At 41.7% G+C, this 57,671-nt stretch carries 55 protein-coding genes and 1 other annotated feature (2 of these 56 running past the window's edge); of the genes, 39 read left to right on the forward strand and 16 right to left on the reverse strand.

The features are described from left to right. Both FQV26_RS05555 and FQV26_RS05560 read left to right on the forward strand, forming a co-directional pair. Positions 1-266, forward strand: the 3' portion of a protein-coding gene (locus tag FQV26_RS05555) for a YisL family protein (protein ID WP_146556365.1). Its footprint begins 106 nt before the window's first position; only the last 266 of its 372 coding nucleotides appear in the window; its start codon lies off the left edge, out of view; its stop codon occupies positions 264-266. A gap of 207 nt (positions 267-473) precedes the next feature. Beyond that, entirely contained in the window at positions 474-1,937 is a 1,464-nt protein-coding gene (locus tag FQV26_RS05560; RefSeq protein WP_146556366.1) for an alpha-amylase family glycosyl hydrolase, read from the forward strand. Positions 1,938-2,002: 65 nt separating this feature from the next. Here FQV26_RS05560 and FQV26_RS05565 read toward each other — a convergent pair whose 3' ends face one another. Genes FQV26_RS05565 through FQV26_RS05575 form a run of 3 tightly spaced genes read right to left on the reverse strand, consistent with a single transcriptional unit; the run spans position 2,003 to position 5,034 of the window. Continuing rightward, on the reverse strand, positions 2,003-3,337 hold the full coding sequence (locus FQV26_RS05565; RefSeq protein WP_146556367.1) for a CoA-disulfide reductase: 1,335 nt from the start codon (positions 3,335-3,337) through the stop codon (positions 2,003-2,005). A gap of 19 nt (positions 3,338-3,356) precedes the next feature. Continuing rightward, positions 3,357-4,208, reverse strand: a complete 852-nt coding sequence (locus tag FQV26_RS05570) for a DegV family protein (protein ID WP_146556368.1) — start codon at positions 4,206-4,208, stop codon at positions 3,357-3,359. Positions 4,209-4,227: 19 nt separating this feature from the next. Beyond that, on the reverse strand, positions 4,228-5,034 hold the full coding sequence (locus FQV26_RS05575; RefSeq protein WP_146556369.1) for a Cof-type HAD-IIB family hydrolase: 807 nt from the start codon (positions 5,032-5,034) through the stop codon (positions 4,228-4,230). A 159-nt stretch (positions 5,035-5,193) separates the two neighbouring features. Here FQV26_RS05575 and FQV26_RS05580 point away from each other — a divergent pair, with 159 nt between their 5' ends. The 3 genes from FQV26_RS05580 (at position 5,194) to FQV26_RS05590 (ending at position 8,858) form a co-directional block, all read left to right on the forward strand. Further along, a complete protein-coding gene (locus FQV26_RS05580) occupies positions 5,194-5,961 on the forward strand; it encodes a prolyl oligopeptidase family serine peptidase (RefSeq protein WP_146556370.1) in 768 nt (255 codons plus the stop codon). A 68-nt stretch (positions 5,962-6,029) separates the two neighbouring features. Then, entirely contained in the window at positions 6,030-6,338 is a 309-nt protein-coding gene (locus tag FQV26_RS05585) for a metal-sulfur cluster assembly factor (protein ID WP_146556371.1), read from the forward strand. 378 nt (positions 6,339-6,716) lie between these two features. Further along, positions 6,717-8,858 (forward strand): ATP-dependent Clp protease ATP-binding subunit, encoded by a 2,142-nt coding sequence (locus FQV26_RS05590; RefSeq protein ID WP_146556372.1) that lies wholly within the window; start codon positions 6,717-6,719, stop codon positions 8,856-8,858. 29 nt (positions 8,859-8,887) lie between these two features. Here the strand turns inward: FQV26_RS05590 and FQV26_RS05595 are convergent, their stop codons facing one another. Further along, a complete protein-coding gene (locus FQV26_RS05595) occupies positions 8,888-9,073 on the reverse strand; it encodes a DUF2929 family protein (RefSeq protein ID WP_146556373.1) in 186 nt (61 codons plus the stop codon). A gap of 187 nt (positions 9,074-9,260) precedes the next feature. On the opposite strand from FQV26_RS05595, the gene FQV26_RS05600 reads away from it, so the two are divergent. The 8 genes from FQV26_RS05600 (at position 9,261) to FQV26_RS05635 (ending at position 19,809) form a co-directional block, all read left to right on the forward strand. Beyond that, positions 9,261-10,199 carry a beta-ketoacyl-ACP synthase III gene (locus FQV26_RS05600; protein WP_146556374.1) on the forward strand — a complete coding sequence of 313 codons (939 nt, stop codon included), beginning with the start codon at positions 9,261-9,263 and terminating at the stop codon, positions 10,197-10,199. 27 nt (positions 10,200-10,226) lie between these two features. Next, entirely contained in the window at positions 10,227-11,462 is a 1,236-nt protein-coding gene (fabF, locus tag FQV26_RS05605) for a beta-ketoacyl-ACP synthase II (protein WP_146556375.1), read from the forward strand. Between the two features lie 554 nt (positions 11,463-12,016). Further along, complete coding sequence (locus tag FQV26_RS05610; protein ID WP_146556376.1) at positions 12,017-13,033, forward strand: ABC transporter ATP-binding protein; 1,017 nt, start codon at positions 12,017-12,019, stop codon at positions 13,031-13,033. After that, positions 13,020-13,955 carry an ABC transporter ATP-binding protein gene (locus FQV26_RS05615; protein ID WP_146556377.1) on the forward strand — a complete coding sequence of 312 codons (936 nt, stop codon included), beginning with the start codon at positions 13,020-13,022 and terminating at the stop codon, positions 13,953-13,955. The genes FQV26_RS05610 and FQV26_RS05615 overlap by 14 nt, the downstream gene beginning before the upstream one ends. 5 nt (positions 13,956-13,960) lie before the next feature. After that, a complete protein-coding gene (gene opp4B / locus FQV26_RS05620; RefSeq protein WP_146556378.1) occupies positions 13,961-14,923 on the forward strand; it encodes an oligopeptide ABC transporter permease in 963 nt (320 codons plus the stop codon). 25 nt (positions 14,924-14,948) lie between these two features. After that, positions 14,949-15,860 (forward strand): ABC transporter permease, encoded by a 912-nt coding sequence (locus tag FQV26_RS05625; RefSeq protein ID WP_146556379.1) that lies wholly within the window; start codon positions 14,949-14,951, stop codon positions 15,858-15,860. Positions 15,861-15,976: 116 nt separating this feature from the next. Continuing rightward, positions 15,977-17,800 (forward strand): oligopeptide ABC transporter substrate-binding protein, encoded by a 1,824-nt coding sequence (gene opp4A, locus FQV26_RS05630; RefSeq protein WP_146556380.1) that lies wholly within the window; start codon positions 15,977-15,979, stop codon positions 17,798-17,800. A 293-nt stretch (positions 17,801-18,093) separates the two neighbouring features. Then, entirely contained in the window at positions 18,094-19,809 is a 1,716-nt protein-coding gene (locus FQV26_RS05635; RefSeq protein WP_146556381.1) for a peptide ABC transporter substrate-binding protein, read from the forward strand. A gap of 34 nt (positions 19,810-19,843) precedes the next feature. Here FQV26_RS05635 and trpS read toward each other — a convergent pair whose 3' ends face one another. Then, entirely contained in the window at positions 19,844-20,833 is a 990-nt protein-coding gene (trpS, locus tag FQV26_RS05640) for a tryptophan--tRNA ligase (RefSeq protein ID WP_146556382.1), read from the reverse strand. Between the two features lie 44 nt (positions 20,834-20,877). Next, positions 20,878-21,090: a binding site (T-box leader), on the reverse strand. A 43-nt stretch (positions 21,091-21,133) separates the two neighbouring features. Beyond that, positions 21,134-21,475 (reverse strand): DUF3899 domain-containing protein, encoded by a 342-nt coding sequence (locus FQV26_RS05645; protein ID WP_146556383.1) that lies wholly within the window; start codon positions 21,473-21,475, stop codon positions 21,134-21,136. A 243-nt stretch (positions 21,476-21,718) separates the two neighbouring features. On the opposite strand from FQV26_RS05645, the gene FQV26_RS05650 reads away from it, so the two are divergent. From FQV26_RS05650 to pepF, 10 genes are all read left to right on the forward strand, one after another. Further along, positions 21,719-23,422, forward strand: a complete 1,704-nt coding sequence (locus tag FQV26_RS05650; RefSeq protein ID WP_146556384.1) for a peptide ABC transporter substrate-binding protein — start codon at positions 21,719-21,721, stop codon at positions 23,420-23,422. 185 nt (positions 23,423-23,607) lie between these two features. Further along, entirely contained in the window at positions 23,608-24,543 is a 936-nt protein-coding gene (gene opp3b / locus FQV26_RS05655; protein ID WP_146556385.1) for an oligopeptide ABC transporter permease, read from the forward strand. Next, positions 24,543-25,571 carry an oligopeptide ABC transporter permease gene (gene opp3C, locus FQV26_RS05660; RefSeq protein WP_146556386.1) on the forward strand — a complete coding sequence of 343 codons (1,029 nt, stop codon included), beginning with the start codon at positions 24,543-24,545 and terminating at the stop codon, positions 25,569-25,571. Before opp3b ends, opp3C begins: the two co-directional genes overlap by 1 nt. 15 nt (positions 25,572-25,586) lie before the next feature. Further along, positions 25,587-26,642, forward strand: a complete 1,056-nt coding sequence (locus FQV26_RS05665; protein WP_146556387.1) for an ABC transporter ATP-binding protein — start codon at positions 25,587-25,589, stop codon at positions 26,640-26,642. Then, a complete protein-coding gene (locus FQV26_RS05670; protein WP_146556388.1) occupies positions 26,642-27,580 on the forward strand; it encodes an ABC transporter ATP-binding protein in 939 nt (312 codons plus the stop codon). Before FQV26_RS05665 ends, FQV26_RS05670 begins: the two co-directional genes overlap by 1 nt. A 317-nt stretch (positions 27,581-27,897) precedes the next feature. Further along, on the forward strand, positions 27,898-29,106 hold the full coding sequence (locus tag FQV26_RS05675) for a putative glycoside hydrolase (RefSeq protein ID WP_146556389.1): 1,209 nt from the start codon (positions 27,898-27,900) through the stop codon (positions 29,104-29,106). Between the two features lie 486 nt (positions 29,107-29,592). Then, positions 29,593-29,988, forward strand: a complete 396-nt coding sequence (gene spxA, locus FQV26_RS05680; RefSeq protein ID WP_008429739.1) for a transcriptional regulator SpxA — start codon at positions 29,593-29,595, stop codon at positions 29,986-29,988. Positions 29,989-30,233: 245 nt separating this feature from the next. Beyond that, positions 30,234-30,890, forward strand: a complete 657-nt coding sequence (mecA, locus tag FQV26_RS05685) for an adaptor protein MecA (RefSeq protein WP_146556390.1) — start codon at positions 30,234-30,236, stop codon at positions 30,888-30,890. A 70-nt stretch (positions 30,891-30,960) separates the two neighbouring features. Further along, positions 30,961-32,067, forward strand: a complete 1,107-nt coding sequence (locus tag FQV26_RS05690) for a competence protein CoiA family protein (RefSeq protein ID WP_261384269.1) — start codon at positions 30,961-30,963, stop codon at positions 32,065-32,067. A 45-nt stretch (positions 32,068-32,112) separates the two neighbouring features. Next, positions 32,113-33,921, forward strand: coding sequence for an oligoendopeptidase F (pepF, locus tag FQV26_RS05695; protein ID WP_146556391.1), 1,809 nt, complete (start codon positions 32,113-32,115; stop codon positions 33,919-33,921). A gap of 507 nt (positions 33,922-34,428) precedes the next feature. On the opposite strand, the gene FQV26_RS05700 is transcribed toward pepF, so the two are convergent. The 3 genes from FQV26_RS05700 to FQV26_RS05710 all read right to left on the reverse strand — a co-directional run bounded on the left by FQV26_RS05700 (position 34,429) and on the right by FQV26_RS05710 (position 36,313). Further along, on the reverse strand, positions 34,429-35,226 hold the full coding sequence (locus FQV26_RS05700) for a ClpXP adapter SpxH family protein (protein WP_146556392.1): 798 nt from the start codon (positions 35,224-35,226) through the stop codon (positions 34,429-34,431). Beyond that, positions 35,223-35,621, reverse strand: coding sequence for a globin domain-containing protein (locus FQV26_RS05705; RefSeq protein WP_146556393.1), 399 nt, complete (start codon positions 35,619-35,621; stop codon positions 35,223-35,225). The genes FQV26_RS05700 and FQV26_RS05705 overlap by 4 nt, the downstream gene beginning before the upstream one ends. Before the next feature lie 101 nt (positions 35,622-35,722). After that, complete coding sequence (locus FQV26_RS05710; protein WP_146556394.1) at positions 35,723-36,313, reverse strand: CYTH domain-containing protein; 591 nt, start codon at positions 36,311-36,313, stop codon at positions 35,723-35,725. Between the two features lie 111 nt (positions 36,314-36,424). Between FQV26_RS05710 and FQV26_RS05715 the strand changes: the two genes are divergently transcribed. From FQV26_RS05715 to FQV26_RS05730, 4 genes are read left to right on the forward strand one after another with little or no spacing between them, the layout of a single operon-like run. Then, positions 36,425-36,814, forward strand: a complete 390-nt coding sequence (locus FQV26_RS05715; RefSeq protein WP_146556395.1) for a UPF0738 family protein — start codon at positions 36,425-36,427, stop codon at positions 36,812-36,814. A gap of 21 nt (positions 36,815-36,835) precedes the next feature. Beyond that, positions 36,836-37,507 carry a GTP diphosphokinase gene (gene yjbM / locus FQV26_RS05720; RefSeq protein WP_146556396.1) on the forward strand — a complete coding sequence of 224 codons (672 nt, stop codon included), beginning with the start codon at positions 36,836-36,838 and terminating at the stop codon, positions 37,505-37,507. Between the two features lie 2 nt (positions 37,508-37,509). Further along, a complete protein-coding gene (locus FQV26_RS05725) occupies positions 37,510-38,316 on the forward strand; it encodes an NAD kinase (RefSeq protein ID WP_146556397.1) in 807 nt (268 codons plus the stop codon). Positions 38,317-38,321: 5 nt separating this feature from the next. Beyond that, on the forward strand, positions 38,322-39,197 hold the full coding sequence (locus FQV26_RS05730; RefSeq protein ID WP_146556398.1) for an RluA family pseudouridine synthase: 876 nt from the start codon (positions 38,322-38,324) through the stop codon (positions 39,195-39,197). Here FQV26_RS05730 and prpE read toward each other — a convergent pair. Beyond that, positions 39,194-39,931: a bis(5'-nucleosyl)-tetraphosphatase PrpE gene (gene prpE / locus FQV26_RS05735; RefSeq protein WP_146556399.1), complete on the reverse strand. Its 738-nt coding sequence runs from the start codon at positions 39,929-39,931 to the stop codon at positions 39,194-39,196. The genes FQV26_RS05730 and prpE overlap by 4 nt on opposite strands. Before the next feature lie 100 nt (positions 39,932-40,031). On the opposite strand from prpE, the gene mgtE reads away from it, so the two are divergent. Next, entirely contained in the window at positions 40,032-41,402 is a 1,371-nt protein-coding gene (gene mgtE, locus FQV26_RS05740; protein WP_146556400.1) for a magnesium transporter, read from the forward strand. 79 nt (positions 41,403-41,481) lie between these two features. Beyond that, positions 41,482-42,252, forward strand: a complete 771-nt coding sequence (gene fabI / locus FQV26_RS05745; RefSeq protein ID WP_146556401.1) for an enoyl-ACP reductase FabI — start codon at positions 41,482-41,484, stop codon at positions 42,250-42,252. A gap of 60 nt (positions 42,253-42,312) precedes the next feature. Here the strand turns inward: fabI and FQV26_RS05750 are convergent, their stop codons facing one another. The 3 genes from FQV26_RS05750 to FQV26_RS05760 all read right to left on the reverse strand — a co-directional run bounded on the left by FQV26_RS05750 (position 42,313) and on the right by FQV26_RS05760 (position 44,061). Continuing rightward, entirely contained in the window at positions 42,313-42,747 is a 435-nt protein-coding gene (locus tag FQV26_RS05750) for a GNAT family N-acetyltransferase (RefSeq protein WP_146556402.1), read from the reverse strand. Beyond that, the gene (locus tag FQV26_RS05755; protein WP_146556403.1) at positions 42,748-43,266 is read right to left on the reverse strand and encodes a YjcG family protein; all 519 of its coding nucleotides are present in this window, start codon (positions 43,264-43,266) and stop codon (positions 42,748-42,750) included. Positions 43,267-43,338: 72 nt separating this feature from the next. After that, positions 43,339-44,061 carry an alpha/beta hydrolase gene (locus FQV26_RS05760; protein ID WP_146556404.1) on the reverse strand — a complete coding sequence of 241 codons (723 nt, stop codon included), beginning with the start codon at positions 44,059-44,061 and terminating at the stop codon, positions 43,339-43,341. A 104-nt stretch (positions 44,062-44,165) separates the two neighbouring features. Here FQV26_RS05760 and FQV26_RS05765 point away from each other — a divergent pair, with 104 nt between their 5' ends. The 6 genes from FQV26_RS05765 to FQV26_RS05790 all read left to right on the forward strand — a co-directional run bounded on the left by FQV26_RS05765 (position 44,166) and on the right by FQV26_RS05790 (position 50,629). Continuing rightward, on the forward strand, positions 44,166-44,750 hold the full coding sequence (locus FQV26_RS05765; protein ID WP_146556405.1) for a phosphatidylglycerophosphatase A family protein: 585 nt from the start codon (positions 44,166-44,168) through the stop codon (positions 44,748-44,750). A 123-nt stretch (positions 44,751-44,873) separates the two neighbouring features. After that, the gene (locus FQV26_RS05770) at positions 44,874-45,854 is read left to right on the forward strand and encodes a TAXI family TRAP transporter solute-binding subunit (RefSeq protein WP_146556406.1); all 981 of its coding nucleotides are present in this window, start codon (positions 44,874-44,876) and stop codon (positions 45,852-45,854) included. 78 nt (positions 45,855-45,932) lie between these two features. Beyond that, positions 45,933-46,457 carry a DUF1850 domain-containing protein gene (locus FQV26_RS05775; protein WP_146556407.1) on the forward strand — a complete coding sequence of 175 codons (525 nt, stop codon included), beginning with the start codon at positions 45,933-45,935 and terminating at the stop codon, positions 46,455-46,457. Continuing rightward, positions 46,447-48,480: a TRAP transporter permease gene (locus FQV26_RS05780; RefSeq protein ID WP_146556408.1), complete on the forward strand. Its 2,034-nt coding sequence runs from the start codon at positions 46,447-46,449 to the stop codon at positions 48,478-48,480. The genes FQV26_RS05775 and FQV26_RS05780 overlap by 11 nt, the downstream gene beginning before the upstream one ends. A 514-nt stretch (positions 48,481-48,994) precedes the next feature. Then, positions 48,995-50,254 (forward strand): Y-family DNA polymerase, encoded by a 1,260-nt coding sequence (locus tag FQV26_RS05785; RefSeq protein WP_146556409.1) that lies wholly within the window; start codon positions 48,995-48,997, stop codon positions 50,252-50,254. A 12-nt stretch (positions 50,255-50,266) separates the two neighbouring features. Next, complete coding sequence (locus tag FQV26_RS05790) at positions 50,267-50,629, forward strand: YolD-like family protein (protein ID WP_146556410.1); 363 nt, start codon at positions 50,267-50,269, stop codon at positions 50,627-50,629. A gap of 797 nt (positions 50,630-51,426) precedes the next feature. On the opposite strand, the gene FQV26_RS05795 is transcribed toward FQV26_RS05790, so the two are convergent. Both FQV26_RS05795 and FQV26_RS05800 read right to left on the reverse strand, forming a co-directional pair. After that, positions 51,427-51,756, reverse strand: coding sequence for a helix-turn-helix domain-containing protein (locus FQV26_RS05795; protein ID WP_146556411.1), 330 nt, complete (start codon positions 51,754-51,756; stop codon positions 51,427-51,429). A gap of 149 nt (positions 51,757-51,905) precedes the next feature. Next, on the reverse strand, positions 51,906-52,595 hold the full coding sequence (locus tag FQV26_RS05800) for a hypothetical protein (protein ID WP_146556412.1): 690 nt from the start codon (positions 52,593-52,595) through the stop codon (positions 51,906-51,908). Between the two features lie 629 nt (positions 52,596-53,224). Between FQV26_RS05800 and FQV26_RS05805 the strand changes: the two genes are divergently transcribed. Further along, positions 53,225-54,769: an Eco57I restriction-modification methylase domain-containing protein gene (locus FQV26_RS05805; protein WP_146556413.1), complete on the forward strand. Its 1,545-nt coding sequence runs from the start codon at positions 53,225-53,227 to the stop codon at positions 54,767-54,769. Here FQV26_RS05805 and FQV26_RS05810 read toward each other — a convergent pair. After that, complete coding sequence (locus tag FQV26_RS05810) at positions 54,746-55,633, reverse strand: hypothetical protein (RefSeq protein WP_146556414.1); 888 nt, start codon at positions 55,631-55,633, stop codon at positions 54,746-54,748. The two genes, FQV26_RS05805 and FQV26_RS05810, sit on opposite strands and share 24 nt — an antisense overlap. 167 nt (positions 55,634-55,800) lie before the next feature. Between FQV26_RS05810 and FQV26_RS05815 the strand changes: the two genes are divergently transcribed. From FQV26_RS05815 to FQV26_RS05825, 3 genes are all read left to right on the forward strand, one after another. Beyond that, positions 55,801-56,088 (forward strand): hypothetical protein, encoded by a 288-nt coding sequence (locus FQV26_RS05815; protein WP_146556415.1) that lies wholly within the window; start codon positions 55,801-55,803, stop codon positions 56,086-56,088. A 143-nt stretch (positions 56,089-56,231) separates the two neighbouring features. Then, complete coding sequence (locus FQV26_RS05820; protein WP_146556416.1) at positions 56,232-56,807, forward strand: recombinase family protein; 576 nt, start codon at positions 56,232-56,234, stop codon at positions 56,805-56,807. A gap of 420 nt (positions 56,808-57,227) precedes the next feature. Next, positions 57,228-57,671 carry the beginning of an MrcB family domain-containing protein gene (locus FQV26_RS05825; protein ID WP_146556417.1) on the forward strand. The gene runs 636 nt beyond the window's last position, so only the first 444 of its 1,080 coding nucleotides appear in the window; it begins with the start codon at positions 57,228-57,230; its stop codon lies beyond the right edge, outside the window.

The raw sequence follows: 57,671 nt of genomic DNA on the forward strand, positions 1-57,671 counted from the left end.
AAATCCTGCACATGGTCTTGAGATTATTCTACGTCTTGATCATCATTACAGGTCTAACTTTGTTCATCGAATGGTCTGCTTCAGATCCGATGCTATACGGCATCAAATTCCTATTGGGCGTATTGACAATCGGAATGATGGAAATGGTCTTGGTCCGTTCGAAAAAACAAAAACCGGTTACCATGTTCTGGGCATTGTTTGCAGTTTTCCTATTTGCTACGATGTTTGTCGGATTTATGCTTCCAATCGGATTGGAATTCTTTTAAGTTAAAAAAGGCAGGTGCTTTCAGCACCTGTCTTTTTTTCGTCTTAGCGGGATTGCTGCTTGCGCTTTTCTAATGATTTTCACAGTTTAGACGAAACTCGGAGAAGACATTCGGGAAACGTCAACTTAACATAGCGGCGGTAGCTGGAGTTTGATAAAATGAATCGGGTGGAATGCAATAACAACCTCATTGAAGGAGGATTTTAGATTGAAGGTAAAATGGATTATAAGCATTATAACAAGCGTGCTGTTGCTGACACTCGTCAATCCAGCCTTTGCTGCAGACGAACGGGAACTTAAAGATGAGCTCATCTATGATACGCTGGTTGACCGTTATTTCAATAAAAAGATTGATAATGATTATGAAGTGAATGCATTAGACCCCGCTGCTTTCAATGGCGGTGATTTTGATGGCATGGCCAGTGAATTATTATTTGTGAAAGAAATGGGATTTACTGCCCTTTCAATAGGACCTGTATTTTCGACTGGTACATATGACGGAAAAAGTGTGCTGGATTATACTGAATTCGAGCGCCATTTCGGAACGGATGAAGAATTTGCGGCGTTAGTGGCTGAAATTCATGATCAGAAAATGAAAGTGATTGTGGATATTCCAACTCAGCAAGTAAATGAAAATCACGTATGGGCAAATGACAACCCAGAGTGGTTCACAGAAAACGAAAATGGCAGCCTAGCTCTGGATACAGCTAATCCGGAAGTGCAGCAAGCTCTAATCTCAACCTTTACAGATTTCATCGAAACGTATGAAATTGATGGTTTCCGGCTGCAAAATTCAGATCAGTTGGACCCTTCATTTGTCAGTCGTTTTTCTGAAGCCATAAAAAACGTGCGAAACAGCTATATTCTAAGCGACCGGGAAATGGGAGATGTACCTGGATTTGATGCAGTGGTTCTCCCAGGTGTAGAAGAAACTTTGCGCGAGGGTTATAAGAATTTTGATCAGGACCTGACCGAGGTCTCCTCTATAATGGAACAAAGTGAAGGTAAGATTATTCAAGTTGACTCGTTAACAGGCTCGCGTTTTACAGCAGATGTTGTAGAGGCCAGTGGATTTCCGCCGACCCGATGGAAGCTGCTATTGACCCAACTGCTGACCATGCCTGGAATTCCGGTTGTTCAATACGGTTCAGAATCAGCAATGAATGGCACAAAACTGCCTGAATCGCACCAAATTCTGGATATGGCAGTAGACAAAGAGCTGGTCGAGCATATCACGAATTTGACTTCATTGCGAAATTCATCTGAGGCATTGCGAACAGGTGAATTGGAAGTCCTTCATGACGAGGATGACTGGCTTGTCTATAAACGTTCGAATGATGAAGAGACCTGGATCATCGCTATTAATAACTCTTCTTCGACAAAGAATATTAGTTTGTCGGCTGACGTTATTGGCGAAGGACAGGAATTGCGTGGTTTGTTTGAAAGTGACATTGTCCGTCAGGAAGACAGCGGGGAATATCGTGTGACGCAGGACCGTGAAATTGCGGAAGTTTTCCATGTTACGGAAGAAACCAAACTTAACTCTGCTTACATTGCCACTCTTGTCATCATGTATCTTGTGTTTATGCTGTTCCTTTGGATTGTATGGCGCAAAGGCAAACAGCGAAAAGCAGATGCAGCAAAACAAAGAGCCAGTGAAAAAACTGTATAATCGTTTGGACACGAAAACAGGAAGAGAAAGCGGTATGCTTTTCTCTTCCTGTTTTTAATTTGGCATTATTTATGGATGGCCTTATAGCCAATCATGTTGATTGGATCTTTAGGTGAAGAGTAGGGCGGGGCATAGCAAAGCTCCAGCGCTTGTAAATCGTCAACTGTCAATCCGCCGTAAATGGCCGTAACGATTACATCTATTCGCTTATCTACTCCTTTGCCCCCAATGCATTGCGCTCCCAGAATCTTTCGGGTCAGCGGATCGTAATGGACTTTCAATGTAATTTTAGCATGGTCAGGATAGTAACCGGCATTCGAGTTTCCAATATGAGTGACTGTCGCAGCGGACAGCTTCTTGTCTTTGATGGTATGTTCGTTCAACCCGGTCATGGCAGCAGTCAACGAGAAGATTTTTAAAACAGATGTACCAAGCAAACCTTTTTTACCTAAGGCGTTGCCAGTCAAGTGCCGTGCAACGATAAAGGCCTGCCGGTGGGCTGGCCAAGCAAGTGGCACTCTTTTGGGATCTCCTGTTACCATGTCGAAATTCTCAGAAGCATCGCCAATGGCATAAATTGACGGGTCAGTTGTCTGCATATATTCATTGGTTTGGATGCCGCCGGTTTCCCCAATTTTCAGGCCTGCTTGTAGGGCAAGCTCCGTATTGGGCCTCAAGCCGATGCTCATAATAATGAAATCGGCTTGCAGCTCAATGCCATTCGATAAGCTGACGGTCTTGCCTTCAGTTTTTTTGATCGTCGTACCAGTGAGCAATTTGACGCCTTGAAGCGCCAATTCTTTCTCAATGATCAGCGAGATATCAGAATCCAAAATGGACATGATGGTCGGTGATTTATGAACCAATGTCACATCCAGGCCAATATTTTTCAGATTTTCAGCCATTTCAAGGCCAATGAATCCTCCTCCTGATACCAAGCATCTTTCGGGCTTTTCAGACTTAATAAACTGATCAATCCGCTGCATGTCCTCAAAATTCCGCAAAGTGAAAACTTTTGAGGAATCGAGCCCTTCGACTTTTGGGACGATGGCGGAACCGCCAGGAGCCAGAATCAACGAATCATAAGACTCCTGAAATTGTTCATCAGTTTCCATATTCCGGACTAGAACTGTCTTAGCTTCTCTGTCGATCTTCAGCACTTCATGTCGCAACTTAACATCGACGTCACGCTTTGCCTTAAATTTTTCGGGGGTTGTCATAATAATGGATTGTTCATCTTCAATCACATCGCCAATGACATATGGCGTTCCGCATGCCGCATAAGACATGGTTGAATCGCGGTCGAATACAACAATACTTGCATCCGGATCGTAATACCGAATTTGTCCAGCGGCTGTAGCACCGCCGCCAACTGCGCCAATAATGACTATTTTTTTCATAAGCAGCTCAGCTCTTTCCTTATTCAATTTTGTTGAAGAAGAATAAAGCCAAAGTTCCAGGTCCTGTGTGCGCTGCAATGACAGAGCCAATCATATGGACTTCGACCTTTTGGGGATGGAAGTTTTCCTCAATTTCCTGTTTTAGGACATTGGCAAACTCTTCATCATCGCCATGGCTGATGGCAATGGTTTGCTGATCAAATTGGGACCCGCGTTCTTCCATTAATTCAATCATGCGTTTTACGACTTTCTTGCGTCCGCGCAATTTTTCGATCGGCACCAATTTGCCGTCTTCTACATGTAGCAAGGGTTTAATATTCAGTAGACCGCCTACAAAAGCACTTCCTTTGGAAATGCGCCCGCCTTTGGCCATATAATCGAGGTCTTCCACCGTAAAGAGGCTTTCCAGATGTTCAGCCATAAAATGTGTTTTCTCGATAATTTTTTCCAGGGGATGTCCTGCATTACGCATTTTTGCGGCTTCTTGTACTAAAAGACCATAGCCGAGCGAAGCGGCTTTCGAGTCGAATATCGTCAGCTTTAAATCAGGATAGTCTTCTCGAACCTGGTCTGCCACCATAACTGCTGTACTGTAAGTACCGGAAAGTTCAGAAGAAAAGGCGATGTAATAACCTTCATCGCCATCTTTTGCAAGCTGTTCAAAAGCAGACAACATTTCCTCGGGTGAAACCTGGGACGTCTTAGGATGGTTGCCCGCACGGATGGTATCAAATACTTTAATAGATTGAATCCCTCTTATGTCTTCGTAGTCCTGGTCTCCAATGTGAACGCGAAGTGGAAATAAAACAACATCTTCGTTTTCAAAAAAATCCTTTGGCAGGTCTGATGCACTGTCAGCAAATAATCTCATACTTTATCCCCCTTTTTACTTACAGTTTCAATCGGTCAATCAGCAGTTCGGCGATGCCGTCTTCATTATTGTTTAAGGTAATTTCATTGGCAATAGTTTTCAGCGGGTCGATGGCATTGCCCATAGCTACGCCGACTCCTGCAAAATCAATCATTTCCAGATCATTGTCCTCGTCTCCAAAAGCGATAATGTTTTCTCTCGGAATGCCAAGTGATTTGGACACGCGATCTAGTCCGACAGCTTTGCTCATGCCGCTTTTAACAATCTCAATAACATGCCAAGGAGCTCCCCAACGACGGTGGTCAATCACTTCAGCGTGAACAGAGGACAGGTGATCATGAATTTCCTGTACCCGTTCATAGGGGGCGTGGATCAAAATAGATGTCGGGTCAGTCTTTAAGTAATTCCGTAAATCTCCAGTTGTAATGTTAGGGTCGCCGAATCGGAAAATATCCATTAACTTTTCATCATGATGATGGACATAGACATCATCCAACACTTCAGCCACAATATTATGGAAATCATAATCATGCATAGACTCAACCACTTCGTGAACGACGTCCAACCCGATTGGTGTATGGTGCATTCCCCAATGCTGATTTTGTGGATGGTGAACAAATGCACCGTTAAAGTTAACGATAGGTGTCGTCAATCCCAATTCTTTATAATAGGTTTCACTTGAGCGGTATGGACGGCCGGTGGCGATCATCACCTCATGTCCTGCTTCAAGTGCTTTATTTAAAGTTAGTTTGGTTTTAGGTGAAATGACTTTCTGATCGGTTAATAATGTTCCATCCAAATCAAGAACGATTAAATGCTGTTTCATAAATAGCCGACTCCTTTCTATATAGTACTAGTGTAGCGATAATGCAAGGGTTTCGTCAAAAAATCTTAAGCAAATCAAAATACTTTTATTGGAAACCGGTTGGTGTTTGCCGGATAACCTGAACATTGGTAGGATTAATCATGAAGGAAGTGACATCAAATGAGAGTTGAACGACAAATATGGGGGCATATTCCATTGCTTCATATAACTCCGAACGAAGACATAGAGGCACCATTGCCAACAGTAATTTTCTTTCATGGCCATATGAGTGCCAAGGAACACAATCTCCATTACGCCTATCAATTGGCTGAAAAAGGACTGCGTGTAATATTGCCGGACGCGCATCTTCACGGGGAACGAAGTGAAGGACTGGATGGAGTTCAAATAAGTTTGCGTTTTTGGGAAATCGTACTGACGTCAATTGAGGAACTGTCGTTTTTGCATGAAGAAATACATAAGCAAGGTCTGGCAGTTGGAGAGCCCGGAGTAGGCGGCACTTCCATGGGCGGAATTACCACTCTGGGAGCGATGGCCGTTTATCCATGGATCAGAGCGGCTGCAGTTATGATGGGCGCGGGAAATTACGTGGAATTGGCACAGGCTCAAATGACCCAATATGAATCGAGAGGTTTCCAGTTGCCAATCAGCTTAGAGGAACGTCAGCAGATGCTTTCGACCTTGGCTATGTTCGACAGCGAACGGAACTTGACGAAATTTAATGGGAGACCGGTTTATTTCTGGCATGGAGAACAGGATGTGACGGTCCCGTTTGAACCAACTTATCGGCTGTTCAAAGACTTGAAGAAACAATACGAAGCCGTTCCAGACAACATAGTCTTTAAGCGGGAAAGAGAAGTAGGACATGCAGTGAATCGAAGCGGAATGCTTGAAGCTACTGAATGGCTGGCTAAACATCTTGCCGAGTAAGCGTGTCAATTTCATTTCCGAAGAAAGTTTGTTAAGATGGTACTACTAGTAAAAAGGAGGGATTCTGAATGGATCAAGATATGAAAGACAGCATGATGGGCGCCTTAGAAACGGTAATCGATCCTGAACTGGGAGTCGATATTGTCAATCTGGGCCTTGTTTACGATGTAATGGTTACAGAAGATGGTTTTGCAGTGGTTACGATGACCTTAACATCAATGGGTTGCCCTATGGGACCTCAAATTGTGGAAATGGTTAAATCTGCGTTGTATGAGCTACCTGAAGTGGAAGAAGTCGATGTAAAAATCGTCTGGCAGCCGGTATGGGGCAAAGACCATATGTCACGTTACGCAAAAATGGCGCTAGGCGTCCGTTAATCAATAGTCGAAAAGCCTTGCTGGAATTTATTCCGGCAAGGCTTTTTTAATACTTGTTAAACATACTATTTGAATAAATTTTACTTTGCTTTGATCTTATGCAAACCATATTCGCTAAAACATATGTCTCTGAGTGCTAAGCGAGCTTTGCGGCGAAGTGACGTGTCCAAGTGTGAGACTTCGAAAAGCCATATGCGGACGAGCCGACCATAGAAAGCGTCTGACTAGAGCGTTTTCTTAAAACTTGATCTTTTAATGGTTTAGAACATAAGGTTGAAACCTCAAATACTTGGACCATAATAATTGCTTATTGCTGAAATTTTGACTATAATTTAATTAGTCAAAGATAGTCAAACTAATTGAGAGGTGTGGTTATTTATGGTTCAATTCCCGAATAACACAGAACAAAAATCCCCATTGGAACAGTTTGGCCGCAATATGGTAGAACAGGCGCAATCAGGGAAAATGGATCCGGTCATCGGAAGAGATCAGGAAATCCGCAATGTCATCCGCATTTTATCGCGAAAAACAAAAAATAATCCAGTGCTGATCGGTGAGCCGGGCGTCGGTAAAACAGCAATTGTCGAAGGGTTAGCACAGCGCATCGTCCGGAATGATGTACCGGAAGGCTTAAAAAACCGTACAATATATGAACTCGATATGAGTGCCTTGATTGCTGGCGCTAAGTACCGCGGTGAGTTCGAGGAACGTTTAAAAAGTGTTTTAAAACAGGTTAAAGACAGTGAAGGGCAGATCATCCTATTTATTGATGAAATTCATACCATTGTTGGAGCCGGCAAAACCGAAGGGGCAATGGACGCAGGCAATATGCTGAAGCCGATGCTTGCCCGGGGTGAATTATACTGTATCGGAGCGACCACATTGGACGAGTACCGGATGCATATTGAAAAAGATCCAGCTTTGGAACGCCGTTTCCAACAGGTCATGGTACGTGAGCCTTCGGTGGAAGATACGGTTTCCATTTTGCGCGGTTTGAAAGAACGCTTTGAACTGCATCACGCAGTTCGGATTCATGACCGGGCAATTGTAGCTGCCGCTGCTATGTCAGACCGTTACATCACAGAACGCTTCCTGCCCGACAAGGCGATCGATCTGATTGATGAGGCTTGTGCAATGATCCGAACAGAAATTGACTCAATGCCGCAAGAGCTTGATGAAGTGACACGTCGCCTCATGCAGCTTGAAATCGAAGAACAGGCTTTGATGAAAGAAAAAGATGCAGCCAGCAAAACTCGGCTGGACACTTTACGTGAAGAAATTAACGCTTTACGAGAGTCTTCCGCTGGTATGAAAAATCAATGGACAGAAGAAAAAGCGTCGCTGAAAAAAATCCAGGAAAAACGAGAGCAGTTGGATCAATTCCGCCGCCAGTTGGAGGATGCTGAAAATCGGTACGATTTAAATGCTGCAGCTGTACTGCAGCATGGCAAAATACCAGAACTGGAAAAAGAATTGCTGAAGCTGGAAGCGAATCTGGAAAAAGAAGGCGCTGAACGTTTGCTGCGCGAAGAAGTGACTGAAGAAGAAGTTGCAGGAATTGTGGCGAGATGGACTGGAATTCCGGTAACGAAATTGGTGGAAGGCGAGCGTGAGAAATTACTGCGCTTAGGCGAAACCTTAAAAGAACGCGTAATTGGACAGGATCAGGCAGTTGAACTGGTGACAGAAGCAGTGTGGAGAGCCCGTGCGGGAATTAAAGACGAGAGAAAACCGATCGGTTCCTTCATTTTCCTTGGTCCGACAGGTGTCGGTAAAACGGAACTGGCCAAGTCATTGGCTGCCAACCTGTTTGATTCGGAAGACCATTTTATTCGGATTGATATGTCCGAATACATGGAAAAACACAGCGTTTCACGTTTGGTAGGAGCACCTCCTGGATATATCGGCTACGAAGAAGGCGGACAATTAACAGAAGCAGTTCGCCGCAATCCGTACTCAGTCGTGCTGCTTGATGAAATTGAAAAAGCACATCCGGATGTCGCCAATATCCTGTTGCAGATACTGGATGATGGGCGCATTACCGACAGTCAAGGACGGCTGGTCAATTTCTCAAACACGGTCGTGATCATGACCTCGAATATCGGGTCGGCGTACATTAGCGATACAAGCAGCGAACACGACATCGAAGACATTGTCATGAGTGAACTGCGCAAGCATTTCAAACCGGAGCTGTTGAACCGCATCGACGATATCGTCATTTTCCATGCGCTTAACAACACCCATTTCTATGGCATCGCCAAGAAAATGATTGCCGAACTGGCAGCGCGCATCAGTCAGCAGCAAATCAAGTTGACTGTGGACGATTCAGTCATCCGCTATATTGTAGAAGCCGGGACTGATCCAGTATTCGGAGCACGTCCATTAAAACGGTTTATTCAGCGCAATATTGAAACCAATATTGCACGCGAATTAATCAAAGGTGGAATTATCGCCAACTCTGAACTGGAATTGACGATGGACGACAACAAGCAAATTGTTATAAATAAAAAAGAAGCGTAAGCCGAATTCTGGCTTACGCTTCTTTTTTATTAATGTTTTTCAGCAGCTGGACGATCAGGAATGATCGCTGACATGGCAAAGATCAAAATTGAAACCCCAATAGAAATGTAAACGCCGATCATGAAGTCGAAAGGAACGTTTTGAACTGCACTTACCACGTAGTTAACCAATGTAATCAATAAGAATGACCATAAAAATGTTCCAATATATTGCATCTAGTTTCACCTCTACATAGAATATCTAGCTTAATCATAGCATAAGCCTTAACAGACAGAAAGAAAGATTCCAGATAATGAAGATTTTTTGTCGTAAATATGTCAGTTAGTTGAAATTAGCTAGTGGATGCCGTATTATTAATACCAGGTACTAATATATGATGACAATTGAAATGAGGGATATACAATGAATGCTGGAATAATCGGGATGGGCAGATGCCTACCTGAAGATAGGTTAACGAACTTTCAATTAGAGCAGCGCATGGATACGAGTGACGAATGGATCCGAACGATGACAGGCATCGAGGAACGCCGGATTGCTACAGACGATCAGGACACTTCTGACATGGCACGTGAAGCTGCACAAAAAGCGATTGAAGACGCCGGCATAGATCCAGCTGAAATTGGGTTGATCTTAGTGGCGACAGTTACACCTGACCAGCCTTTTCCGTCAATGGCATGTGTGATTCAGCAGGAAATTGGTGCTGTTAATGCTGCAGCCATGGATATTTCAGCTGCATGTGCAGGTTTCATGTACGGAGTTATTACTGCAAAACAATTCATCGATTCTGATGTTTATAAATATGTGTTGGTTGTGGGAGTTGAAAAACTTTCGAAAATCACCAATTGGGAAGACCGCAACACCGCTGTTCTTTTCGGTGATGGTGCCGGAGCTGCAGTAGTGGGGAAAGTGTCAGAAGGAAGAGGGATTCTTTCATTTGAACTTGGCGCCGATGGAACTGGCGGCAAACATCTTTATCAGGACGAGAAAGATCATCTACAGATGAACGGTAGAGAAGTATTCAAATTTGCCGTACGCCAAATGGGTGAATCAGCCATTAATGTAATTGAAAAAGCGGGATTGCAAAAAGAAGACGTTGATTTCTTGATTCCGCATCAGGCAAATATCCGTATTATGGAAGCGTCCAGAGAACGATTGGGCCTTCCAGTAGAAAAAATGTCGAAAACAATTCAAAAATACGGCAACACCTCAGCAGCATCAATTCCAATTTCTCTTGTTGAAGACATTGAGGAAGGCCGAATTAATGACGATGATATCATCGTTATGGTCGGTTTTGGCGGTGGCTTAACATGGGGCGCAATTGCTATGAAGTGGGGCAAATAATCAGGTATGCGAAAGGAAGAAGATAGAATGGAAAATCGCCGTGTAGTTATTACAGGAATAGGTGCAGTAACACCTTTAGGCAATAATATTGAAACAACATGGGAAGCTATCAAAAGCGGTAAGTCCGGAGTCGGTCCTTTAACCAGATTGGATGCAGATTTGTATTCGGCCAAAGTTGCTGCAGAAGTAAATGATTTTTCTATTGAAGAGTATGTTGAAAAGAAAGATGCACGAAAAATGGATCGCTTTACGCATTACGCATTAGCGGCATCCATCATGGCAATGAAAGATGCTGATATCGAGCTTGACGACGATACTGCGTTGCGTACAGGCGTATGGATCGGTTCGGGCATCGGAGGTATGGAGACGATCGAAAGCCAGATGAACGTGTTGAACACAAGAGGCGTTCGCCGTATCAGCCCATTCTTAATTCCAATGATCATTCCGGATATGGCATCTGGACAAGTATCGATTTACTTTGGTGCTAAAGCCATTAACTCTTGTTCTGTCACAGCCTGTGCTTCAGGCACGAACTCGATTGGCGACGCTTTTAAAGTCATTCAGCGTGGAGATGCTGACGTCATGATTTCAGGCGGAGCGGAAGCGCCAATAACTCAGTTATCCGTAGCTGGATTTACAGCCAATACCGCATTGACAACAAATACCGATGCAGCTACAGCTTCTCGTCCATTTGACAAAAACCGTGATGGTTTTGTCATCGGTGAAGGAGCGGGAATCGTTATCCTTGAAGAGTATGAACACGCAAAAGCACGCGGTGCTAAAATCTATGCAGAAGTTGTCGGGTACGGATCTACTGGAGACGCTCATCATATTACAGCTCCAGCAGAAGGCGGAGAAGGTGCAGCCCGTGCAATGGCGCAAGCTTTAGCAGACGCTGGTGTAGAAACAACAGAAGTTGGCTATATCAATGCCCATGGAACAAGTACACCGTATAACGACCTATACGAGACGATGGCTGTGAAAACTGTATTCGGTGAGCATGCCTATAAATTAGGGATGAGCTCGACCAAATCGATGACAGGCCATTTGCTTGGAGCTGCCGGTGGAGTTGAAGCAATTTTTACTGCTTTGGCTTTACAGGAAGGAATTATGCCTCCAACAACAAATTATGAAACACCGGACGAAGAATGTGATTTGGATTATGTTCCAAATGAAGCAAGAAAAGCAGACCTGAAATTTGCGATGAGCAATTCACTTGGGTTCGGCGGGCATAACGCATCACTCGTATTTAAAAAAGTATAATCATTTTCAGGAAATAGCCATCTGCGGTTAAACGACGCAGGTGGCTATTTTATTTCTTATGCTTAAATATAAGGGAATAATACCAGATTTTTATAAAAATTGAAAAAGCTTTCCGGTTTTTGTATATCTTATGGTATTCTAACTACACAGAGCAATAATGTTTAATTATTTGGATGTACAATACAAGTTATATGAATAGTATTTACTAGTGAATTTTTAATTAAAAATTAAAAATTATACCTATTAAAATTATCTGCAGGAACTATTGGTATGGCTGAGTTTTGAATGTAAAAAGTCTATTCCGAATAAGAACACTATTCATAAAATTAAAAAGAATTATTGTTTTTGTAATTTTTTTGTAATAAAATTAATATAACAAACTATTATGCGAAAAAAACATGAATGACGCTAGGAAATGTATAAAAGGTCCGCTTATTGTTTTTAGTTTTTTTTTATAGTTAAAAGTCAGAAAATTGAAAACGAGTTGACGTATTAAAGACTCCGGATCAAGCATTAGACAACTTTAGAACAGATTCATTTTGAGGAGGATAAATGTGAATGATGTTTTGCTGAATATAAAAAATCTAAAAACGTCTTTTAGAATTAAAGATGATTATTACGCTGCGGTCGATGATGTTTCATTAACAGTCAGAAAAAATGAAGTGTTGGCGATTGTGGGCGAATCCGGTTCCGGGAAAAGTGCATTTGCATTTTCTATTATGGGACTTCATACAAGAGCTAAAATTGAAGGGGAAATTGATTACAAAGGCATTGATTTGGCAAAAACAAACGCCAATCAGATGAGGAAATTACGTGGCAATGAAATGGGGATGATCTTTCAGGATGCTCTTTCAGCATTAAACCCCTTAATGGTGGTAGGGGCTCAAATCGATGAAGCAATTTTTCTGCACAATCCGAAAAGCTCTAAGAGCCTGCGAAAAAAGCAGGTCATCAATCTGCTGAATCAGGTTGGCATACCACGGCCCGAAAAAACATACCATCAGTACCCGCATGAGCTGTCAGGCGGAATGCGCCAGCGCATAGTCATCGCTATGGCAATATCGAATCAGCCTGAATTGCTGATTGCGGATGAACCGACGACGGCTCTGGATGTGACGATTCAATCGCAGATCCTGGATTTGATAAAAGAACTGAAGGACACCATTCATGCCGGAATTATTCTGATTACCCACGATTTAGGGGTGGTGGCGGAAATGGCAGACAGAGTGGCGGTCATGTACGCAGGACAAATTGTTGAGATTGCCGATGTGTATACCTTAATGGAAAATCCTCAGCATCCGTATACACGTTCTCTCTTAAATTCGATACCGACATTAAACGATGTGAAAGAAGACCTTCATGTTATAGAAGGGGTTGTGCCATCGCTTCAGAAACTGCCGAGAAGCGGCTGCCGATTCTCGGCGCGAATTCCTTGGATCGACGAATCTGCACATGAAGCTTCACCGGAACTCCATGAAATCAGTCCTGGCCATTTTGTGCGATGCACATGCTATAAGGACTTTTACTTCCCAGAACAAGCCGAGGAGGAGCGCAATTATGTCGCTAATTGAAGTTGAAAACTTGAAAGTTCACTTTCCGGTGCGCGGAGGCGTCTTTCAAACAGTTAAAGATCACGTTCGGGCAGTAGACGGCGTTTCGTTCTCTATTGAACAAGGCCAAACATATGGACTTGTTGGAGAGTCGGGATCAGGAAAAACGACTACGGGCCGTGCAATTATAGGGTTGAATGATATTACTTCAGGAAAAGTGATGTTTGAAGGCAAAGATTTGGCATCCGTCAGTAAAAAAGAGTATATAGATGTACGAAAAGATATCCAAATGATTTTTCAGGATCCATTTTCATCGTTGAATCCCAAAAAAAGAGTGGCCGATATAGTAGCAGAACCGCTTCGCAATTATGAAAATCTATCCGCCACGGAAGAGCGGAGACGTGTTCAGGAATTAATGGAACTCGTTGGGCTCAGTCCAGAAGCCATTTATAAATACCCGCATGAGTTTTCCGGGGGACAGAGGCAGCGGATCGGCATCGCCCGGGCTATTGCATTAAATCCTAAACTAATTATTGCGGATGAACCGGTATCTGCCCTGGACGTTTCCGTTCAGGCTCAGGTATTGAATTTCATGCGTGAAATCCAAAAAGAACTGAACTTAACGTATTTATTCATCAGCCATGACCTAGGCATCATCCGGCACATGTGTGATCATATCGGCATCATGTATAAAGGACGATATGTTGAACATGGAACTGCTGAAGAAATTTTTACCAACCCGCAGCATATTTATACAAAACGTTTGATTGCAGCAATTCCAGACAGCAATCCACGCAATCGGGAAATGCATTACGAAAACCGCAAATTGGTGAAAGCCGAATATGACAGGCTTGAAAACGACTTTTTTGATGACGAAGGTTTGCCTTTCTCGTTAAAATCAATTTCAGCTACCCATCAAGTAGCTTTGCCCGAGAGAGGTTGAATGGTATGTGGAAATTAATTGTACGCAGAACACTTATAACAATCCCACAAATTTTACTCCTAAGCGTTTTAGTATTCATATTGGCTCAGGCCATGCCAGGCGATGCATTGACCGGCCTGATCGATCCGAATATCGATCCCGCTACCATCGAAGCGATGCGCGAGCGGCTTGGATTGAATAATCCATGGTATGTGCAATATTTCGACTGGATCAAAGGTGTGATTCAAGGCGATTTCGGCCAGTCATTCCGCTTTAAAATGCCAGTTTCTGAATTGATCGGTGATCGTATGATCAATACTCTATGGTTATCATTAGCAACTTTGATCCTGACATACTTAATCGCGATTCCATTGGGAATCATCAGCGGGCGCTTCAATGATACGTGGTTGGACCGCGTCATCACTGGTTACACCTATATCGGTTTTGCGGCACCATTGTTCATTTTTGCATTGATCATGCTGTTTGTTTTTGGATTCCAGCTGAGCTGGTTCCCGACAAGCGGAAGTGTATCCCCAGGTACTGAGCCAGGAACCTTCGCCTATTTCATAAGTAAAGTAAATCATTTATTATTGCCGGCGCTGTCTATGGCGTTGATCACGACGGTTTCCACTGTCCAGTATTTAAGAAGTGAGATCATTGATACTAAACAGAAGGATTTCATCGTAACAGCACGCGCTAAAGGCGCTTCTGAATCACGTGTATACAACCGCCACGTGCTGCGGAATTCGCTGCTTCCAATTGCAGCATTTTTCGGCTACGAAATTACAGGATTGATCGGCGGCACTATTTTTATCGAAAACATTTTTGGGTATCCGGGAATGGGTGAATTATTCCTTTCCTCCATCAGCCTGCGTGATTACAGCGTAATGACGGCACTTGTTCTGTTGTTCGGACTGGCTGCGATTCTTGGAGCTTTGTTATCTGATATCATTCTGAGTTTGGTTGATCCACGTATTCGGATTAAATAATAAATGACAATTTAGAGGTGTAAATATGAGAATTGATAAAGACAGTGGAGCACAGATTCCCGATATGGACATAGGAAAAAGCCCATCCGGATTCAGTATATTACTAAGAGAGTTGATACGGGACAAAATTGCATTCGGCTCACTGCTGTTCCTTTTCCTGATCGTTGCCGGTGTATTCGGAACTTCGATAATTCTTGATCAAAATGAAATTGTCAAAGTTGATCTTTTCGCTCTTTATGAGCAGCCATCTTCAATGTATTGGCTGGGCACTGATTATGGCGGCCGGGATATTTTTGGGCAATTGATCATCGGTACACGCAATTCTTTGGCTATCGGTATTTTGGTTACCTTGTTGACTGGAATCATTGGCATATTAGTCGGATTGATTTCGGGGTATTACGGCGGTACGGTGGATAATATTTTCATGCGTTTTGTAGATTTCTTCATGGTCTTGCCAACATTAATGATTGTCATTGCATTTGTTACAGCTGTTCCAGGATACAGCATTGTGTCCTTCTCGCTGATCATGACAGCCTTCCTATGGATGGGGATTGCACGGCTGATCCGTTCAAAAGCGTTGCAGGAAAAAGAATTGGATTATGTCAAGGCTTCCAAGACCTTGGGAACATCCGATTTTAAAATCATGTTTTTTCAAGTACTGCCAAATCTAAGTTCGATCATCATCGTTACGATGACGTTAAATTTGGCGGCCAACATTGGAATTGAATCCGGCTTATCCTTTCTGGGATTCGGTTTTCCGGAATCGACTCCAAGTTTAGGGACCTTGATCAGTTATGCAAGAAATCCTCAAACCTTGGAATTGAGATGGTGGATCTGGTTACCTGCGTCAATTCTGATTTTAGTGTTGATGCTTAGTATAAATAATGTCGGGCAAGCTTTAAAACGCGCTACTGATGCCCGGCAGCGTAGAGGGTAACAAAAAAGCAGGGCAAAAGGGGGAACAGAGTTCGACGGCAGACGGAAAGAACTTTATTCACGTACAGCAGCAGCCTGAAAGAGCTTTATACAAGAGAAAAGAGGAGGAAACAGAGAATGGCGAAAAACAAATGGTCCAGATATTTAGCCTTGCCGATGTTGTCTTTTGTTATGGTTTTGTCAGCTTGTACCGGCGATGACACAGCTACAGAAGAGGGCGGCGGAGAAACTGCAACTGACGGCGGGCAGGAATTAGAAAATGGCGGCATGTATTCAATCGAAGATTTCAGTAATGTAAAAACAAATGAAGGGGAAGCCATTGATGGCGGAACTATAACATTTGGTTTAGTATCAGATACAGTATTTGAAGGAACCTTAAACTGGAATTTCTACTCGGGTGCACCGGATGCAGAAATATTGAATTGGTTTGATGAAGGCTTGTTAACTTGGGATGAAAACTATGTTTACACCAATGACGGAGCGGCGACATACGAAGTTTCTGAAGACGGCCGTACATTTACTTTCACAATTGGCGACAATGTCAATTGGCATGACGGCGAACCAGTTACTGCAGAAGACTGGCTGTTTGCGCACGAAGTAATCGGCAACCCTGATTATGACGGCCCACGTTACAACTCTGACTTTACCAATATTGAAGGAATGGAAGAGTACAATAGTGGAGCAGCTGATACGATTTCCGGTATTGAAGTTATCGATGATAAAACCTTGTCGATTACGTATATCGAGTCTACACCTTCTCTATTGACAGGAAGCATCTGGTCTTACCCACTGGCTAAGCACATTTTTGGTGATATGGCAGTTGCTGATATTTCATCTTCACCTGAAGTGCGTCAAAATCCAATCGGTTTTGGACCATTCAAAGTGGATAGCATCATACCTGGAGAGTCTGTGACTCTTTCTAAAAACGAAGATTACTGGCGCGGCGAACCTAAGCTTGATGGCGTAACCATCAAAGTTATCGGTACTGCAACAGTGGTTCAGGAACTTGAAACTGGCGGTGTTGATTTGGTCAGCGATTTCCCAGTCGACCAATTCCCGGATAATGCAGAAATGTCAAACGTTGAATATTTAGGAACCATTGATCGTGCCTACACGTATATTGGCTTTAAGCTAGGAACATGGGATGCAGAAAACAATCGAGTAGATTACAACCCGGAAGCTAAAATGGGCGATGTAGAACTTCGTCAGGCAATGTGGCATGCAGTGGACAATACAGCTGTCGGCGAACGCTTCTATAATGGCTTGCGTTGGAATGCAACTACATTGATTCCGCCATCCCATCCCGAGTTCCATGATGACAGCAATGAAGGCAGAGCGTATGATCCAGAAGCAGCGAAGCAACTGTTAGATGATGCGGGCTACGCAGATACTGATGGAGATGGCTTGCGTGAAGATCCAGAAGGCAATCCGCTTGAAATTAACTTTATCTCAATGACTGGCGGCGACATCGCAGAACCGCTGGCGCAGTATTACGTTCAGTCTTGGGAAGCAGTTGGTTTGAAAGTGAATTTGGAAATGGTTGAATTCAATTCGTTCTACGACCGTGTTGGTAACGGTGGAGAAGATGATCCGAATGTAGATGTGTATCAGGCAGCATGGGGCGTCGGTATTGACGTAGATCCTTCAGGACTTTACAGCGCTGACACATTATACAACTTCGCACGTTGGGAAAATGAAGAAAATGAGCGTCTACTTGAAGAAGGGCGTTCTGAAAAAGCATTTGACCTTGCGTACCGCCAGGAAGTTTACAACGAATGGCAGCAATTGATGGTCGATGAAGTGCCGGTATTCCCGACTCTTTACCGTGCTTTACTCAGCCCAGTCAATGATCGTGTACTAAACTATGCAATCGGTGATGGCACTGGTGTTTACCTATCAGACCTTGCAGTTAATGCTGAATCACCAGTTACTGCAGAATAAGCATTAAAAAGAAAAGGAGCTGCGAATTTGCAGCTCCTTTTTCGTTTGCGCAAAATGTTGTGGTTTTGGAAATTAGAATAAAAAGTTAAGAAATCGTAAGCGGAAAGAATTTATACTATGTCGAAAAATTTGGTGATTCTTCTAAAAAAGATAATTTAAAATTCGTCTAATTAAAATGTGTTAAATAATCAAAAAAGTGATAGTAAAAATTGTAAATAAGCGTATAATAAAATCATACATATTGACTAGATATATTAACCATACATATTACTACATTAAAAGGAGGAGAAGTAGTGAAAGTTATCCGTTTATGGGGATTTTGGATTCTGCTGGCAGGATTAGTTGTAATTCTTTCTAGTTGTACTGGCGAAAGTGCATCTGAACAAGGCTCAACAGAAAACAGTGGAGAACCCGCAGATATGAAAGGTGGAGGAGAAAGTTCAGAAGCAGATTCAGTACAAGAATTGAATTTAATAGAAGCATCGGAATTGCCTACTATGGACTCTGCTTTAGCGGAAGATGTCACTTCATTTATCGTTTTGGATAATGTGAATGAAGGTTTGTTCCGCCTCAATAAAGAAAGTATAGCTGAGCCCGCACTCGCAGAAAGTGAACCGGAAATAAGTGAAGATGGTTTGACTTACACATTTAAGCTGCGAGAATCTAAATGGTCAGATGGCAGTCCACTAACAGCTGAGGATTTCGTTTATTCCTGGCAACGGGCAGTAGAACCGGCAACAGGATCGCCTTATGGTCCGTATATGATGTCTGGGACTATTTTGAACGCTGACCAAATTGCTGCAGGAGAGATGGACAATTCGGAGCTTGGCATTAAAGCAATTGATGAAATGACCTTAGAAGTGACTTTAGAACGCCCGATTCCATATTTTATGTCGTTAATGGCTTTTCCAACATTTTTCCCTCAGAAAGAAGAATACGTCAATGGAAAAGGAGAAGATTTTGCCTCTAATTCTGAAAATGTACTTTATAACGGTCCTTTTGTTTTAAACAATTGGGACGGAACAGGTATGACGTGGACGCTGGAAAAGAACCTTGAATACTGGGATGAAGAAAACGTCACACTTGAGACGATCAATGTTGATGTAGTAAAAGAAACAACTACAGCAGTCAATTTATATAATTCGGGCGAGAAGGACATGGCTTTATTAGCAGGAGAAATGGCTATTCAAAATGCTGATAACCCTGAAGTTGTGAAATATTTAAGTCCCTATATTTTCTATTTAAAATTCAATCAGGAGCGAAATGGAGAGGCAACCGTTTTCGCCAATGAGAATATCCGTAAAGCAATAGCTATGGCATACAACAAACAGGATTTAGTTGATATTGTCCTAGCTGACGGTTCACTTCCGGCAAACTACCTTGTGCCGAAAGAATTTTCATACAATGATAACAAAGAGGATTTCCGAGAAATTAATGGAGACATGCTTGAACATGACGTGGAAGAAGCAAAAAAATTATGGGAAATTGGAAAAGAAGAGGAAGGATTTACTGATATTACATTGGAGTTATTGGGTGATGATCAGGAAATCGCGAAGAATATGGATGCGTATATGAAAGCGCAGTTAGAACAGAACCTAGAAGGTTTGACTGTGAACTTAAAAGCGGTTCCTTTCTCGGTTCGCCTTGAGCTTGATGAAGCACAGGACTATGATTTTGAAGTGTTTGGCTGGGCCCCTGATTATCAAGATCCGATGACGTTCATCGACCTCTATGTTTCAGGTTCGCCGCAAAATTTAATGTCATACTCAAATGAGGAGTTTGATAGCTTGATTGAAAAAGCGAATGGAGAGTTGGCCAGTGACTTACCGGCTCGCTGGGAAGCAATGGCAGAAGCGGAAAGAATTCTGATCGAAGAAGATGCGGCAATAGCTCCAATTTTTCAACAGGGAACAATGATGCTGCAAAAACCTTACGTAAAAGATGTGATTAAACATCCATTCGGTGGTGATTACAGTTACAAATGGGCGTATATTTCCGGAAAAGAATAGCTAAAAGGGCTGCAATCACTGCAGCCCTTTTTGTTTATCTTCTTTTACGCCCAAGACCCATGGCATTTTCCATTTTCTTTAATGTCTTGTTCGCTAAGTTGTTGGCTTTTTCAGCTCCGGCATCGAGAATTTTATCCAATTCCTCAGAATTTAGAAGTGCAGCGTAGCGCTCCTGGATCGGTGCTAGATGTTCGGTTACGGCTTTAGCGACAGAAGCTTTAAAATCTCCATAACCGGATCCCTCGTATTTGGCAACCAGGCTGTCAATGCTTTCGCCGGTCAAAGCCGCTTCAATAGTAAGCAAATTCGCCACACCCGGTTTGTTGATCGGATCGTAGCTGACCACTCCTTCAGAGTCGGTTACAGCGCTCTTGATTTTCTTTTCAATTGTTTTTAAATCATCCAATAAGGTTATGATGGCTTTCTTATTGGTATCGGACTTGCTCATTTTTTTTGTTGGATCCTGAAGCGACATGATGCGAGCTCCATTTTTAGGAACACGGATGTCAGGGATGGTGAAGATATCATTGTATTTTCGATTAAACCTTTCTGCTAAATCACGCGTCAGTTCAATATGCTGTTTCTGATCATCGCCGACAGGCACGACATCGGTTTGGTACAGCAAGATATCTGCAGCCATCAAAGGGGGATAGGTTAACAATCCGGCCAAGACGGAAGCATTTTTTGCCGATTTATCTTTATACTGAGTCATGCGTTCGAGTTCGCCGATAGTCGATACGCATTGCAGCATCCATCCTGCCTGGGCGTGAGCCGGCACTTCTGATTGAATAAAAAGAGTAACTTTATCTGGATCTATTCCGACAGCCAGATAGAGCGCCGCTAATGCTTTAATATTCTTACGAAGTTCCAAGCGGTCTTGGGGCATCGTAATGGCATGCTGATCTACGATGCAAAAAATGCAATCATATTCATCTTGCAACTCAGTGAATTGTTTGAAAGCACCTATGTAATTTCCGAGTGTTACCGTACCGGTAGGCTGAACGCCTGAAAAGATTTTCTTCATCCATATTCCTCCTCAAATTAAAAAACACAGCACACATCCCCCAAAAAAGGGACGAATGATGTGTTTTTCCGCGGTACCACCCTAGTTGCCGTCACCGGCCACTCTTCTTCATAACGTGAAGAACACGGAATCAGCTACTAACCATTCACTGATTCAGCTCAAAAGTCCATTCAATGCAGATCTTCATCTGTTTCCACCAACCACAGACTCTCTCTATAGAAGGAACTGCATTTACTACTCTTTATCATCGCTCATTTTATATCCTATTATTATAATACATAACCAATTTGGGAAGCAATATTAGAGGTTATAAATCACTAGGCAAATACCCATAATCAGCAAGGTGATAGTTCCAGTAACAAGCAATAAGGAACTGGAAAAGCCTAAAGCCTCTGAAGGAGGTCGCATTTCGTCTCCTTCCAATGTCGATTTCAGTTTGAATGCCTTCCTCATGCTAATTGTAAATATATCAAATACTCCAGTACGGACGACAAAAACCCATAAACCAAAAAATAACAGAATGCCTCCATAAACAAATGAGTTGTTAATATATGACAACAAAGAAAAATCATCTGCACGCAAAAATATAGTAATAAAAATCATTAACTGAATAATCCCTAAAGAAATGACAATCCTTTTCAAACTTTGCACCTCGATTCTTATCAATTGTAGAAGAAAGTTAGAAAAAAATCAAAAAAATCTTCATTTATCTTAGACGCCGAGAACGCTTACAAATCCAATATTCATGCGGTATCCTGTAATATGAATGTAACGGAATTGTTACAAGAGTGTAAAAATTTCCAAAAAAAGTTCTGTACAAGAAATAATTATTATGTATAATTAGCAGTGTACCAATTTTTCAGAAAATTCGAGGGGGTCAATTTAGTGAAGAACAGCAAGATTTTTTGGCTACTTAGCCTAGTTTTAGTTCTAAGTGCATTTCTAGCAGCATGTGGTGGCGGCAACGAAAGTGACACTAGTACTGAAACTCCAGATGACACAGGAAGCACAGAACCAGCTGGGGAATTAGACTCAGAACAAGTACTGAACATAATGGAAAGCGCTGAAATTCCTACCATGGATATTTCTTTAGCTGAGGATGCAGTCGCATTCAATATTTTCAACAATGTTAACGAAGGCCTATTCCGCTTGAACGAAGAAAACATTGCTGAACCAGCACTTGCTGATGGAGAGCCTGAAGTCAGCGAAGACGGCTTGACTTACACTTTCAAGTTACGTGATTCTAACTGGTCTGATGGTACACCAGTTACTGCTAATGATTTTGTTTACTCTTGGCAACGTTCAATTGATCCTGCTACTGGTTCTCCTTACGGAGCTTACATGATGGCTGGCTCAATTGTAAATGCAACTGAAATTGCTGCAGGCGATATGGAACCAACTGAACTTGGCGTTACTGCTGTAGACGATAGCACTCTTGAAGTAAAACTTGAGCGTCCAGTACCTTACTTTATGTCGTTAATGTCTTTCCCAACTTTCTACCCACAGAACGAAGCTTTCATTTCTGAAAAAGGCGATGCTTATGCTTCTAACTCTGAAAACTTGATTTTCAACGGACCATTTACTCTTACTGATTGGGACGGCACTGGCTTGACTTGGAAAATGCAAAAAAATCCTGAGTATTGGGATGCTGAAACTGTAAAACTTGAAACAATAAACGTAGATGTTGTAAAAGAGCCTGCTACTGCAGTCAACCTATACAACTCTGGTGAAAAAGATCGCGCTGGTTTAAGCGGTGAATTTGCAATGCAATATGCAAATGACGAAAACCTGGTTACTGAATTGGAACCTACTGTTTTCTACTTCAAATTTAACCAAGAGCGCAACGGTGAAGAAAATGCACTTAAAAACGTTAACATCCGTAAAGCAATCGCAAAAGGATTTAACAAACAAGATCTAGTTGATGTAGTATTAGCAAACGGTTCTTTACCAGCTAACTATTTAGTACCGACTGATTTTGCTTTCGATGAAAGCAACACTGATTTCCGTGACGTTAATGGAGATTTGATCGAGTTTAACGCTGAAGAAGCTGCAGAACTTTTCGCAACTGGTATGGAAGAATTGGGAGTAGAAGAAGTTACTCTTGAAATCCTAGGTGGAGACACTGAAACTGCTAAAAATATGGATGCTTATTTGAAAGAACAACTTGAAACAAATCTTGAAGGTTTGACAATCAACCTTAAAGCAGTACCTTTCGCAGTTCGTTTAGAACTTGACGAAGCTCAGGACTATGACATCCAAACTGCTGGATGGGGACCAGATTATCAGGATCCTATGACATTCATTGATTTGTTTGTAACTGGATCTGCTCAGAACAAAATGTCTTACTCTAACCCAGAGTATGATGCATTAGTTGAATCAGCTAAAGGCGAATTGGCAACAGATCCTGCTGCACGTTGGGAAGCAATGGCACAGGCTGAAAAAATCCTTCTGGAAGATGACGCAGCAATCGCGCCAATCTATCAGCGCGGTTTGATGTCTCTTCAACAGCCTTACGTAAACAACATTATCAAACACCCATTTGGTGGAGATTACAGCTACAAGTGGGCATACATTTCGGGTAAAGAATAAGTTAATCCCGCTACTGTGAAAACAAAATAGAAAGAGAGTATATCGGATTTTCAGATCGATATACTCTCTTTTCTAATGTAAAGGAATTAACCGAAAATTGACCATTTTCTGCTAACTATTGAATATTACAGGTTCGTGTTCGAATGAATCGTACTTGTCAAATAGAATTATTTTGGAGGTGCACTATGGCGAAGTATATTGGCAAGCGTTTAATTTATATGGTGATCACTTTAGCGCTGATTGCTACATTTACCTTTTTCTTGATGAAAGTTTTACCAGGATCCCCCGTCGCTTCCGCAGATAAATTATCTCCAGAACAAAGGGCAGTTGTAGAAGCTAGATATGGGTTGAATGAGCCGCTTCCGGTTCAGTATTTCAATTACATGTTTGGTTTAGTGCAAGGTGATTTAGGAATTTCCATTAACCAGTTTAAAGGAGCCAACGTTACGGATGTTATTTTAAGCCGGATGGGTCCTTCAGCTCAAATTGGTTTCCAAGGAATGTTGTTGGGAACTGTTCTAGGAATTCTCCTGGGTATGATTGCTGCGTTGAGGCAGAATACCTGGGTTGATTACACCAGCACATTTGTAGCAATTGTCGGAATATCGATTCCTTCTTTCGTTTTTGCCTCATTGCTGCAATATTGGTTCGGCTTAAAATGGGGCCTGTTCCCAGTAGCTTTATGGAAAGACGGCTTTATGTCGAGCGTGCTTCCATCCATCGCATTGGCTATGTTCCCGCTTGCTACAGCCGCTCGTTTTATCCGTACAGAAATGATTGAAGTCCTTGGCTCGGATTACATTACATTAGCGAAAGCTAAAGGTGCGAGCGGATCAGAGATTGCATTCAAACATGCATTCCGTAATGCATTGATTCCGTTAATCACGGTTCTTGGTCCTATGGCTGTATCTATTCTTACAGGATCTCTAGTCGTGGAACAGATCTTTGCAATACCGGGTATCGGGGAACAATTCGTTAAATCAATCATGGTCAGTGATTTCTCTATCATTATGGGAACTACGATCTTCTTCTCTGTTTTCTTGATTGTGATTATCCTATTGGTAGATATATTGTATGGCGTCATTGATCCTCGTATTCGTCTTTCAGGAGGTAAAAGTTAATGACTCAAAAAATTGATAAAATTCCCGAATTGCCGGCAGGGTCGTTCGAGCGAATTACATTGGATTCCCATCAGGCTGAACGCATCACGAAACCAAGCGTTAGCTTCTGGCAAGATGCTTGGTATCGTATTCGTAAAAATAAAGGTGCCTTGTTCAGTTTAATTTTGTTTGGCTTAATCGTAATCATGGCATTTCTAGGACCGATCATCAGTCCATATGAACCAAACACACAAACGATCACTCATGCCAATTTGCCACCTAAAATTCCGGTTATAGAAAACCTCGGGATTCTCGATGGAGTCGGTACATTGGGCGGTCAAGAAGTAGACTTATACGAAATGAAGAATGTTGAAGTCAACTATTGGTTTGGAACTGATGGACTGGGACGCGACATGTTTTCACGTGTATGGAAAGGTACCCAAGTATCTTTGTTCATTGCTTTCGTGGCAGCGGCGATCGATATGTTGATTGGTGTCATTTATGGAGGGATTTCGGGATACTTTGGCGGACGTGTGGATGACTTCATGCAGCGGATCGTCGAAATTTTAACGGGTATTCCTAACCTTGTAGTCGTAATCTTATTCATTTTAATCATGGATCCCGGAATATTGGCCATCATCATCGCATTGACCATAACTGGGTGGACTGGCATGTCCAGGGTTGTTCGTGGACAAGTTCTTAAATATAAGAGCCAGGAATTCGTTTTGGCTGCACGCACATTAGGAGCAAGCGACAGCCGCATCATATGGAAGCATTTAATGCCGAACGTATTAGGTGTTATCATCATCAATACGATGTTCACGATTCCAAGTGCAATTTTCTTCGAAGCTTTCTTGAGCTTTATCGGACTGGGGCTGCAGGCTCCGGATGCTTCGCTCGGAACATTGATCAATGATGGATATTCGTTAATTCAATTTTCACCGCATATTTTAGCTTTCCCTGCTGTTTTATTGAGTTTGATTATGATTGCATTCAACTTGATCGGTGATGGACTTCGTGATGCCCTCGATCCGAAGATGAAAGATTAAGGAGGAAAGTTGATAATGGAGAAAATTCTACAAGTAAAAGATCTTGAGCTTTCCTTTAACACCCAAGGCGGGGAAGTTAAAGCGATACGCGGGGTTAACTTTGATCTATATAAAGGTGAAACTTTAGCAATCGTGGGAGAGTCGGGTTCAGGTAAATCTGTTACGACAAAATCCATTATGCGTTTGCTGCCTGAAAGTTCAGCAGAATTCAAAAGTGGTGAAATTTTATTCGGCGGTCGCGATTTGACGAAGTTAAGCGACAGAGAAATGCAAAAGATCCGCGGAAAAGAAATTTCAATGATTTTCCAGGATCCGATGACGTCTTTAAACCCGACCATGCCGATTGGCCGACAATTGACTGAGCCGCTACTGAAGCACCAAAAGATCAGTAACAGTGAAGCAAAGAAAGTTGCGATCGACTTGCTCCGCCTTGTTGGTATGCCGAAACCGGAATTGCGAATGAAACAATATCCTCACCAATTTTCAGGCGGACAGCGCCAGCGGATCGTTATTGCTATTTCATTGGCATGCAATCCGAAAGTTTTGATTGCAGATGAGCCAACAACTGCACTTGATGTTACAATTCAGGCACAGATTCTTGAGTTAATGAAAGACTTGCAGAAAAAAATCGATACATCGATTATCTTCATCACGCACGATTTGGGTGTTGTAGCAAACGTAGCCGATCGTGTAGCGGTTATGTACGGTGGAAAAATCGTTGAAATCGGTACTGTGGATGAAATTTTCTACAACCCGCAGCATCCATATACATGGGGCTTGTTAAGCTCCATGCCATCATTGGATACAGAAGATGCGAAATTGTATGCTATTCCTGGCACACCGCCTGATTTATTGGACCCACCTAAGGGAGATGCTTTTGCCCTGCGAAGCGAGTATGCATTGAAAATTGATATGGAGCAAAATCCACCATTCTTTAAGGTCAGTGATACACATTCAGCTGCTACATGGTTGCTTCATCCGGATGCACCACAAGTAGAACCGCCTTTAACTGTCATCGAACGTATGAAGAAATTCCCGGGAAGCAGATATTATGAAGGGGGCGCGGTATAATGGCTGAAAAATTACTCGAAATTAAAAACCTGAAACAGTACTTCAATATCGGGAAAACAAATGAAGTCCGCGCAGTAGATGATATCAGTTTTGATATTTACAAAGGTGAAACTTTAGGATTGGTAGGCGAGTCCGGTTGTGGGAAATCAACGACTGGCCGTTCCATCATCCGTTTATATGATGCTACGGACGGTGATGTTTTCTACGAGGGTGAAAATGTTCATGGCAAAAAATCGAAACAGGATCTAAAAAAATTCAACCGTAAAATGCAGATGATCTTTCAAGATCCATATGCTTCTTTAAATCAGCGGATGAAAGTAATGGATATCATTGCTGAAGGCATTGATATTCACGGCTTGGCAAAAAACCAGGCCGAACGCAAAAAAATGGTTTATGATTTATTGGAAACGGTTGGTTTGAATAAAGAACACGCCAACCGCTACCCGCATGAGTTCTCAGGCGGTCAGCGCCAGCGTCTGGGTATTGCCCGTGCTTTAGCTGTAGATCCGGATTTTATCATTGCTGATGAGCCGATCTCTGCATTGGACGTGTCTATTCAAGCGCAGGTTGTTAATCTGTTGAAGGAACTTCAAGTAGAGAAAGGTTTAACTTTCCTGTTCATTGCCCACGATTTGTCCATGGTTAAATACATTTCAGATCGTATCGGTGTTATGTATTTCGGGAAATTAGTGGAATTGGCACCAGCTGAAGAGCTGTACAACAATCCATTGCATCCTTACACACAATCATTGCTGTCAGCAATTCCATTGCCAGACCCGAACTACGAGCGCAACCGGGTCCGTAAATCTTACGACCCTGCAGTCCATGACTATAATAAAGCTGACGATGTTCGGATGAGAGAAATCAGTCCTGGCCATTTTGTTCAATGTTCAGAACGTGAATTTGAATCCATCAAAGCGGCTTCAGTAAGCAATTGATAAAAGAACGGTGTCCTACTTGGACATCGTTCTTTTTATTAGCCTGATATTTTCGTTATCCACTGCGAAAAGCTTTTATTGATTAATGAACGTCGAATGCAACTAATCGGTATTCTGGCGTATTTCTTATTTCAATTAGTCAGATAAATGATAGAATGGAAGAACAATGGATAAAGAAATTGTTCCTTTAATAAGGATTCTTACTCCACGTGAACAGTAAGTTGAAAAGAGGATTTTATGATCAGTAGAATTTTCATCGGGTGAAGTGGAACGAGGAACATACTGGTCGACAAATCTGGATAAAGGGGTGCGGTAGGATGAAAAAGTCATGGAAATGGGCATTGATGTGTGCCACAAGTATTAGTTTGGTAAGTGCAGGAAATGTATTTGCAGCTGAAGAAGACAAAGCTCCCAATTTTACAGAGCGCGCTTTTCATACAGTTGAAGTTGATTCGCAAGTATTAGCATCATCGCAATTGTTTAAATTTGATTCAGGTCTGGAATTCAACTATCCGGATGCTGTTCGAGGAATTTTTGTCACAGCGCATTCTGCTGGAGGAGAACGATTTGATTCGTTGATTAATCTTATAGATACGACAGAATTGAATGCCATGGTCATTGACATAAAGGAAGATTTTGGCCACTTGACATACATACCGGGAGAAGACTCATCGCTAGCTGAGCTGGGCATGGGGCAGCCGTTAATAAAAGATCCTCGGGCGATGCTGGAAAAACTAGAGGAAAAAGAGATTTATCCGATTGCGCGCGTGGTGGTTTTCAAAGACACTGTACTCGCGGAAAGCAGACCTGACTTGACGTTTATGGACGGAGATCAAGTTTGGAAAAATAATCGTGGAGAATCATTTGTTAATCCATTTCTTCAAGAAGTGTGGGACCATAATGTCCAAATCGCTATCGAAGCAGCAAAACTTGGGTTTAAGGAAATTCAATTTGACTATGTCCGCTTTCCTGAAGGGTTTGAAAACCGTGCAGATGATTTGAGCTACTCGATGGGCGACTATGAAAAGGCCGAAGCCGATTCTGTACAGCAAAGAGTAGAAGCAGTAACTGATTTTGTTGCCTATGCAAAAGAACAGTTGGAACCTTATGGAGTAGAAGTTTCTGTAGACATTTTTGGTTATGCTGCTACTTTGCCGGAAGCTCCAGGCATTGGACAGAATTTCTCTAAGATCTCTGAAAATGTGGATGTTATTTCGTCTATGATTTATCCAAGTCACTGGACATCTTACTTTGGAATCGCCAAACCGGATCTGGAACCTTACAAACTGGTTGCTGAATACGCCAAAGTAGAGAACCAGGTATTGGCCGGTTTAGAAAATCCGCCTGTCTCACGGCCATGGCTGCAGGATTTTACGGCAAGCTATCTGGGAGCTGGAAACTACAAGCGTTATGGCAAAGCAGAAGTTGAAGCACAAATAAAAGCTTTGAATGACCAAGGCATAGATGAATTCCTTCTATGGAATGCAGGCAATTCCTATTCGCAAGGTGTAGATTACACACCTTAATTTCACTAATCCTCCTCTAATTGCCAGTGAGATTTCTTTTCAGAAATTTTTAAAAGAATCAGCTCATGCTGTAGAAGGACGGTAGTAATGTAAGTTTAGGCAGGATTCAAAGTGGATACTCCATAATATCAAATCAATCTTTTAGTTTAGAGCTTTATATGAAACTATTTCTATTCTGAAACGTAGTATATAAGTGTAGAAGTTATTTTCAAAAAGATGGTGTAACTGAGAATAAAAAAGTTTTGTTTGGAAGTTTACGACAAAAGAAAAAGGGGTAAAATTAAGTTATACAGCTATGAAAGTATAATGAATATATAGCTAATATGTGACAGAAAGCTCGTTTTCTAATTTTTTTATTGAGATACACTATCAAATCGACTCCATACATTGTATAATGAATGTAGAGCCTCTAAACTATAATGATTCTAATTTGAGAAATGAACGAAACCAAATTTTCATGAATCCGAAAGGAAGTGCTCCACTATGATGGTTACATTATTCACTTCTCCGAGCTGTACGTCTTGCAGAAAAGCGAAAGCTTGGCTTGAGGAACACGATATTCCATATACAGAACGAAACATTTTTTCTGAACCATTGACTATCAGTGAAATCAAAGAAATCTTACGCATGACTGAAGACGGAACAGATGAAATCATCTCTACCCGTTCTAAAATATTCCAAAAATTAAATGTGGATGTTGAAAGTTTACCACTTCAGCGTTTATATGAATTAATTCAAGAGCATCCAGGATTACTGCGACGCCCGATCATTATGGATGAAAAACGCCTGCAGGTTGGTTACAACGAAGATGAAATCCGTCGATTCCTCCCACGTAAAGTTAGAGCCTATCAATTGCTTGAAGCTCAGCGAATGGTAAACTAACAATAAGTACTCTAGCTGTCCGGTCTTTATGGTATTTCATAAGAGATCTTCGGACAGCTTTTCTTTATCCTAAATTAGTTGCATAAATCAGTTAAGTGAATTAAACTCTATGTACTTGTAACTTGTCTTTGGTGATAGGCATAAACTTTTTCTTTATTAATAAAAAAAGTTATACTTGGTAAAAGCAATACAGCACGGCTCTGAGGAATGTTCTCTTAGTCCAAACCGTAAAGGAGAGGTGTAAAATGGAAATAGAACGTATCAACGATAACACAGTTAAATTTTACATTTCCTATCTCGACGTTGAAGAGCGAGGGTTTAGCCGTGACGAAATCTGGTTCAACAGAGATAAGAGCGAAGAACTTTTTTGGGAAATGATGGATGAAGTTAATGAAGAAGCCGATTTCGTAATGGAAGGCCCGCTTTGGATCCAAGTCCAGGCTATGGATAAAGGTCTTGAAGTCACAGTAACACGTGCTCAGTTAACTAAAGATGGGCAGAAGCTTGATATGCCTGATGATATAGAAGAACGCCGCAAAATGTTCGCAAGTGAAGATACTGTTACTCCGGAATTTGATGAATTTGAACCGGTTTTTGATGAACCTGATATTAAGAAACTTGAATATACATTTGTCTTCTCAGAAGTGGAAGAGCTGTTACCGATTGCGAGACGTTTAATGTACGTACCGATCGAATCAGCGGTTTATCATTTTGAGAATAAATATTACCTTTATACAAGTTTTGATGAAATCCTTCATTCTGAAGAAGACATCAAAAACAATGTGAGTATCATCACTGAATATCTACGGATTTCACCCGTTACGGTTCACCGTCTTGAAGAATACGGTAAACCGATTTTCAAAGAAGATGCGCTCTCAAATGTTCTACATTATTTTGGCTAAGATCTCCTTTACAGGAGATCTTTTTTTATTGCCATGTTCTCTTTAATTCCATAGACTGGGAGAAAGGAGAGTGATTAGCATAATAGTGGCCAAGACAAAGCAACAGGAATTATTTTATCTAACTGGAAAGTACGATCGAGAAGAGCTTCGGAAAATTCGTTTGCATGAGCAGTTTTTCTGTCCTACCTGCCATGCTCCGCTGCTAATGAAAATCGGAGAAATCAACATCCCTCATTTTGCGCATAAGACCCTTTCTGCCTGCGACAAATTCAGCGAACCTGAATCCTCTTTACACCTGCAAGGAAAACTTCATCTGTATCATTTCTTCCACCAGTTAAACTTCAAAGTTGAATTAGAGAAATATTTTTCAATGACTCGCCAGCGCGTTGACCTTTTGGTCGATGGGCACTACGCCCTTGAATTTCAATGCAGCGCGATTCCGGTGCTACAGCTTAATGAGCGATCGAACGGCTATCGGCAGCTCAACATGAAGCCGATTTGGTTAAAGGGCTTGAAAGAGCCATGTCTTGAAGAAATTGGGCTGCTGCACCTGAAATCATATGAAATTGCTATGCGGCAAAGCCAGGGAGGAGTTTCCTTTATCCTGCTATTCTATCCGCCAGGGAATCGCTTTTATTATCATTCGAATTTGTTCTATATCAGCTCAAATCGATGGATAGGCAAAACCAAATCAATTCAGGCGACAAAGCAGGTTTTTCCTTTTGCAGTACCCAAACAGCTGTCCAAAGAAGAATTCAATAAGGTGCTCGGAATTTTTCGGCATTCAAAACGGCGATTTATCCGCAATCAGTTGTATACGGAAAATCGAGTGAAAAATACTTTCTGCCGGCTGTGCTATGAGTTGCGATTGGATGCAGCGAATGTTCCCGACCTTTTCGGAATTCCTTGGCTCCGTGCCGAATGCTTAAAACAGCATCCAATAATTTGGCAGCTTCAAGCAGTTGTAGCCTGGGAGAAAGGCATATCTATAGGTGCGCTGATCGCTTCCGGAAGAATGACCTTAGCCGATCCGAGTCTGGCTGATGAGGCAGAGGCTATGGTGACAGACTATCTGCAGCTTTATTTGTCTGCCAAAGAAAAAACTCTTACAGATTCCAGCTTTTTGGATATTGTCTATGATAACTATTGCAAAACCGTTCGAAAATTGAGAAAATAGGGTGTAGTTCGTTTCCCGAAAGAATGGGACAGAGGAGGAAGTTAAATGGTTAACAAAGTATTAACAAGAGAAGAAGTTCCGACAGAACTGACGTGGAAATTAGAAGATATATTTGAAACTGATGAGCTTTGGGAAAAAGAGTTTGTGGAAGTCGCAGCTCTGGGCGATAAAGCGGAATCCTATCAAGGCAAGCTGCAGGAAAGCGCTGAAGCTTTATACGAAGTACTGGTTTACAAAGATGAATTGACCGAGCGTCTGAGACGTCTCTATACGTATTCGCATATGCGCTATGACCAAGACACCACCAATTCGAAATACCAAGCGATGGACAGCCGCGTGAAATCTTTGTTCGCAAAGGTATCAGCGGGCTTATCCTTCCTGACTCCTGAAATTTTGGCATTGGAAGAATCTGTGCTGAACCAATACGTAGCAAGTCACCAGGGCTTGAGTTTGTATAAACAGGCGCTTGAGGAATTGAATTCATTGCGTCCGCATGTGTTGCCTGCAGAGCAGGAGTCTCTGCTCGCCCAAATGTCTGAAGTGAGCCGTGCTTCTTCAGAAACATTCGGCATGCTGAACAATGCAGATCTTGAATTTCCGGAGATAGAAGATGAGTCAGGCGAAAAAGTTCAAATTACGCATGGCAATTATATCCGTTTCCTCGAAAGCAAAGATCGCCGTGTCCGTGAAGATGCATTCAAAGCAGTCTATGCGACGTACGGCAAATTCCGGAATACTTTTGCTTCTACTTTATCAGGCAATATCAAACGCGATAACGTCGATGCACGGATTCGGAAATTTGAATCGGCGCGCCAAGCAGCTTTAGCAGATGATCATATCCCGGAAGCGGTATATGATAATTTGGTAGAGACTGTTAATAACAACCTTCACCTTCTCCATCGCTACGCAGCGTTGCGTAAGGAAGTACTAGGAATCGATAAAGTTCATATGTGGGACATGCATACGCCTTTAGTCAAAGAAGTGAAGATGGAAATTCCTTATGAAAAAGCCACAGGAATCATGTTGAAAGGGCTTGAAGCATTGGGAGAGGAATATGTAGGCATTGTCAAAGAAGGCATTGATAACCGCTGGGTGGATGTTAAAGAGAACAAAGGGAAGCGCAGTGGAGCCTATTCGTCTGGAGCCTATGGAACCAATCCATACATTCTGATGAACTGGCAGGATAACGTAGACAATCTGTTTACATTAGCGCATGAGTTTGGACATAGTGTCCACAGCTATTACACACGCGCAAATCAGCCTTACATTTACGGTGATTACTCAATCTTTGTGGCTGAAGTGGCTTCTACTACGAATGAAGCTTTGCTCAATGAATACATGGTAAACTCCACTGAAGACGATCAGGAACGCATTTACCTGTTGAATCACTGGCTTGACGGGTTCCGAGGCACCGTATTCCGCCAAACGATGTTCGCTGAATTCGAACACTTGATGCACAAAATGGATCAGGACGGGGAAGCACTCACAGCAGATCGTCTGACAGAAGTCTATTATGAGCTGAACCAAAAATACTTTGGCCCGGACGTAGCGGTCGATGAAGAAATCGGCTTGGAATGGGCACGAATTCCACACTTCTATTATAATTATTACGTTTTCCAATATGCCACAGGCTTTAGCGCAGCTACTGCATTGAGCAAAGGCATTCTTGAAGAAGGACAGCCTGCAGTAGACCGCTACATCAATGAGTTCCTAAAGGCTGGCAGCTCAGATTACCCGATTGAAGTGCTGAAAAAAGCCGGTGTCGATATGACGCAATCAAAAGCGGTTGAAGAGGCCTGCAAAGTTTTTGAACAAAAACTCAACGAACTTGAGAAACTATTGCTAAATAAATAAGAGAGAAGAAGAAGCTGATATAGCTACTCAGCTTCTTTCTTTTTATTATTTCAAAATAACATGTTCTAATCAAAGATATTTATTTTCTAAATTGATTATGACGAATTTGTGAAAGTCTTTGTGAATTATTGCATTAACTATTATCCCGTGATAAGATTAAGTTGTGAAATAAATCACATACAAACATACACCCCTTTGTTTGAGCGTGAACATTTCTCCCATCCCCTTTGTGTAATATAGAAAGGCGCCTTCCGGACGTGGAAGGCGCCTTTCGCTTTGGTTCCAGAAAAGCGGAAGCAGTCGTGTAGATTCGACGGGTATAACTGAATATATTATTATTATTATTATTCCATTAAATTGGAAATACTTTCAGATTGCGTACAAATACTTTCTGTTTAAGGAAAAATACTTTCCATAGACGCCAAAATACTTGCCAATAAATCGTGAATACTTGCTAAAGCCAGTAATACATCAAAAAAATAACCTGTCTCCCAAAAGGGAGGCAGGTTATTTTACTTTCCACAAGGTTTCTTTCGGCATGCAAATGCGTTCGAGTTTTTGTTGAAGAACTTGTTTTTTTAACTCGCATTCTGCGGTTTGCTCAGAAATATTGTATATAGAAGCAATTTCTCTAGTTGCCATAGTTGAGTATTTAGTAAAGAGATCGTCCAAGGAAGGTGGGGTTTGCCGATTCAGGCTTTCTTCGCCCATCATTTCCTGTAGAATCGTTTGGTAAACATCATATGAATAAAGGCCAGATACTTTAACACCTTCGTCTTCAATACATTCATTGAAAAAAACGATACTTGGTACTTCGTTGATTTCCATCTCGCGGGTAATCTGTAAATCGCATTGAAAAGCTTTCGCGGTATGTACAGAATGGAAATCCAACTTGAATTCTTCCTGATCCAGTTCTGCTTCTTCCGCGATTTCCAATAGGACGCTGTAAGAAGAAACGTCTTTTGACTGAAGGAACAGATGCTCCTGCAGTTTGTGTAAGAACCGGTTTCCGGATCGCTTTCCTTGAAGCTCCGCAGCCTTTATGGCAACGGAGGGCAATACAGGATGAGTTAAGTTATCGGTATCGATATTTGCTGAAAGTGTTGCTTTGTTTAAGTTGAATAGTTGCGTACTCAAGACAACTCTCATAGAAAAATAATGGCCGTACTCAATTTGTAATTTTCGGATGACTGCCTGCAGCTCCCAGCATTCCGGATTCAGGGGATCTACGAAAACATACAGTTCCATTGGTTTGAAAGAATTCGCAGGTTCGCGAATTTCTTGGGCCAAATCTAGATTGCTCACTCCAACTCCTCCTCACTATCAGACTCATTGATCATATGATGTGCAGTTAAAACAAGTCGATTGTATAAGGTTTCGCGAAATTTCCCACTTAACCCTACTTCGTCCATTGCTTCACTCATGCACTCAAGCCAAGCCTGAGCTCTAGCAGGTGTAATTGCGAACGGGCTGTGTCTTGCTCTTAATCTTGGGTGTCCATGTTCTTCTGAGTATATATTGGGTCCACCTAAATATTGGGTTAAGAATTGTTTTTGTTTACGGGCCGTTTCTGAAAGGTCATCTGGAAAAATAGGCTGCAGCTTTGGATGTGCCGCTACGCGAGTATAAAATGCATCGACTAACTGAGATAATGTTTCCGCACCAATCTCTTCATACGGAATAATCGGTTTTCCAGTCATTATCGTGTCTCCTTTGCTTTAGCTGTAAATTCATTCTAACAACGCAGCACGAATATCTCAACCAAATCGATTGAGGAGATGGGAGATATTGGATTTATAATCTATTGGTCTTCGGAATGTGCCGCTGCAGATTGCATGAAACGTGCGATTTTTTTGTTTGCGGGACGTTCTTGGATTTTGTGCTGGTCAAGGAACTCAAGGAATCGTTTATGTCCTGCTTCAGCATCCGACACTTCAAATTCCAACTCAAAATCTTCTTGACCATTGTATTCTGAATGGTCGATTACGAGCAAGCCATCGAGGTACTCGAATTCGACACGGTGTGTGGTCAGTGTGCCAATCTGTTTGAGTTCAGGGAGTGATACATCCATTGTCTGAAGAGCTTCTGCTACTTCAGTAGCTTCAAATGTATTCAATTCAAGCATACGACGTGCCTGTTCACGGGTCAATTGATCCGTGATTTCATAATGGCCAACAGTTGCAGGGATCTTCAGGGTGCATTCAAATCGCCCGTTTTTTTGCCGGATGCGTAGGGCACTCTTTTGTCTTTTTAGCTCAAAGTCGGCTGTATCGAAATAATGATTGTGCTGTGTGACGGGGTTGATATGGAAATCGGCAAATTCTTTCAGCAAATGTGCATACTCTTCTTTTGTCAGCATATTTTTAAATTCAATTTCAAGTTCTTTTGACATGTTGAACACCTCTCTAGTAACTTCATTATCGGATAGTTTAGTGCAAACTGCAACGAATGGCAGAGCTGTGGTAAAATATCATTATTAAGAAGTCAGAAAGGAAGTATCGATTTGCATAAATTAGTGGCAGTAAACAGAACCCATATGACTGAAAATGAAATTGAGTTCTTTATTGATGAAATCGAACCGGCAGAATCAATTGAAGCGTCGGGTCAAATGCTTACGGATTCCGACAATCAGGCGTTTGTCTATTTGCTGGATACGGGTACTGAATATATATATGTTCAATTTGACATACATACATGGCCGGCGTTGACCAAAGCGCTGCAGCTGAAAAAAGTTCCGCTTCTGACATGGGGCAAACAAATCATGCCGCTTGCGGATTTCCATGAAGAGCTATGGATGCTGGTGGAAAACATAGAAGGCAATGACAATTACGGTGAAGCTTTCCGCACCGCTGTAGAACAGGCATTTCATGAGGCACTTGCTTCACGATCTTGAAAGAAGTGAGGAGGACCGGAGATGGGTCAATGGAATCGATTTTTAGCACCATATAAACAGGCAGTGGACGAATTAAAAATAAAATTCAAAGGGATGCGAAGCCAGTTTGAGAACGACAATACAAATTCACCGATCGAATTTGTAACGGGCCGAGTCAAACCTTTAGCCAGCATCTACGATAAAACCCTTGAAAAAGGCATTCCATTTGAGCCTTCCGAAGAACTTGCCCATCAATTGCAGGACATTGCGGGAATCCGGATGATGTGTCAATTTGTCGGAGATATCGAAACCGTAGTTGGTTTGCTCAGACAGCGCAAGGACTTACGGATTGTAGAAGAAAAAGACTACATCTCCCACGAAAAGCAGAGTGGCTATCGATCTTACCACGTTATTGTGGAGTATCCGGTCCAAACGATCAATGGGGAACAGCTGATTTTGGCGGAAATCCAAATCCGTACCCTGGCAATGAATTTTTGGGCTTCGATTGAGCATTCGTTGAATTACAAATATAAAGGTGTTTTTCCGGAAGAGATCAAGAACCGGCTTCAGCGTGCAGCGGAAGCCGCATTCCAATTGGATGAAGAAATGTCACAGATTCGGGACGAAATTCAGGAAGCGCAAGCTTATTTTACTGAATTCAAGGAATCACCCGGTACACATTTTCGAACCGATAGAGAGGGAGGCCGATCATAACGATGAAATTTTATATCATATCCAGAAGCGACAAATTATCCAATGAATTAATGGCCACTGCGAGGAATTACTTAGAGGATTTTGGAATGGAATGGAACGAAGAAGAACCAGATGTCGTCCTATCGATTGGCGGCGATGGGACTTTGCTTCATGCATTCCATAAATACAGCGAGAAGCTGGCGGATGTTGCCTTTGTCGGAATACATACAGGCCATCTAGGCTTTTATGCCGACTGGAAGCCGATTGAAATTGAAAAGCTGGTCTTGTCCATTGCCAAAAAGGAATACGAAGTAATCGAGTATCCTTTGCTGGAAGTCAGCATCCACTACCAAAATCTAGATGAGCCGGCTGTTTATCTGGCTTTGAATGAATCGACTGTAAAATCACCGGACGTCACGCTGGTGATGGATGTCTTTTTGAATGAAAGCCATTTCGAACGCTTTAGAGGAGATGGCCTGTGCATGTCTACTCCTTCGGGGAGTACTGCCTATAATAAAGCATTGGGCGGAGCAATCATTCACCCTTCACTTCAAGCGATGCAATTGACAGAGATGGCATCCATCAACAACCGGGTATTCCGGACAGTCGGATCGCCACTGGTTCTGCCGGGACATCACAGATGTGCTTTGCGTCCGGTAAAAGCACCTGACTTCATGGTCACTGTCGATCATCTGCAGCTGCTTCATAAAGACGTGAAATCGATCGAGTACAAAGTTGCCAATGAAAAAGTCCGCTTCGCGAGGTTCCGTGCTTTCCCATTCTGGCAGCGTGTCCACGATTCCTTTATCGATAGCGAGCTTTCGGATTGAACGCCATGAATCCTTTTCAGTTAACGTATACTGCTGAAGGTTCGAGTCTGCTGCGCGAAGCACTCGGGAAATGGGGCATCTCCAAACGGACATTAGCTTCCGTTAAATATGGCGGTGGGCAGATTTTAGTAAACGGTGCAGAAGTAACGGTCAGGCATACCTTGAAAAAAGGTGATGCTGTGACCGTTATTTTTCCGAATGAAGAGCATGGAAAAGGGTTGGCTGCTGAGGACGGCGACTTGGAAATCGTTTATGAGGATGAGGCATTGCTGATTGTTGAAAAGCCGCCTTTGCAAAATACCATTCCATCGCGAGAGCATCCTTTTGGCAGCCTGGCCAATATTGTCGCCAAGCATTTCAATGACCATGGCATTCCTTCCACCCTGCATATTGCGACGCGGCTGGACCGGGATACTTCAGGACTGGTCTGCATTGCAAAAAACCGCCATATCCATCATATGATCTCGCTGCAGCAGCAGGAGAAAAAGATGAAACGGCGGTATGAGGCGCTGGTCCATGGCCAGCTGGATGAAGATAAATTTACGATAACGGCTCCAATCGGCCGAAAAAATACGAGCATCATCGAACGGGAAGTCCGTGAAGACGGACAATTCGCAGAAACCGAAGTGCGGGTGCTCAAAAGGCTTCCAGGCTTTACGCATATCATGCTGCAACTGAATACCGGCAGAACCCATCAAATTCGTGTTCATTTAGCTCATATCGGCCATCCATTGGTTGGAGATGATCTGTATGGCGGCCAAAGGAATCTAGTGGGACGCCAGGCGCTTCATTGTACAGAATTGGAATTGATCCATCCGGTTTCTGGAGACAAGTTGTTTTTCAGCTCTTCATTAAATGAAGATATGCAGTCGCTGATTTAACTGTAGATATGGAAGCGGTCGGGCTGATAAGGCTGCAGGGAAGGAACTGAGACAAGTTCTTTTTCAGGAAAGCGAAAGGCAGTCAACGCGCCGCCAAAAACGCAGCCGGTATCGATATTAACCGTCCGGTTGACAAAATAGGGCTCAGCAGTCGGCGTATGGCCATATACCACCCATTTTTTTCCTCTGTAAGATTTAGCCCAGTCACGCCGGACCGGACGGCCATCGGCATGGAACCTACCGGTGATATCGCCGTACAGCACAAATACCGCAATGCCTTTGCTCAGCGGTTTTCCGATCATTTCAGCCTTTAATCCGGCATGTGCAACAATCAAGTCATTTTCAAGCTGTTGGTAATGCGGCAGCTGTTCATAAAAGTGAATATAACGTTTTCGAAATTGCTGTTGTTCCTGTTTGGGCAGTTGCTTCCATTCGGCTACAGTCATTTCCAATCCATGCGCCAGCTGAACATTATGTCCTTTAAAATAACGGAAAAGTTTATTGCAATGATTTCCAGGGGAATAGTAAAGGATGCCTTCATCCTGGAGGGCAAACAATAAGCGCAGGACTTTCAATGACTCAGGCCCACGATCCATCGCATCACCGACAAAAGCAAGTTTTCTGTTGTCCGGATGAATAAAGATAGCGTCTTTTTTCTGATAGCCTAACCGTTCGATGAGCTGGATAAGCTCTTGGTAGCATCCGTGAATGTCGCCGATAATATCATATTTCATAATCCACACCTCTTTATTGAAAAATTACTATACATAGCCATAGTCTAACGTATAGACTACTATAGCAAGCAAACAGAATCTTCGAAAGGAGGGAGTATACATGATGGAAGAAAAAGTAGTACGTGATGAAGAAATGAATGATGCATTGTTCACAGAATTGCTTATTCGCGGAGACGTCAAGGAATTCCGCGATGAGTTTCTAGCACACCATCCATACGACCAGGCAAGTTTTTATGAAAAGGCGGATTCCGAAACCAGGCAATTGCTGTATCAGTATCTCTCTCCTAAAGAGATGGCGGATATTTTTGAAGCTATTGAATTGGATGACGACGAATACGAAGATCTATTCCAAGAGATGGATGCCCGTTACGCTTCTGATCTACTCTCCTATATGTACACAGATGACGCGGTGGATGTCTTAAACGAATTGAATAAAGAACAGGTCGCCAGTTATTTGACGATTATGGACAAAGAGTCAGCTCAGCAAATCAAAGACTTGCTGCATTACGAAGAGTATACCGCCGGTTCCATCATGACCACGGAATTTGTGGCCATACCGAAAAATTCCACGGTCCGTTCAGCGATGAACATTTTACGCAATGCGGCACCAAATGCTGAAACCATCTACTATGTATTTGTGGTTGATGACGATAAGAAACTTTCAGGAATTGTGACCTTGAGAGATCTAATTCTTGCAGAAGAAGATACCTTGATCAGCTCAATCATGAATGAACGGGTCGTCAGTGTATCTGTCAGCGAAGACCAAGAAGAAGTCGCCCGGATGATTAAAGACTATGATTTCCTGGCATTGCCGGTTGTCGATTTTCAAAACCATCTGCTCGGCATCATTACAGTCGATGACATCATCGACGTATTGGAAGAAGAAGCGTCAGACGATTATTCCAAACTGGCCGCTGTCTCCGATATGGATACTTTTGACAAAGGGCCATTGACTGCTGCTAAAAAACGGCTGCCTTGGCTGATTCTGTTGACCTTCCTCGGCATGTTGACGGCCAATCTGATGGGAATGTTTGAAGCGACACTGGACCAGGTGGCATTGCTTGCTGTATTTATTCCGCTTATTGCAGGAATGGCAGGAAATAGTGGAACGCAGGCTTTGGCCGTAGCTGTTCGAGGAATTGCAACAGGCGACATCGAAGAGGAAAGTAAAACAAAACTTCTGTTCCGAGAAGCTGGAACAGGACTGATTACCGGTATCGTCTGCGGCATCGTTGTGGTCGGCCTCGTGTATTTCTGGAAAGGCGAATTGCTGATCGGCGTGCTGGTCGGAACGGCCGTCATGAGCTCTATTTTTGTAGCGACTTTAGCCGGTTCATTCATCCCTTTATTGATCCACCGGATGAAGATCGATCCAGCGGTTGCTTCCGGACCTTTTATCACTACCTTGAATGACATTATTTCAATTTTAATTTATTTAGGCTTAGCAACTACATTCCTAAGCCGGCTCTAGAAAAGTGCGAATTGCACTTTTCTTTTTTGTGAGGTATTATTAGTACCAGGTAATAATAACAGACGCAGGAGGAATGGACATGTCAATATCATTAGAAGGAAAGACTTATGTCATTATGGGAGTAGCCAACAAGCGCAGCATTGCTTGGGGCATTGCACGTTCTTTAGATCAATCCGGAGCAAACCTGATTTTCACTTACGCAGGTGAGCGCTTTGAAAAATCGGTCCGTGATTTGGTAGCAACGCTCGACGGCAACCACGAATTGATTTTGCCATGTGACGTGACAAACGACGAAGCAGTAGCGGAATGCTTCACTGCTATTAAAGAACAGGTAGGTACGATTCACGGACTTGCACATTGCATCGCGTTTGCAAAAGGCGAGGAATTGTCCGGCGATTTTTCGGATACATCAAGAGATGGTTTCCTATTGGCGCACAACATCAGCGCCTATTCACTGACAAGCATCGCAAAAAATGCGAAGCCGTTGATGGCTGAAGGCGGAAGCATTGTCGCATTGACGTATATTGGCGGCGAACGCGTAATGCCGAACTACAATGTCATGGGTGTTGCAAAAGCTTCACTTGAAATGTCCGTGCGTTATTTAGCGGCTGATCTTGGAAGACACGGCATTCGTGTCAATGCAATTTCTTCAGGCCCGATCCGTACACTGTCTTCAAAAGGTGTCAGCGATTTCAACTCCATTCTTCATGAAATTGAAGAAAGAGCACCATTGCGCCGCAATACGACACCGGAAGAAGTGGGCGATACAGCCGCTTTTCTTTTCAGTGATATGTCACGCGGGATTACGGGAGAAGTTATCCACGTAGACAGCGGGTTCCATATTCTTTAAGAAGCATAAAAAAGCAGATCGACCGATAACTCGGCTGATCTGCTTTTTTTGTTGCTTAAATTATCCAGCAATGACTTTTTCCATCGACTTGTGGGGGATGCCCGCGTCCATGAATTCATCTGATGTGACATCATAACCAAGCTTTTCATAGAAGGAAAGCGCATGGGTTTGAGCATTCAGTTTGAGTCTGAAAATGCCGTGGGTCCGTGCATATTCCTCCATTTCATTCATCATCATCACGCCAATCTGCTGGCCGCGATACTCGGAAAGCACACATACGCGTTCCACTTTGCCGAGACCTGTTTCGACTTCCCGGATGCGTCCGGCAGCAATCGGCTGAGTCAGCTGGTAACCGACAAAATGAATCGCACTGTCATCGTATTCATCCATTTCAATATGGATGGGAACCTGTTGTTCTTCCACAAAAACTTTTCTGCGGACGTCAAAAGCCTGTTCTTTTTCCATTTGATTTTCAGCGATTTTTACTTTCAGCACTTATTGATCATCTCCAGTTAATCTGAATGTCTCGTATACCGTCCATGAACCATCTTCCAATTGATAGAGCAGGTGCATGCGGTCAATTATTTCTTCATGGTCGATGCCTGCCATCTTCAACTGCCCAAATACATCGGCGTGTTCTGTATCGGACAGTTTTTGTCCGATTGTGATATGCGGTACGAAAGAATGCTTCGGCATGCCACCGAAGAAATCTGAATGCAAGTCTTCGTGTAAAGCAGCGATTTCGGCATTCGGTTCCACCTTGAAGTATAAGGTGTTGGTTACAGGGGAAAACGTGCTGACCCGTGTGGTGTGCAGTTTAAACGGTTGATGGCGCTTTGCGATGTTATGCATTTCAGCCGCGATATCTTTAATTGTTGATGCGTCCGCCTCGAATGGTTCTTTTAACGTCATATGAGGGGTGATGAGCTCATAATGCGGATCATATCGTTTTCGATACGAATTGGCGAGATCCTGCAATTTTTTTGAGGGAAAAGCTGCAACTCCATATTTCATCCTAACGACCTCCTTGTCTGTGATAACCATTCATAGTAATGCTGTAATTATGCCTTGGAGCATCTTCGATCCTTACATGCCGAAGTTCTGAATAAGCGCACGCCGTAAATCGGGCTGCCAATGCTTCCAAGTATGGTCTCCTTCAAATTCTTCATAAAAGATCGAAAACCCTTTATTTTTCATTAAATTATTTAATTTTCGATTTGGTTCGACAAAATCTTCGGTTCCGCCTGAACTTAGTTTTACAGCGGTTTCTTGTTTTCCAATAACATGATAAACCGTAAAAGAGTTGGCTGATTTAAAAGCTTCCACTGCTGTCAGCATTTCGGTTCCGACTTTCGGCGACTGAAGGATAACACGGCCGAAAATGTTCGGGTATTTCAGTGCCGCCATCAGGGATACGGTCGCAGCCAGCGAATCACCGATTAATGCGCGTCCCATGCCTACTTGATAGGTCGGGTATTTTTCATCCAGGTAAGGCACCAGTTCATGTGCCAAAAAGCGCAAATAGGCACTGTGCTGTTCACCGGTTGGTTCGTATTTTTTATTTCGATCAGCCACACTCTTATAAGGAACACCTACCACAATAATGTTTTCGATTTCCTGTTTTTCCAATAGCTCATCCACGACACGTGGAATTCGACCTAATTGAAAATAGTCTTTGCCATCAGACGCGATGACCAGTGTGTATTTGTATAAGGGTGAGAAATTGGAAGGAAGATAGACAAGCAATTGCATGTCTTCTTGGAGTTCCTTGCTGTAGATGGATAAATCTTCTACCTTTCCAGTCGTCATTGATATACCTCCTCTAGGATTCTGTAAGAAAATTGTACCATAATGAATGTACAAGGTATAATGAGAAAAGAACACCAACTAATTAGAGGGAAGGGGTTTTTAAGATGGATGGTGCAAGATACAGAGTTCACTCAGATGATGTTACAAAAGCGACGCATGAAGCATTAGAGCGCAGAGGAGTCACAAATGAAGACATAGCCAAAATCGTTTTGGATATGCAGCTTCCTTTTAACGAAGGGCTTAAAATCGAGCATTGCATGGAATCGGTAGAAAGTGTTTTGCGTAAGCGCGAAATGCAGCATGCCCTTTTAGTAGGGATTGAATTAGACGAATTGGCAGAGCAGGGGAAACTGTCCCGTCCACTCCAACAGATTGTAGGATCTGATGAAGGACTCTTTGGCGTTGATGAAATGATCGGATTAGGTGCGGTCTTAACTTATGGCAGTATCGCCGTGACCACATTTGGCCATTTGGACAAAAATAAAACGGGCATTATTCATAAATTGGATACCAAATACGGCGGCCAGGTTCATACTTTCCTGGATGATTTAGTGGCAAGTATTGCTGCATGTGCGTCGGCACGCATTGCTCACCGGACGCGTGACCTTGAAGAGCAGGGCAAAACCTTTGAAGATTTGGCTCCGGAAGACACGACTCCTGAAACACATGTAGAGGGTGCTGAAACATAAAGAGTTTTCTCAATGTTCTCTCTGTAAGCGGTTGTATTTGCAGAATGCATTGAAACTAGTAAGAAAGCCATGGTATTATGAAAATGAAACATGTAAAAAAGTTGAACAAAGGGAGGTCACTTTATGTTGAAGAAGAAATTTGGTTTGTTTGCTGCGGTAACACTGGCAGGATCTGTATTTTTAGCAGGTTGTGGAGATGACGCAGCTACAGAACCCGCAGGCGAGGGCGGCGGGGCTTCTGATCCCGAATTCCTAAGCATCTTGACAGGCGGAACGACAGGAACATATTATCCACTTGGCGGCGCAATGGCGACAATCATTGAAAACGAAACAGGCTTGGATACAACTGCTGAAGTTTCACAGGCTTCTGCTGCAAACATGACGGCACTTGCTGATGGAGCGGCACAGATCGCATTCGTTCAAACGGATACAGCCTTCTATGCGGCTGAAGGATCAAATATGTTTGAAGGCGAAGTAATCGATACCGTCTCTGCTATTGGAGCACTTTATCCGGAAACGATTCAATTAGTTACAACTGCGAATTCCGGTATTGCTTCATTTGATGATTTAGCAGGGAAAAGCATCTCTGTTGGTGCTCCTGGATCCGGAACTTATATTAACGCTGAACAATTATTGGAAATCCATGGCATGACAATGGACGATATTGATGCACAGAATCTTGATTTTGGTGAGTCGCAGGAAAGCCTGCAGTCAGGTCAAATTGATGCGGCATTCATCACTGCCGGAACTCCAACAGGCGCAGTTGAAAGTCTTGGCGCTACTTCTGACGTTGTAATTGTTCCAGTAGAGCAGGACAAGGCGGACGAGCTGATCGAGAAATATCCATACTACGCTCATGACGTTGTACCTTCTGGCATTTACGGATTGACTGAAGAAGTTCCAACGGTTTCTGTGTTGGCGATGTTAGTTGTCCAGAATGATCTTTCTGAAGACCTTGTTTATGACATCACAAAAGCGATCTATGAAAACACAGATCAAATCCAGCACGCAAAAGCTGACTTTATCAAAGCTGAAACTGCTCTTGACGGAATTGGAATCGATATCCACCCTGGAGCACAAAAATATTTCGACGAAGTAAATTAATCGAATAAGCGATTAACTGACGGTAAAGCGGAAGCTCTGCCGTCAGTTATTTGTTTTGCAGATGGAGGAGAATGGACTATGCGGTCTTTCCGGATACAAAAGCTTCTTCCTTTAGCGGTTTCCCTCATCCTAATCAGCTCCTTAATCGCATTCACCCCTTACCAAAAGAATTATGTGTTTATCGATAATGAGACTGACGATTTAGCGGCTTATGTTCCGGTCGAAAGCCGGTTTTTCCAAATTATATATACCCATTCGATCCACCTGTCAGAAGTTATTGAAAGCTACAAAATAGTAGACGGCGACGCTTTGATGATGACAGAACTGGAATACGAAGATTTTAACATTGGCATGCCTTCAAATGCAGGAGAAGGAGAGACCTTTGTCGAACAAGACGGTAAATACTTCATCAAAAATATGACAAGGGAAATTCCTGAGTTCCGGCTGTTTGTGGGAGATGTTGATGCGGGTTTGTCATTTAGCACCAGTGGGCAACAGATGGATTTGAAAAAAACGCTTGAAAGAGGTAAGTCGTATACTTTTCGGGTAGAACGCTTATCCCTATTTCAATTAAGAGAAGGAGTGAGAATTGATGAGCGATAAGTTGCCTCCAGAAGAACGTGAACAGCAAAAGCTTCCACCAGAGGATGAATCCTACGTCTCAGAAGAAAAGCAGAAGGAAATTTTACAGAGATATGATCCTGAATCCAATACACGCGATTTAAGCGGAATCATCAAGCATGTGGTCTTTTTCGGATTACTGGCATTTTCCATATTCCAGCTTTATACAGCCATCTTTGGGCAATATACAGCCTATATTCAGCGGTCGGTTCACTTAGGATTTGCGCTGTCTTTAATCTATCTATTATTCCCTGCCAGAAAACGTAAAGGCAACCGGCTTAAGGTCGCCTGGTACGATTACATCCTAGCCTTGCTGTCAATTGGCGTAGCTGCCTATTGGCCGATCATGTACGACGATTTGGTATTCCGTCTCGGGCGGGTCACTGAATTAGATCTGATCGTCGGGGTGTTAGCGGTCCTGCTGACTCTTGAAGCAACACGGCGGGCAGTAGGAATGCCGATTACAGTCATTGCCAGCTTATTTTTAGCATATGCCTTTTTCGGACCTTACTTCCCAGGATTCCTGCGCCACCGAGGACAGGATCTGGATTCGGTTATCCAGCTGATGTTTTATACCACCGATGGAATATTGGGGACACCGATCGGCGTATCGGCAACCTTTATCTTCACCTTCTTGTTATTCGGTTCCTTCCTGGTGAAAACAGGAGTCGGTCAGTATTTCAATGATTTAGCTGTATCACTAGCCGGTAATTTGACAGGTGGTCCGGCAAAAGTGGCGATTTTCTCCAGTGCCTTGCAAGGGACCATTTCTGGGAGCTCTGTTGCCAATGTTGTGACCTCGGGTTCTTATACAATCCCGATGATGAAAAAACTCGGCTATAAAAAAGAATTTGCCGGCGGTGTAGAAGCAGCAGCTTCTACCGGCGGACAATTGATGCCGCCGATCATGGGGGCAGCAGCCTTCCTGATGGTGGAGTTTATCGGAGGAGTGACTTACTGGGAAATTGCTAAAGCGGCTGCAATACCGGCTCTTTTGTATTTCACAGGTGTTTGGATCATGACCCATTTCGAAGCAAAGCGGATTGGCTTGAAGGGACTATCGCCGGAAGAAATGCCGGATCGCAAAGAAGTCCTGAAAAAGATCTACTTGTTATTGCCGATTGTTGCGATTATCTTCTTCCTGTTGATCGGAATTCCGACAATGCAGGCCGCACTTTACGGAATTTTACTGACGATTTTTGTCAGTGCTTTCAATAAAGAGACGCGTTTGAATTTCAAAGATATTATTTTGGCACTGGTTGATGGTGCCCGCACTGCACTGGCTGTTGCAGCAGCAACAGCGGCGGCTGGGATTATCGTCGGGGTAGTTGTTAAAACTGGACTCGGCTTGAGTCTGGCAAACGGATTGGTTTCCGCTTCAGGTGGGAATATCCTGTTAACATTGTTCTTCACGATGCTGGCAGCAATTGTCCTTGGTATGGGTTCACCGACAACTGCCAACTACGTCATTACGTCTACGATAGCAGCGCCTGCTATCATCACGTTGTTGATGATAGATGAACCGGTTGGAGCAGCGGTGCCACTTGTAGTTGCTTTATCTGCCCATTTGTTCGTCTTCTATTTCGGCATCATTGCCGATATTACACCGCCTGTTGCGCTGGCTGCTTTTGCGGCATCAGGCATTTCAGGCGGCGAGCCGATACGGACCGGGTTCACTGCCGCAAAACTGGCGATAGCGGCGTTCATCATTCCGTATATGTTCGTTTTGTCACCGGCTCTTCTGATGATCGACACGACCTGGCCTGAGCTGATTTGGGTATTGATTACTGCCCTTACCGGTATGATTGCTATCGGAGCAGGACTGATCGGTTATTGGTACCGGAAGCTTAACTGGATCGAGCGCGTCCTGACATTTGCAACTGGGTTGGCCTTGATTTATCCAGAAGGCTTTTCTGATACGATTGGGGCGATTGCGTTTGTAATCCTCTTCGGGATCCAATGGTTGGCACGCGATAAAAAACCTGCTAAAACCGCAGAAGCATAAAAACACAAAACCGGCCGGGCTGATGCCCGGCCGGTTTTGTGTTTTTTAATTGCAAGTACCAGAAAAACGAAAAAAGCCATCACCCGAAGGCGATGACTTTCTCAAAGCAAACTTTGTTCCTAAAGCTTGCAGTGGGTTTGGCACCCAATGATTCCTACTGAGCTGAAACTTCTGCATGGTTGAAATCTTAGCAGGACTTCAGTGCTCTCATAAGAATGATGGATGTCTAACTTCTTACTTGTCTAATCATATAGTGCCTTCAATGAAATGTAAAGTTGTTAGAAAATTTGACGAATCACAAGTGGAAGCCAATTTGTTTTTACGAGGAGATTGTATTGTTGTCTATAGTAACATGTCAGCAATTCAGTGAAGTTGCTTTCATAAAGCCACCTCCAAAGGTGTTCAGCTCTGCTGAATGGAGGTGGCTATTTTTTATTTTCTTAAAAAGGATTGCCGCTGCTGCATTCGTGGTATAGAATAAGAACATACGTTCCCTTTTCGAGAGGTGGTAATGATGAGAGTACCTGAATTGCCAGAACGTTATATATTCTGTATCGATATGCGTGGTTTTTACGCCAGTGTTTCAGCGGTGGAGCTGGGGTTGGATCCATTGGAAGCTTGCTTGGCGGTTGTTGGAAACCAGGAGCGAAAAGGCAGCGTCGTCTTAGCAGCGTCACCGATGATGAAAAAGCGGTTTGGTGTAAAAACCGGCACGCGGCTTTTTGAAATTCCCAATCATCAGGACATTTTGCTGATCGAGCCGAAAATGAAGCTGTATTTGCAGAAGTCCATGGCTATTACTGAATTGCTGGGAACTTATGTGCCGAAAGAGTCGATTCATATCTACAGTGTGGATGAGAGTTTTATCGAGCTTACAGGCACCGAAAAACTATGGGGGGCTCCTGAAGAAACCATGCGCCGCATTCAACAGGAGCTGCTGGATTGCTTTAAATTGCCTTCTTCCGTAGGGGGAGGGCCGAATATGCTGATGGCGAAGCTGGCTCTGGATCTAGAAGCAAAAGAAACAGGATTTGCGTATTGGACTTATGGAGATGTGGCAAAGAAACTATGGCCTGTGAAGCCCTTAAGCAGAATGTGGGGCATCGGATCCCGGACAGAAAAGACTTTGAACAGCATGGGCATTTATTCTGTTGGGGATTTGGCATGTGCAGATATCTCCATTCTGGAAAACCAATTTGGCATTTTGGGCAATCAACTGCATCAGCATGCCAATGGCATCGATCTGTCGGATATGGGATCTCCTTTGATCGAGGGACAGGTCAGCTACGGCAAAGGCCAAATTTTGTACCGTGATTACATAGAAGAAAAAGACATCATGACGATTATTTTGGAGATGTGTGAAGACGTGGCGATGCGAACACGTCAAGCCCGCCGAGCGGGTCGGACTATCCACTTGAGCATCGTCTATAGCAAGACAGCTTTCGGAGGCGGCTTTTCCCGCTCGCGATCCATTGACGAAGCAACCAATGACACGCTAAAGATGTACCAGGTGTGCCTGAGCATTTTCCGCGAGCATTTTCAGCACAAACCCGTTCGGCAGATTTCGCTTGCCATCAGCAACCTGGAAGAGGAATCATCGATGCAGCTAAGCCTCTTTGATGAAAGGAAATTTGAAAATAGAAAACTGGGGGAGGCGATGGACACTATCCGGAAAAGATATGGCTACTCGGCAATTTACCGGGGCATTTCCGGAACGCAAGCCGGCACTGCCATAGCACGGACAAAGTTGATCGGCGGACACAATAAAGAATAAGGGGTGGGTCCAATGAAACGCAATAAATATTTAAAGACAGTAGGCGACATCAAAGACCGTGGACGGATCAAGTGGACAGCCTTAATGCTGCCAGAGCACGTCGAAATGATCCGGGAGTGGTACGAAAAAGACGAACAAGTACCAAAGCCGGACCTGAACGAATTTGACCTGCAGCTGATCCAGGAAGAAATGGAAATTGCATTGAAGCGCCAATGTGAAGTTATTATCCAAAGTTGGAAAGCTGGGGTGATTTATGAACACAGAGGGATCATCGAAGGCATGGATGCCAGGAACCGGATGCTCATCTATGGAAATTTTGCAGAAAAGCACAGGCTGCCGATAGATGAAGTGGTATCGATTATAACGGTTGATTGAAAAATAGAAAGCAGATTACAAGAGAATTTTTTAAAAAAGGGATGATTAAATGAAGCAGCTAAATTCATATTTCTTTGGTGAAGAGAGTATAAGCTTTCAAGATGGATTTTATTTCTACGGCACTATTCTACTGAGTACACTAGTATTGTTTCTACTATAATGCTGCATTTGCCGTTTTTTGGCTCGCTATCCACTGTTGGATAATAAATATACGTACTAAAAAACCACGTAACCTTATTGGCTACGTGGTTTTTTCAGGCTATCGAGAAACTTTAGAAAACCGTGTTTTCCGAAGCGCCCGCTCGCTTTCCGTGGGCTCGCGTCTAAGCCTCCTCAGTCGCTACGCTCCTTGCGGGGTCTCGGCCGTCTCGCTAGTCCACAGGAGTCGAGCAGACACTTCTCCAAACACTAGAATCGCTCATGTGTTTTTTATGAGGTGAAAATGTCCATTCTCATAACTAATCGAAAGTTATCAACTTATTTAAAACAATGAAAAATCCACACAGCCTCGTAGGCTGTGTGGATTTTTTACATTACGCTATATGATTCCTACTGGGCTCGAACCAGCGACCTCTACCCTGTCAAGGTAGCGGCTACTTCACGATAGTCCTTCAGAAGTCCACCGTTAGTCCAAACCGTTAGTCTCATGCAGTTATAAGCAACGGTCCTTTTCAATTAATTAAAATTATAACGTATAGCACCGTAACCCTGCAATGTAAAAAGGTGATAATCTGTATCTGCACTATTAAGAACGAGAAATCAGTAGGGGCAATTGCAAAATTTAAATAGAAAGAGTTTCAATATCTTGTAAGGATGTAAACCGCTTGTATACCTTTAAACTCTCTAAAAATTATTGGGGTTCCCTTATAACGGTACTCCAATAATTCATTTATGGCTTTATTAACTGTGGTTTTAGATAAGCCAGATCTTTTTGCAATTTCCCTTTGAGAAGCAGAGATAATTCCTTCTTTTTCTGCAAATGAACATAAACAAAGTAGCACCATTAAATTTGTAGGTTTCAGTTCTGCTGCTATTCTCTCGGAAAAAAATGAACTACTAATATTCAAGTAGCAATTCCTTTTTGTTTCTTTAGAATTAAATGATTCGATAAATATTGTATTAAACATATTGCCTCTCCTTTAGCATTTTATTTTAGGGAATATGGCCTTTCATATTAATAACGTGGTAACTCGTAAAAACAGACATTGTAACAAGAACTTTAGAAAAAAATTTAAGTTTTTATATCTAGTAGTCGTTCAGTGCAATGGTTTAAATTTTAACGTATATTAAAATTACTCCATTTGTCTTGGATTTTCTCTATAACCCGTTTAGCCTGTTGGCGATATTTTAGGCTTAGTTCCTCACAAACATCATCAAGGGTCGTCTTGCAGTCTCTAATCAACAACTTAGCTACTTTTCTTTCTGATTCATTAAGATTCTGTTCAATCCATATATTTATAATAGCCTCAGATTCAACGCGATATTTTTCTGCTACTAATTCATCCTTATTTTGAAAATCTCCATTCATAGAAGTTGCCTTATGAAAATGGGTCCGGCTATTTATCCGCTTCTTTGTCAATCCTTCTACACGCAATAAATCTTTACATGATTGTATTAATCCATGGTTTAAATGTTCAAATAAATAATAATTAGAATCCCAAGAATAATTTTCAATAATAATCCATGCCCTTTCATATAGAACCGATTGAAAGTCATTTAGAGTAAGGCGACTATTTTTCCTCCAGGCGTTATAAAAAGTATTTCCGATCCTGTTAATCATGCTTACTACAGTTACATGTTCGAGAATATGATTCAAGGCTAGTTCGTTATTTTCCAATCTTTTATATGCGTATTTCTTCCAAACGTTTTCTAAGTTAATAATGGCGTTTTTCTTTTTATAATTTTCAATTCTCTCTTTTTTAGATTCCTGCTGTATTTGTTGCTTACTTTTCTTCACTGTAATCATTCTTATTCTCCTCTAAATTTTCATGTTATTAGTGTTACAAAACTATGGAAACTGTCGTATTAAAGTACGTCTTATAAGACAGGAATCATTCCCTAGCTAGCATCACTCACATTAATAACGAGATAAGATTAGAAAACAGACCGATTAAAAGTAGAAAAGAAAAAGAAAGAAATAAAGCATATATTTTTGGTGGAAATTGTTCTTGTAAGATCAATAAAGGTTTCTTCTATAGCAATTTATATAAAAGAAGGAATTTAATATATTAAAGGCGGAAACATAAAGGATTTATGTACGGGAAGTAAGCGATATTAAAAAATTGCACAAAAAAAAGCATTACATTTGAGGGGAATTTGGCCTCATATGTCATGCATGAAAAGAAAATTTACAATAAAAAAGTGATTGTATATGTGTTGATTTAGTTAGAAGATGTCATACACTGACATGCTGATGATACATAATTAAAGAGTCTTCATATCGAGAATACGACGATTAAACTAAATAATAGTAACGTTTGATTTTGGAATAGATTTAAAGGTTTAATAAACAATATATTCTTATTGACGACAACTTAGGATTAACTTATGATTAACATAAGCAATACATAAGATATAAGAAAAGAGGGATATTCGTTGGAAGAAAAAAATCTATACAGTTCTTATTATACAAAATCTGAATTTATAACTGACTACATGATTAAGCAGTTAGATTTTGATGAAGCCCATTCTATTTTAGAACCTTCTGCTGGTGACGGGGTGTTTATAGATGCGTTATTAGCCAAACATCCTCAAGTGGACATCACTGCTTACGATTTAAATCCTCAAGCAATACAAATATTAGAAGATAAATATAAGGATTTTTCAAATGTTAAAACTGTAGAAGGCGATACACTTTTAGATTCGGAACTTGATATTAAAGTAATGATGAACGGGGATTACGATAGAATCATTGGCAATCCTCCTTATGGTGCTTGGCAAGATTATGAAAAACGTGCAAATTTAAAAAATCTATATCCTGGTTTTTATGTAAAAGAAACCTATGCTTTATTTCTATTGCGTTGTATTTCTTTATTGAAAGAGAATGGAAAATTAAGCTTTATTATCCCGGATACCTTTATGAATCTACATATGCACAATAAGCTAAGAGAATATATACTACTCAATACAAAAATTCTTGAAATTTTAATGATTCCTTCAAAATTCTTCCCAGGAGTAAATTTTGGTTATTCAAATCTAACTATTATTACCGTAGAAAAATCTTCAAAAAATAAAGCACTTTCAAATACTATTAGAATTATAAACGGATTAAAAAAAGTCGCGAATATAGAAGATATAACAAACAGTACAAATCTTGAAAAATATAACGTAATTGACATACCTCAAAAAGAAGTTTTTGAATCAATTGATATGGCCTTTTTGATAAAAGCTGGTAGTGAAATTAGAGGATTAATAAATGGTTCTACTTTAACTTTAGGTGATCTGGCTGATTGTGTTACAGGTCTCTACACCGGTAATAATAAAGCATATTTTAAAGCATTGAACACTAAAGTAAGAAACCCTACAAAATGCGAAATAGTGGATGAAAATCTTGTGGAGTATGATTATTTAAGACACAATAACCTACTTGATGGAATTGAGGGAGATAAACATTTTATTCCTGTTACAAAAGGAAATGCAGAAATGTATCAAAGAAAAAACGAATGGTTTATTGATTGGGGAAAAGAAGCTATAAATCATTATAGAACTGATAAAAAAGCAAGATTACAAAATGCCAAATACTACTTTAAAAAAGGTATTGCAGTACCGATGGTTAAATCTAGCAAAATTAAAGCTAACTTAATAAACAATCAAGTGTTCGATCAATCAGTAGTAGGTATATTTCCGAAAGAAGAAAAATACATTTATTTTCTGCTAGCCCTTCTTAATTCTGAAATAGTCAATACTATTATTCAAACGATCAACCATACGGCAAACAACTCTGCAAATTACCTAAAAAAAATTCCTGTAGTATTACCTAATAATGAAAATGATATTGAACGTGTCAACTCACTTGTTGAAGATATGTTTCGTCATATTGAACGAACAAATACCATCGATTTAGAAATTCAAAAAGAACTTGATAATTTTTTTAATGCCTTATATCACTCAGAAAAATTACCAACTCAGGTACTGATCTAGTTTTGCATTAGTTAAATAATCAATAGTGTCTTTGTCTAGGTCATTTTTCCAATCAATATTAGTTCTAATCCAAACTTTTAATGGAAAGCCAGTAAGTTCTTCGATTTTATCATAAGTTTCTTGGCCGCAAAAAACATTCCATTGATCAGAATTTTTAAGGGTTTGAAGATAATGATTATTATCCTTTTCTTCAGCCCTTACTAAAATAATATTTTCATAAGCTGGATCTAATTTTTTAAAAATGCTACCTACCATTAACAATCTATTAGTGTTGCCTTTTTCATTGGAGTTGAACCCGCTTTTAAAGTCTACATTATATTTCACACCATTTTTCTCGAAATGCAAATCACTTTTAAGTTTGATACCTCCTGAACTAACTAATTCCCAGATTAATTCTAAGTACGTGTCTAACTCAGTTTTCTGTTCTGTAGATAAATTTAGAGTACCAATAAAATTGTTCAAATTTCTCGACAAATGAATTTTAGCTTCATCGAAAGTTGGAGGAATTGTAACTGCTATGCCTTCTTCAGATGTAAATGTCCAGCAAAGCTTACAGAAAGGTTCCCATAGTTCGCCAATTCTTCGAGTGAAAGCCATATATTCATAAGGACTGATGCGGTTTCTAAATTCAATCATTACAATATACATGCAGTAGTGAACCAATAAAATTTTATCTAACTTTTGATTGTTAGTTAATTCAAGGTTTTCGATGAGTGGATCTATTAATTCTAATGCTACTTTCTTTATTCCATTATTCAGATGCTTAGTTGGATCTTTTTTGTGTTTTACTTCATCATAAATTTTTGAAACTTTTGTTCTAAATGAACTTAATACGTCTTCTTTTGTGTAGTTGAATGTCTGCATAGCTTAGATCGTCTCCTTTTTTCTTCTAAAATTTAACGCTATTACTTTATAAATCTACCATATCATGTAAATTCGCACTATATAATTAGAGAGAAACTTAGGTTTTACTACTTCTTTAAATAAATATATTAGCTACAGACAATATAAAAATGAGGAGAGGATCTATAATGATTTCTTTAAATATATTCTTAAAAGAACGAAATAAACAACCTGAATTTATTTTTGGTTCCACCAAAGAAAATAGGAAAGCTAGTGCCCTATGTACGGCAATAGAAGAAGAATTTGCTGATTATATTATTGAAGGTCGGCCGGAAGATCAGCCTTTTATTTACCTTTCTGTGTCACCTATTAGAGAACAAAACAGTGGAATTGCGGCAAGCATAGTTCCTGCAAATCTTAATTTTAAAGTAAATATACAAGAAACACTTATTAGTTTTATAAAACAAGATATGTGAAGCCGGAAGGCTTCTTTTTTTATATTCGATAAGTGTCATAACTTAACAGTATTGAAACCGTTTTGGCGATCGTGTAGTATCAAGGAATAGAGAGGTGTCATAACTTATAGTCATAAATGAGACAGAAAAAGGAGTTTTTGCTGATGAAATATGGATATTGTCGCGTTTCTACGGCAGGCCAATCTACAAACGGAAATTCTATGGAAGTACAAGAAGCAGCGGTTAAAAGTGCGGGGGCGGAAATAGTCTTTAAAGATGTTTACACGGGGACTAAAACGGATCGGCCAAAGTTTGCCGAACTGCTTTCTTTATTAGAGGAAGGAGACTCTTTAATAGTCACTAAGTTAGATCGGTTCGCCCGATCAACCCTAGAAGGAACTAAGGTTATTAAAGATCTGTTTGTAAGAGGTGTGACCGTGAATATTTTAAATTTGGGCGTCATAGAAAATACGCCAAATGGCCGGTTGATCTTCAATATCTTTATGAGTTTCGCGGAGTTTGAACGGGATATGATAGTTGAACGCACCCAGGAAGGAAAAGCGATCGCCAAGCAGCGTCCCGACTTTAGAGAAGGCCGCCCTAATAAGTTCAATAAAAGTCAGATAGATCATGCCCTAGAGTTGCTGGAATCACACTCTTATACTGAAGTTGAAAATATGACGGGAATCTCTAAAAGTACATTGATCCGTGCTAGAAGAAAAGCTACTGCCAAAAGTTAAAGCTTATCTCAAAGGAGGGACCACCGGCCGCACAAGCACAAAGGGTATACAGCATACTCAAAGAAGGCCAAGTAATAGCACCCAAGCCAGACCGGCCCACGTAGCAAGCTACAAGGTAACCCAGGCAAGGCAAAGCAGGTCAAGCCAAGAGACAAGCAGTAGGTAGGCAGCCCGCCCGCCAAGCGGCCCCGATAGAACCTAGGCTAATCCCCATTAATACCCCACCTCAACAACGCCGCTGCCAGGCAACCATTGTACAAAATCACCCCGGTACACGGGGGGGGGATGGGGGGGCAAAAGTTAGGAAAAGAGGTTCAAGAAATTTTTACAATGTTATTTTATCTTTGTTAACTAATAGTTATCTTCTATAGTTTTTGGGGATATGTTACCATAATTCCAGGATAAATAGGAGGCAAAGAAATGAATAATGAACTAATGAAAGTTTTTAACGAATATAATAATCAAGTGGTACTACCCTTTAAACCAACAGAAAATACTTTAGCTAAGTTTTTCTTATATGAAGTACCTAAATTAATTTCAGGTCAAGTTCCGTTAGACAATAATATATATAAAGTTCAAGCTTCTGTTGGACAAGGTAATTGGACTGAAACACCTTGGATTAGTATATTTGATCGCGATATTACTGAAACAGCAACAAAAGGATTTTATATTGTTTTCTTGTTCCGTAAGGATATGAAAGGCGTTTATCTCTCCCTAAATCAAGGGACTACTTACGTAAGTAAGAAATATAACAAAAGAAAACCTCGAGAAAAAATGAAGGAAGTAGCAGTTAAGCTAAGAAGTTTGTTAGATATTTCATCTGTAGCATTTCCTGAAAAAGAAATAGATTTGGTATCAAATACA

This window comes from Planococcus sp. CPCC 101016, from assembly GCF_007859295.1.
Taxonomy (GTDB): Bacteria; Bacillota; Bacilli; order Bacillales_A; family Planococcaceae; genus Planococcus.

Excerpts from the sequence above, each read along its gene's own strand:
- FQV26_RS05580 (WP_146556370.1), top strand. The coding sequence starts at position 5,194 with ATGAGAGTTGAACGACAAATATGGGGGCATATTCCATTGCTTCATATA.
- FQV26_RS05800 (WP_146556412.1), bottom strand. The coding sequence starts at position 52,595 with ATGATTACAGTGAAGAAAAGTAAGCAACAAATACAGCAGGAATCTAAA.
- FQV26_RS05625 (WP_146556379.1), top strand. The coding sequence starts at position 14,949 with ATGAGAATTGATAAAGACAGTGGAGCACAGATTCCCGATATGGACATA.
- FQV26_RS05590 (WP_146556372.1), top strand. The coding sequence starts at position 6,717 with ATGGTTCAATTCCCGAATAACACAGAACAAAAATCCCCATTGGAACAG.
- opp4A (WP_146556380.1), top strand. The coding sequence starts at position 15,977 with ATGGCGAAAAACAAATGGTCCAGATATTTAGCCTTGCCGATGTTGTCT.
- FQV26_RS05820 (WP_146556416.1), top strand. The coding sequence starts at position 56,232 with ATGAAATATGGATATTGTCGCGTTTCTACGGCAGGCCAATCTACAAAC.
- FQV26_RS05575 (WP_146556369.1), bottom strand. The coding sequence starts at position 5,034 with ATGAAACAGCATTTAATCGTTCTTGATTTGGATGGAACATTATTAACC.
- FQV26_RS05570 (WP_146556368.1), bottom strand. The coding sequence starts at position 4,208 with ATGAGATTATTTGCTGACAGTGCATCAGACCTGCCAAAGGATTTTTTT.
- spxA (WP_008429739.1), top strand. The coding sequence starts at position 29,593 with ATGGTTACATTATTCACTTCTCCGAGCTGTACGTCTTGCAGAAAAGCG.
- FQV26_RS05600 (WP_146556374.1), top strand. The coding sequence starts at position 9,261 with ATGAATGCTGGAATAATCGGGATGGGCAGATGCCTACCTGAAGATAGG.
- opp4B (WP_146556378.1), top strand. The coding sequence starts at position 13,961 with ATGTGGAAATTAATTGTACGCAGAACACTTATAACAATCCCACAAATT.
- FQV26_RS05705 (WP_146556393.1), bottom strand. The coding sequence starts at position 35,621 with ATGACTGGAAAACCGATTATTCCGTATGAAGAGATTGGTGCGGAAACA.
- mgtE (WP_146556400.1), top strand. The coding sequence starts at position 40,032 with ATGATGGAAGAAAAAGTAGTACGTGATGAAGAAATGAATGATGCATTG.
- FQV26_RS05565 (WP_146556367.1), bottom strand. The coding sequence starts at position 3,337 with ATGAAAAAAATAGTCATTATTGGCGCAGTTGGCGGCGGTGCTACAGCC.
- FQV26_RS05765 (WP_146556405.1), top strand. The coding sequence starts at position 44,166 with ATGGATGGTGCAAGATACAGAGTTCACTCAGATGATGTTACAAAAGCG.
- trpS (WP_146556382.1), bottom strand. The coding sequence starts at position 20,833 with ATGAAGAAAATCTTTTCAGGCGTTCAGCCTACCGGTACGGTAACACTC.
- FQV26_RS05615 (WP_146556377.1), top strand. The coding sequence starts at position 13,020 with ATGTCGCTAATTGAAGTTGAAAACTTGAAAGTTCACTTTCCGGTGCGC.
- FQV26_RS05795 (WP_146556411.1), bottom strand. The coding sequence starts at position 51,756 with ATGTTTAATACAATATTTATCGAATCATTTAATTCTAAAGAAACAAAA.
- FQV26_RS05665 (WP_146556387.1), top strand. The coding sequence starts at position 25,587 with ATGGAGAAAATTCTACAAGTAAAAGATCTTGAGCTTTCCTTTAACACC.
- FQV26_RS05785 (WP_146556409.1), top strand. The coding sequence starts at position 48,995 with ATGAGAGTACCTGAATTGCCAGAACGTTATATATTCTGTATCGATATG.
- mecA (WP_146556390.1), top strand. The coding sequence starts at position 30,234 with ATGGAAATAGAACGTATCAACGATAACACAGTTAAATTTTACATTTCC.
- prpE (WP_146556399.1), bottom strand. The coding sequence starts at position 39,931 with ATGAAATATGATATTATCGGCGACATTCACGGATGCTACCAAGAGCTT.
- FQV26_RS05780 (WP_146556408.1), top strand. The coding sequence starts at position 46,447 with ATGAGCGATAAGTTGCCTCCAGAAGAACGTGAACAGCAAAAGCTTCCA.
- opp3b (WP_146556385.1), top strand. The coding sequence starts at position 23,608 with ATGGCGAAGTATATTGGCAAGCGTTTAATTTATATGGTGATCACTTTA.
- yjbM (WP_146556396.1), top strand. The coding sequence starts at position 36,836 with ATGGGTCAATGGAATCGATTTTTAGCACCATATAAACAGGCAGTGGAC.
- FQV26_RS05790 (WP_146556410.1), top strand. The coding sequence starts at position 50,267 with ATGAAACGCAATAAATATTTAAAGACAGTAGGCGACATCAAAGACCGT.
- opp3C (WP_146556386.1), top strand. The coding sequence starts at position 24,543 with ATGACTCAAAAAATTGATAAAATTCCCGAATTGCCGGCAGGGTCGTTC.
- FQV26_RS05595 (WP_146556373.1), bottom strand. The coding sequence starts at position 9,073 with ATGCAATATATTGGAACATTTTTATGGTCATTCTTATTGATTACATTG.
- fabI (WP_146556401.1), top strand. The coding sequence starts at position 41,482 with ATGTCAATATCATTAGAAGGAAAGACTTATGTCATTATGGGAGTAGCC.
- FQV26_RS05815 (WP_146556415.1), top strand. The coding sequence starts at position 55,801 with ATGATTTCTTTAAATATATTCTTAAAAGAACGAAATAAACAACCTGAA.
- FQV26_RS05755 (WP_146556403.1), bottom strand. The coding sequence starts at position 43,266 with ATGAAATATGGAGTTGCAGCTTTTCCCTCAAAAAAATTGCAGGATCTC.
- FQV26_RS05585 (WP_146556371.1), top strand. The coding sequence starts at position 6,030 with ATGGATCAAGATATGAAAGACAGCATGATGGGCGCCTTAGAAACGGTA.
- FQV26_RS05675 (WP_146556389.1), top strand. The coding sequence starts at position 27,898 with ATGAAAAAGTCATGGAAATGGGCATTGATGTGTGCCACAAGTATTAGT.
- FQV26_RS05775 (WP_146556407.1), top strand. The coding sequence starts at position 45,933 with ATGCGGTCTTTCCGGATACAAAAGCTTCTTCCTTTAGCGGTTTCCCTC.
- FQV26_RS05770 (WP_146556406.1), top strand. The coding sequence starts at position 44,874 with ATGTTGAAGAAGAAATTTGGTTTGTTTGCTGCGGTAACACTGGCAGGA.
- fabF (WP_146556375.1), top strand. The coding sequence starts at position 10,227 with ATGGAAAATCGCCGTGTAGTTATTACAGGAATAGGTGCAGTAACACCT.
- FQV26_RS05730 (WP_146556398.1), top strand. The coding sequence starts at position 38,322 with ATGAATCCTTTTCAGTTAACGTATACTGCTGAAGGTTCGAGTCTGCTG.
- FQV26_RS05710 (WP_146556394.1), bottom strand. The coding sequence starts at position 36,313 with ATGTCAAAAGAACTTGAAATTGAATTTAAAAATATGCTGACAAAAGAA.
- FQV26_RS05725 (WP_146556397.1), top strand. The coding sequence starts at position 37,510 with ATGAAATTTTATATCATATCCAGAAGCGACAAATTATCCAATGAATTA.
- FQV26_RS05670 (WP_146556388.1), top strand. The coding sequence starts at position 26,642 with ATGGCTGAAAAATTACTCGAAATTAAAAACCTGAAACAGTACTTCAAT.
- FQV26_RS05760 (WP_146556404.1), bottom strand. The coding sequence starts at position 44,061 with ATGACGACTGGAAAGGTAGAAGATTTATCCATCTACAGCAAGGAACTC.
- pepF (WP_146556391.1), top strand. The coding sequence starts at position 32,113 with ATGGTTAACAAAGTATTAACAAGAGAAGAAGTTCCGACAGAACTGACG.
- FQV26_RS05810 (WP_146556414.1), bottom strand. The coding sequence starts at position 55,633 with ATGCAGACATTCAACTACACAAAAGAAGACGTATTAAGTTCATTTAGA.